The following is a 46,400-nucleotide window of genomic DNA, read 5'->3' on the forward strand; positions in this document are numbered from 1 at the left end:
CGACGGGCTGACACACCGGCACGGCCCCGACCCACAACGCACCCCCAGGCGCACCCCCGCCCAACCGCCGGAGGCACCCCGCACCTGGCGACGGGCCGACGCACCGGCACGGCCCCGACCCACCCACCACACCCAGGCGAATAGCGGCGCAGCCGCCACTAATAGGGGCGCGGGGCTGTGACATATGCGGCTCCGCCGCGCGGGCGCGACAAGCCACGAACCCACCCGCCCCCACCACACCCCAGAACCCCCCGAGCTCCCAGGCGCAAGGTCACCCCAGAAACGCCCCGTACGAGTCCAACGCCCCCAACACCTCCGCCTCCCCCGCCGGAGGCAACTGGACCACGACCTCCTCGATACCCAGCTCCGCATAGCGCGCCAGCTTCCCGACACTCGGCCGGACGGCATACGGCACAACCTCCAGCGCCCCCGCCTCCCGCCCCGCCTCCGCCCACGCCGCCCTCAGCACCGGCAGCGACTCACCCAGCCCCCGCCCCCCGATCGGCAGCCACCCGTCCGCGTACTCACAGATGTGCGCGAACAGCTTCGGCCCCGCCGCCCCACCGATCAGCGTCCGCGGCCCGACCACCGGCCCCCGCGGCTTCTGCACAGGCTTGGGGTACGCCAAGCTCGCCCGCACACTCCCGAACTCCCCCTCGTACCCCGTCGGCTCCTCCGCCCACAGCGCCCGCATCAGCGCCACCCGATCCCGCACCAGCTCCCGCCGAGTACGCCACTCGACCCCGTGATCGGCGGCCTCCTCCACGTTCCAGCCATAGCCCAGCCCCAACGTCAGGCGCCCACCGGAGAGATGGTCCACGGTCGCGATCTGCTTCGCGAGGTCGATCGGGTCGTGCTGGGCGACCAGCGTGATCCCGGTCCCCAGCCCCAGCCGCTCGGTGACGGCGGCGGCCTGGCCGAGCGCGACGAAGGGGTCGAGCGTACGACCGTACTCGCGCGGCAGCTCCCCACCGGCCGGGTACGGAGTGGCCCGCTCGACGGGGATGTGGGTGTGCTCGGGAAGGTACAAGCCGGCGAAACCCCGCTGCTCCAGCTCACGGGCGAGCCGGGTGGGGGTGATGCTCTCGTCGGTGAGAAAGATCGTCACGGAGATACGCATAAGTCATCTCTACCGGGACATGCCCCGCTTGTCCATACCGACCAGTCGGCATCCACCGTCGGCATCCACCAATCGCCCAGTCGGCATCCACCCATGGCGCAGCCCGCTCCACCCCGCATCCGGGAGGCCAGTCCCTCGTACCGACGAACGCGCCACGGAATCGTGATCGCCAGAGACAGCAACCCCCTCCGCCCCCCCAGAAAGGCTTCCCAATGCTGATGTCAAGCCGCTGCTGTGACAGGTGGTGTGGCTTGGTAGCACGCTCCGTCGCGGATCATGGCCCACAAGACGTTGACGCGACGGCGCGCGAGCGCCAGCAGCGCCTGCTTGTGGCCTTTCCCCTCGGCGCGTTTGCGTTGGTAGTACGCCTTCGAGGCCGGGCAGCTCTTCAGGCTCGACAGGGCCGACAGGTACATCGCGTTGAGCAGGCCGCGGTGGAAGCGGCGTGGTCGGCGGAGGTTGCCGCTGACGCGGCCGGAGTCGCGTGGGGCCGGGGCCAGGCCGGCGTAGCCGGCGAGCCGGTCGGCGCTGCCGAAGGCGTCCATGTCGCCACCGGTCACGGCGAGGAACACAGCGCCCATCAGCTTGCCCATCCCGGGCAGGCTCACGATCACTTCGGCGTGCGGGTGCTCGCGAAACCGGGCCTCGATCAGGGCTTCGAGTTCTGCGATCTCCTCATCGAGGGCCATCACCCCCTTCGAGAGGCGCACCACCATGGCGGCGGCCAGCTGCTCGCCGGGCAGGGCCGTGTGCTGGGCCTCGGCAGCCTCCACAGCCGCTTTGGCCAGTGCGGCAGCTCCGCGGACCTTGCGGTTTTTCAGCCACGCCTCGATGCGCTTCACGCCTGCGCGGCGGATCGCCGCCGGGGTCTGGTAACCCGTCAGCAGCAAGACCGGACCCTTGTTGGTCAGGTCCAGCGCCCGCTCCAACGCGGGGAAGATCTCCAGGAGTTGGGCACGGAGCCGGTTGATCTGCCGGGTGCGGTCACAGACGAGGTCGGTGCGGCGGGTGGTCAGGGTGCGCAGGTCGACGGCGATCTCGTCGCCAGGCCGCAGCAGGCCCAGGTCACGGCGCATGCGGGCTTGGCCGGCGATGACGAAGGCGTCTTTGGCGTCCGTCTTGCCCTCGCCCCGGTAAGAGGCCGATGCGCGGTGCACGGTCAGGCCGGTGATGTAGACCATCGGCTGGCTGTGGCCGAGCAGCAGTCCGATCAGCAGGGCGGCGCCACCGTGGTTGAGGTCGACGGCCCACAGCACGTCTTCGTCGAGGGCCAGGACGTCCCCGATCAGTTCCAGCAGGGCCGACTCGTCGTTCAGGACCCGGCGGGACAGCAGCCGTTCGCCGTCACTGTTGATCACCACGCAGTGGTGATGTTCCTTGCCGATGTCCACTCCGGCCCATATCCGGGGCACGGTCACCTCCGCCAGCTCGTCGCGCGTTCACAGCCCAGCAGACGACCTCGCCGACGTTGCCCTACGCAGCGATCGAGTCGCATCTCCCAATTGGCGGTCGAGTCGTCGCGGGGCTCCGGGCGGCCAAGCCTTTCCAGCCATCTCACGGCGCCGCCATGACAGCCATACCCAGAGCCCCTGGGTCCCGCTGATCTTACGAATGACCAGTTCGAACCCAACAATCAAGAAAGTAGGGCCCCCATGACAACCACCCGCGCCACCTCCAACGCCCCCGCCCCCACCGCCGCCGCACCGCCACCCTCCTCACCGGAATCGCAGCCCTCACCCTCTCGAACGCCGACAAGATCTCCGACAGCATCCGGGACATCCACAAGGCCGGCCGGGACGCCGTGGAGGACCCCACGAAGAGGCCGACAAGGCGGTAGACGACCTCACTCGGGCCATCGAGGACCACAACAGGTCGATCCCGAACGGCGAAACGGACCCGGACTCCAGCGAGATGGACAAGGCGACCGACAAACTGACCGACGCCTGCACGCCATAACCAAAACCGGCTAACCCAACGCAACCCAACACAACCCGGCAGAACCAACGAACCCCAATTCGACCCGGCGCCCCCAGCGACCCCCAACAAAACCAGCCCACCCCAGCCCCACCCCCGACGAGACTCGGCCAAGTCGAAAGCCGCCGACCCCCTCCCCTTGCCCGGCAGTTCACCACCGCCTACGAAGGTGACACGCACCACCCCTGCACCACCCACGCCATGTCACTCACGACACCTGGGGAGCAGCAGCATGTGCGACGACCACCACGACGGCACCGGACACACCGCACCCGGCTTGGACGCACCCGACCCCAACGCACCCGCCCCCGACGGAACCGACCGCGAAACAACCCCCCGCGCCGAGGCCCGCCTCGGAAGGCGCGCTCTGTTCGTGACGTCGGCAGCGGCTGCGCTTACGTTGGGAAGCGTGACCTTTGGGACGAGCGACGCCGACGCCGCGGACGGCGACACAGAGACCCGTACGATCAAGGGAACCCTCCCCACCGGCTCCCCGGACTTCGTCTATCTGCCGGTCGAAGTCCCGGGAGGCGTAAGGGAGTTGAAGGTCTCGTACACATACGAGAGACCGACCGTCCCGCCCGGCACGACAGGCAACGCGCTGGACATCGGCGTCTTCGACGAACGCGGTACCGACCTCGGCGGCAAGGGCTTCCGCGGCTGGTCGGGCGGCGCGCGCACGGAGTTCTTCATCCGCGCGGACGACGCGACGCCCGGCTATCTCCCGGGCCCGGTCCGCCCCGGCACCTGGCACATCGCGCTGGGCCCGTACACGGTGGCCCCGCAGGGCCTGCCGTACGAGATCACGATCACCCTGACGTACGGCCAACCCGGCGAACAGGCACAACCCGTGTACCCGCCGGAGCGGGCCAGAGGCCGGGGCCGGGCCTGGTACCGCGGCGACTGCCATCTGCACTCGTGGTACTCCGACGGCCGCCGCACCCCCGCCGAGATCGCGGCGCTCGCACGCGCCGCCGGACTCGACTTCATCAACAGCTCGGAGCACAACACCCACTCCGCGCACACCCATTGGGCGGAGCAGGCGGGCGACGACCTCCTCGTCATGCTCGGCGAGGAGGTGACCACGAGGAACGGTCACGTCGTCGCGATCGGCACCGACCCGGGCACGTTCGTCGACTGGCGCTACCGGGCCCGGGACAACCGGTTCGGCAAGTACGCCCGGCAGATCCGCCACGCCGGGGGCCTGGTGGTCCCGGCCCACCCGCACGCCACCTGCGTCGGCTGCAACTGGAAGTTCGGCTTCGGCGAGGCGGACGCGGTGGAGGTGTGGAACGGCGCGTACTCGCCCGAGGACGAGGTGGCGCTGGCCGACTGGGACGGCATGCTGGTCGCCTCCGTGCAGGAGGGCCGCGGCTGGATCCCGGCGATGGGCAACAGCGACGCCCACCGCGACCCCGACCCGGTGGGCCGCCCCCAGACGGTCGTACTGGCCGACGACCTGACCAGGGAGGCCATCCAGGAGGGGCTGCGGGCGGGCCGCTCGTACGTCGCCGAGTCGAAGGACGTGTCCGTGTCCTTCACGGCGTCCGGCGCGCGCGGCGAACACGCGGGCATCGGCGGGCGGCTGAAGGTCGCCCCGGACACCCCGGTCACCGTCCGCCTGGAGGCCACCGGCGCCCCCGGCTGCACCATCCGCTTCGTCACCGACCAGGGCGTCCTCTTCACCTCCCCCGAGCTCCCGGCCTCGGGCACCGGCTCGGCGGAATGGCGTACGACGGCCTCGTACGCGGCGTACGTACGCGCCGAGGTCCGCCACCCACCGGTCGTCACGGGCTTCCCGGGCCCGCTGGCGGCGTTCACGAACCCGATCTTCCTGGGCCGCCGCTGACGCGAGGTCGGCCGGGGGGTAGCAGCCAGCAGGAAAGGTAGGGGGAACCCTCGTACGAAATACCTGTGTTGGGCTTTAGGTTTAGCTCGACACAACACGCGCGTATGTACGCGCGGCTTCGCATGTACCAGCTGTACGCGCGACGCACACGCTCGGTGGAGGAGAACGGCGCCCATGACCGACAACGCGACCACGCCCGAATCCGCGGCGAAGGAGAAGGTCGACACTTCGGTGCCCGCCTCCGCCCGCATCTGGAACTACTGGCTGGGCGGCAAGGACAACTACCCGGTGGACGAGGCGGCCGGCGACGCGTACGCCGCCGCCTTCCCCGGCATCGTGACGATCGCCCGCAGCAGCCGCGCGTTCCTGCGGCGCAGCATCCGCCATCTGGTGGAGGTGGAGGGCGTACGGCAGTTCCTGGACGTCGGCACGGGGCTGCCCACCGCCGACAACACCCACCAGATCGCCCAGCGCAGCGCCCCGGACGCCAGGATCGTGTACGTCGACAACGACCCCATGGTCCTCGCCCATGCCCGCGCCCTGCTCTACTCCTCCCCCGAGGGCGCCACCGCGTACGTCGACGCCAGCCTCTACGACCCCGAGCGCATCCTGGAGGCCGCCGCCGGGACCCTGGACCTGACCCGGCCCACGGCCCTGATCCTCAGCGGCATCCTGGGGCACGTCGCCGACTACGACGAGGCCCGCTCCATCGTCCAGCGCCTGATGTCCGGCCTCCCCTCGGGCAGCTGTCTCTCGCTCAACGAGGGCTCCCGAGGCACCGACCCCCACTACGAGCGCGCCCAGGACGCCTACAACGAGACCGGCGCCGTCCCCTACTTCCTCCGCCCCGTCGACCAGATCACCGGGTACTTCGACGGCCTGGATCTGATCGACCCCGGCGTCGTATCGGTCCCGCTGTGGCGCCCGGACGCCACGGAGGAGAACGAACCGAAGCCGATCGGCCAGCACGGCGGAGTGGGACGCAAGGCGTAGCCCCGCCGGGCGGGAAGCCGTAACCCTGCCGGGCGGGAAGCGGTGGCCCCCGCCGGGCGGAAGGCCCTAGCCCGCCGGGCGGAAGCCATGGTCCCGGTAGTGGGCCGGGGCCCTCAGTCCGCCCCCGGTCCCGCGAGGTCCGCGACGACGGCGGCGTGGTCGGAGGGCCACACGCCGTCGGGCGTGCCCTCGACCGGGCCGTGGCCCGCGCGTCGCACGGAACGGACGTGGCCGAGCCCTCCCGGTCCCGGTGGCCCGACGTGGATGTAGTCGATCCGGACGCTCGGGCCGTAGGTCGTGGCGACGTACGGGTTGGTGCTGTCCCAGGTGGCCGAGGGCGCGCCCGGCTCGGCGTACTCCCAGGCGTCGAAGAAGACCTGGCCGGGTACGACGGGCACGGTCTTGTACCCCCCGAACAGCCGGACCTCGTCCGAGTCCGGCCAGGCGTTGAAGTCCCCGGTGACGACGGACGGGAAGCCGGTCCCGCCCTGTCGCCGGGCGACGAACTCGGCGAGTGCGGTGACCTGGCGGCAGCGCAGCGCGGAGGCGTCGGTCGCGGAGCTGAGGTGGGTGGTGAAGAACGGGACCGGCGCCTCGGGCGCGTCCAGCAGCGCGTACAGCGCACCCCGCCCGCAGGACGCGCCGGAGGCGCCCGTCGGCAGATGGACGGCCTCCCGCTCCAGAACGGGCCACCGGCTCAGTACGGCGTTCCCGATGCCCACACTCCCGTCGCCGATCCGCCGCTGCCAGTGCTCCGGGTCGCCGTAGGACCCCCAGGTCCAGTGCATCCCGAGCTCGTCGGCGAGCCACCCGGCGAGGTTGGCGCCGCCCTGCTCCCACACCTCCTGCAACCCGACGACATCGGGCCGCAGTTCCCGCAGCACGGCGAGGACCGCCTTCTGCCGCTCCTGCCAGGGCCCGAACCTCCACCACAGATTCCACGTCATGACCCGCACCCGCCGCCCACCGCCTTCACCCCGTGGTCGATCCTGTATCCCGTACCTCCCACGCCCCGAGGAGAAACAAGCCGATGTCTCGTCCCGTGGACCTCAAGCAACGTGCCGTCACGGCCTTCCAGCGCCACGTCGGCAACCCGATCCTCCGCCGGATCCCGCTCCAGACCGTCCTGGAGACCACCGGCCGCAAGTCCGGCCTTCCCCGCCAGGCCCCGGTCGGTGGCCGCCGTATCGGCGACTCCTTCTGGCTGGTCTCGGAGTTCGGCGAGAAGTCCCAGTACGTACGGAACATCAGGGCCGATCCAGAGGTGAGGGTCCGCCTCCGGGGCCGCTGGCACGACGGCACGGCCCACATCCTCACGGACGACGACCCCATCGCCCGCCTGCGCACCCTGCCGCGCCTCAACAGCACGGGGGTACGGGTGCTGGGGTCGTCGTCGGATCTGCTGACGGTACGGGTGGACCTGCGGAACTGAGCCCCGGCGGTCAGCTCGTCTCCGGTCGCCGGGCGACGAACACGAACTCCTTGCCCGGTCGATCGGGCGCCCCGCGCACCTCCCGCACCTCGAACCCCTGCGCGACCAGCTCCCCCTCCACCTCGTCCCGTGCACGGAACCGGAGGGTGGAGTCGGAGGTGAGCGAGACACCTTCGTCCAGGAACCCGTAGAACCAACGAAACGTCACCGACGCCCCGGCGACCTCGACGAGTTCCACCCAACTCTCGACGGCCCCGACCCCCTCGATCTCCGTCACACCGTACGAGGCCTCACGATTCCATGTCGCCCAGGCCCGCGCCGCCGGATCACGGGTCTCGAACACGAGATGCCCGCCGGGCCGCAGCGCCTCGAAGGCCCCCCGGAGCGTCCCCCGCCACGCCTCCGGCTCGACGATCGCCTGCGCGACGTTGGCCGTCATGGTGACGAGGTCGACGCGGAGCGGCGGCAGGGCAGTGGCATCCCCGTGGATCCACCGCACCCGCTCGCTCCCCGGCTTGCCCCGGGCCACGTCGACGGACGCCCGAGCCGGATCGACCCCGACCACCTCGACGCCCCGCCCGGCCAACATCAGCGCGAACGTCCCCGTCCCACAGCCGATGTCGAGCACGCGCCGCGCGCCGAACTCCTCGGCGATACGCACGTAGACGTCCAGATCACCGCGATCGGGGTCGAGGGGATCGTAGATCGCGGCGAGCCGTCGGTCCCTGAAGCACTCGTCAGCCATGCCGCTGTCCTCCCCCGGCCTCCGGTCAGTCCTTGCGGCCGGTCGCGGCGACCGTGACGCCGAGGCCGATCTTCGAGGCACGCGGCGAGGACTTCGCGGGCGGCCTGGGCACTGGACGTTGGGGGAGAGACATGGTGAGTCGGCTTATCGCCGTCGTGTCAGGTCAGACGGAGTACTTCTCGTGCGGGACGGCGCGCTCCCATACGGCTTCGAACGCGTCCGACGCGAGCCGCACCACAGCGGGCTCGGTACGGACTTCCCACTTGGGCTCCGCCCAGTCTCCGTCTCCTGAGAAGTGGTTGAAGAGCACAGTCTCTCCGTCGAACGCCCAGCAGTCGTTGCCGGGCAGCGCGATGTCCGATGCCTGACGTCGCGGCAACCAACGGACCTGTTCCCCGGCGTGGATGACGACTGGAGTACCGGCGTGCTCATACCGGATGTAGTCGGTGACCGGTTCGGAGACGATGCGGGCACGGCGGACGGCCACGCCTCTGGACACGGTGTGCCGGATCAGGTCGACCCAGGGCACCCAGTAGGCAGAAGCCGGATCCACGTCGCGTTCGCCAGTGTGCTTCCAGTTCTCGAAGTCATGGGCTTCGTCGCCGACGCTGTACGAGTCGCGCATCTCCAGATGCATGGCCGAGCGCTTGGCCGCTGTCAGCAGTTCGTCAAAGCCCGGTTCATTCTGCGACATCGCGGCCTCCCTGAGCACCGGCACCATGTGGGCCGGAATGTGAATCACGGCTTCGTGCGGGCGGGGGATTCCCACCACGTGCCCAGGCACCTCGAATGCCGAGCACTCGGCCTCGCTGAACCGTAGTGCCATAGCTGCCTCCACGACGGAGTGAAATGAGTGATCCGGCACCGCAGACGACATGGAAGGAGTGCGTCCGGGCTCCTGCCGAGCGCGGGTCGGGCCGGACTATCAGACAGGACAGCCCAGCTCGGGCTTCGAGCGATTCGGAGAGCAGGTCACCACGGCCAGGGAGAGGTACGTGGGGCGGTCGAGGTAGCGGCCGAAGGATACGTCCGCTCCCGAATTCAGTCGTTCCACGGTCGAGTTGACGACTGTGGCGAGGTGGGTGGTGTCACGGTCGCGGGCGGAGGCGAACCGGGGCGCGTACTCGGCCAGCCGCTCGCCGAGCCAGGCCGCCGCCTCCTTCGCCTCGTTCCACGTACCGCGGATCAAGGAGGGTGGCTTGATGAGCCAGTACGCCGTTTCCAGTGGAGGAAGATCGACGACTCGGAACTCGGCTGCCACTTCCCGGTAGCGCTGGATCAGCTCCGGCCTGCTGCCGGTCGGGGGCGCCTCGGGGTGCGGGGGCCGTCGTAGGGCTTCCTGGTCGAAGCGTTGTTTGGGACCGACCCACAGGTAGCCGTGGTGGTGCACCAGTCGTTCCGATCGAGGTGTGGATGGAAGGGGTGGTCGGTCCCGGGCTCGGTGGACGAGAGGCCGGGACCGGCCGGTGGGGAGGGGGCTTCTCAGACGGACAGGCCGAACCGCGTCGGATCGATCCCGGCGGCGTCCAACTCCTCCGTGGTGAACCGCAGCGGCTGCGCGTCGGGCCGCTTGCTGTCACCGAGGGCCCAGGCGTCGTCCCCGATCCGGGCGAGGGTGACGCATCCCTCGGTGCAGGGTCCACCGCACGCCTTCACGAACGAGGCCCCGCTGATGTCGAGTCCGTACAGGTCACTTCCGTTCAGCATCTCTGCACCTTCCTCTTTCTGCTGGTCACCTGATCGCGGCCGTGCCTGACCGCGCTTCCGCCCGTGAAAGGCGGGAGTTCTGAGGTGGGAAGCCGACGTTCAGCTATGGGAGGGATCGCTCGGTCTGCTGCAGCGTCGGCACTGACACGGAGGCCATTCGGTCGTGATCAGGGGGCGAAGGCCGTCCGTGGTGTATACGGCACGCTCGGGTCGCCAGGTCCGCCCGGAGTCATGCGAGACCCGGAGGGTCATGAGCGGGCGATCGGCGAAGAGTTCGATCGCCTTTTCCCCACTCATGACCCGTGCGCTTCTTCGTGGTGCCGACGCAGCTCCACATTGACGTCGGACGCGGCGCTGTAGTCGCGCCTGGAGCGGGCGTTGTCCCTACGTACACACATACCGAGACAGATATCGCACCCCGGTACCGCTCTTGGCTCCGGCGGCAGTTCGGTCAATCGGTAGTCCTGGGGCTTCTGCGTAGTTGCCATCAATCCTCCCGGCTTCACAACTCATCAAATGATCCACCGAGCGAAGGGCGTGAACGCGCGCTATTCCCGTTTCGGACTAAAGATCACCGGCAGCAATCAGCCCATTGTTGAAGAAGGCCTCTGGCATCATCGTCGAAGCAGGCTTGATGTTCGAAAAGGGAGAACACGGCAAGGTGGTCGGAGACATCGCGAGAGTCCCGGAACACCATACGGCCGGTGAAGCTCTCAACCGTGACCAGCCGACGGTCATAGACCGTGAACGTGTTCATGGGACCGCGCGGCAAGACAGTCCCCATGGGGATGACGCCGATACGGAGATTCGGCAGGCGGGAAAGTGACACCAGATGATCAATCTGAACCGCCATGGCAGGAAGCGGAACAATCGCCCACCTCGCCGCCTGCTCCGTGAGGAGAAAGGTGAATTCCTTCGAAGTGTCGTACAGGACGTCCTGGCGTTCCAGTTTGCGTGCCACAGTCTTCGTCGGGTCACCTGGAGTGTGGCTCAGGCCGGCACGGATGTACTCGGGCGTCGCCAGCAAGCCGGTAATCATGGCGGGTAGGAAATATCTCAGCTCTGTGGCTTCGGATTCCAGTGAGGCGAGTTCCGTCTGCCTTTTCTCCATGCCACGACGCCATGAGGAGCGCTTGTCCTGCCACTCGGTGTTCGCGATTCGCGCGAGAGCCGTAATCTCCGCCACGTTTTCCGGGCTTGCACCGAGGGCGCGTAGGATCCGCTCTACGTCCACGAGCTTCGGCGTCTTCTTGCCGGTCTCGAACTTGCTGATCTGGCTCTGAGACATGTTGCAGCGCCGAGCGAGCCGGTCACCTGTCAGGCCGGCTCGCTTTCGCAACTCACGGAGCTTTTCCGCCAGATCAGCCTTCGACTGCCCCAGCTGCTCGGGCTCAAATGTCACTCGAACTTTTTCACGTACTCGGAAAACGGCACGGAGTGGGAAAGTGCGATGCGCTTCCACTCCAAGTATGGGGCGACTTCACCCGTGAACAACTCCCGGTTGATCTGCGTCCCGTCCGGCCGATAGTTGAGATGCACTATTCGCGTCTCATCGAACATCCACCAGTCGGTTCCGGAGAGAAGCAGATCGTAGTCGTCCTGTGTGACGTCCAGAACGCGGATGTCCTCACCGGCCTCAATGTTGCCGGGGATTCCCCAGGAGAACTGGTAACGCTGATAGTCCGTCAGCGGCTGACGTACGACCCGAACCCGCCCAATCGTGCGCCCGGAAGCCACATACCCACGCACCCGTTCATGCCATCGCGCGTTGTGGTCCAGCGGTTTCGGCTCTCCTCGAAGGAAGCGCGCGACGTTCTCGGCCTCCCTGGGCATGGTGTACGTGGGCTGGGCCTCGAACCGCCACGCGTCGCGCTCGTACGCATCGAACACCCTTCGCCATGCGTCACCATCCAAGAGCACGTACGGCCTCCTTGAGCACTTCCTCCGGGATCTCCACCAGCGACTCACCGTCCGGCGGTTGGAAGGCATCGGACACGTTCCCCTGGATCACGAAGGAACCGCTTGCCGTGCGGTACACGTTCGGGCAGTCGTCGTCATCACAGTCAGGTCCATTGATCCTGCCGGTGAGTCGGGTCAGTTCCTCGCGCGCCATGCGGCTCCCCTCTCATGGGCCCTGGTCAAGCCCCCGCCGAACGACGCTACGGACGGCATCGCTCCTCGTCCACGCCACATCCGGAATATTCCCGTTATGGCATAACCAGTCTGAGGGAACGCCCAGTGCTACGACGTTTTCCAGACCACGTCAGTCGTTTCCGCGGCCCGCCTTCAGGGCGCGGACCAGGGCACCAAAGGCGGACGGGATGGTGCTGAGCACGGTGTGGGCGGGGTCTGCGCTTTCGGTGACGTGGATGGTGGCGGGGCCGGCGGATATGTGGACGCAGGCGTCGCCTTCCTGGCAGTAGGACGACTTCTGCCACTGGGGGGTGGGCATGCGGGCTCCTTCACAGGTCTTGGGCGATGGAGTGGATCAGGTCGCGGGACTTCTCAGGGGTGAGGGCTGTGGCCTCCACGACGTCGAGGAGGTGTCGGTACTTCTCCAGTAGAGCTTCGGCGTCGAGCATCACAGGGCCGTGGAACTGGTCGAGTTGAGCGGTGTCCAACTGGGAAACGGCACCGTGCAGGTAGTTGATGGATTGGCCTGAGCCCGGGAACGCGCCTACGCCGAAGGGGAGTACGCGGATGGTGATGTGTGCCTGTTCGCTCATGTCGAGCAGGTGCTGCAACTGGGCCCGAGCCACATTCCGGCCGCCGACGCTCATGCGCAGCGCCGCCTCGTGGACGACCGTGCGGTACGGAGTGGGGGAAGGCCCGTAGAGGATGCTCTGCCGTTTCACTCGATGCGAAACGCGGTGCTCGACCTCGGGTGAAGTGGGCGGAGGGATCACATGGCGGAAGATCTCCCGCGCGTGGTCGGCGGTCTGCAGCAGTCCGGGCATATGTGTGGTGTACGCGGTCCGGATGCCGGTGGCGTGATGTTCGAGTTCGGCGAGATCCAGCAGACCTGAGGGCAGTACGTCGCGGTACGACTCCCACCAGCCGAACGTCTTGTCGGTTGCCATGTCCACCAGGGCTTCGACGAACGCCTGGTCTGCGCACGAGTAGATGCGGGCCAAGGCCCTGACGCGGTCGGGACTTACTCCGAACCGGGCCGATTCCACATTGCTGAGCTGCCCTTGACTGGTCCCGAGTGTCCGAGCCGCCTCCGTGACGGTCATGCCCGCGCGTTCGCGCAGCTTGCGCAGCTCCACGGCCAGCCGCAGGCGCCTTGCGGTCATGGGGGGCCGCCCAGACATGTGAACTCCTCTTGGACGTGTGTTCAGTGAGCGGGTCACTCGCACGAGGGGATGTCACCCAAAACCATTCACTGTTCAGCAAATGACATTTGCCGTTGCCCTATCGTCTACGTCAGGCGCCCCGCCCAGAAGTGCCCCGCTCGACGGAGCGGCGACGGTCACTGGGCATCGCACGACATCCCGTATCGCATCCCGACAACAGACACGTCGGCAGACACGTCGACAGACAGGTCGTCGACGACTGCGACCACGACCACGACCACGACGACACCGCAACGACACCGCCCGGCTCCCCTCAGTGACTGGAGACATCCATGGCCACCGTATCGCCGTCCTGGAACTACACCCTGCGTCTCCCCCGCGACCTCCGCTCCCCCGGCGTCGCCCGCGCCACCCTCCGCGCCGTACTCGACGCCCATGACCTCAGCCAACACACCGCCACGGCTGAGCTGTTGGCCACCGAACTGCTCACCAACGCCCACGAGCACACCAATCACGAGTACGCCCTGGGAGTCCTGGAGGTCGGCGGGCGGCTGCTTGTCGCCGTGGGGGACCGGGACCGGCGGGTGCCGCCCGGCTTCAAGGGGGGGGCGTACCCGCTGGGCCCAACGCCGAGTGGGGACGGGGGCTCCAGCTCGTCCGGGCCTGTTCCGAGTACCGGGGTGTGTCCGTGTTCGGGGAGTCGGCGGCCCCATGGGGCGGGAAGCTTCTCTGGGTCGACTGCGGGAGCGTGGCCGGATAGCCGGGCACTGTTCCCCGTTCTTCGACCTGTAGCGGCGGCTTCAGCAATCACGGCGAGGACGTCGTCACCCCGCCCAGACAACCGCCTGCACCTCGCTGTACGCGTGCAGCGCGTACGACCCCACGTCCCGGCCCACCCCGCTCCTCTTGAAGCCGCCGAACGGGGCCTCCATGTTGCGGCCGACGGTGTTCACGCCGACACCGCCGGTGCGCAGGCGGCGGGCCACGCGGAAGGCCTTCGCCACGTCCCCCGACCAGACGTAGTCGATGAGGCCGTAGTCCGTGTCGTTGGCCAGTGCCACCGCCTCCTCCTCGTCCCCGTCGAAGGGGAGGACCACGACCACCGGGCCGAAGATCTCCTCGCGGACGACGCGCATGTCGGGGGTGCAGTCGGCCAGCAGGGTGGGGGCCACGTAGAAGCCGTGGGCCGGCGGTGGGCGTTCGCCGCCGGTCACCACCCGCGCGCCTTCCTTGCGGCCCAGGTCGATGTACGACTCGACCCGGTCGCGGTGGGTGGCGGAGATCAGCGGGCCCACCACCGTGCCCCGGTCGCGGGGGTTCCCCACCGGCAACCGGCCCGCGTACGCCGCCAGTTGGGTCACCACACGGTCGTACACCGCCCTCTGCGCCAGCACCCGCGTCGGCGCCGTGCAGATCTGGCCGCTGTAGAAGGAGAAGGTGGTGGCGATTCCGGCGACCGCCGCGTCCACGTCCGCGTCGTCGAAGACGATCGCCGCGCCCTTGCCGCCCAACTCCATCAGCTGGCGCTTCATGCCGCGCCCGCACACCTCCGCGATGCGCCGGCCGACCGCCGTGGAGCCGGTGAAGCTCACCATGTCCACGTCCGAACAGTCCACCGCCGCCTCGCCCACCTCCTCCCCCGAGCCGCTCACCACGTTCACCACGCCCGGTGGGGCCCCCGCCGCTTCCAGGGCCTCGGCCAGGCGGTAGACGGAGAGGGGGTCCTGGGGGGCGGGCTTCACCACGACCGTGTTGCCCATCGCCAGGGCGGGGGCGATCTTGCCGGCCGGGTTGGCCCAGGGATTGTTGTAGGAAGTGATGCAGGTGACCACGCCCACCGGTTGGCGGATGGCCAGGGCGCCCATCACCGCCGCCCTGCCGAAGGGGCCCGCCTCGTTGATCTGGGGGGCGATGGGTTCCTCCGACGGCTCCACGCGCGCGTAGCGCTGGAAGCGGGCCGCGGCCACGCCCACCTGCATGCCTCGCGCCGTCCCGGTCGTCGCGCCCGTCTCGGCCTGGGCCAGTTCGGCGTACGGGACCAGGTGGCGGCGTATGAGGTCCGCCGTGCGGGAGAGGATGGCGGCGCGCTCGGCGGCGGGGGTGCGCGACCAGGGGCCGAAGGCCTCGCGGGCCGCCGCGGCGGCGGCGCGCACCTGCTCCCGTGAGGCCTCCGGGGCAAGGCCGACGACCGTCTCGGTCGCCGGGTCGATCACCTCGTAGTGGCCGCCGTCCGGCTCCACCCAGGAGCCGCCGATGAACAGCCGCTGGGCACCCCCTTGCACGCCCTCCGTGCTCACCTCGTGCTCACCGTCCGCGTGTCCCGCCCCGAGCGCAGCACCTTGCCGGGGACCGCGCCCGTCACCATGTCGTCCCGTATCGCCTCGACGCCGTTGACCCACACGGCCCGTACGCCGATGGCCTTGGAGTCCAGCCTCGGGCTGTCACCCGGCAGGTCGTGCACCAGGGTGGCCTTGCCGGCGTCGACACGTTCCGGGTCGAACAGGACGAGGTCCGCGTGCCAGCCCTCCCGGACCTGCCCCCGCTCCCGCAGGCCGAACAGCCGCGCAGGGTCGTCGGTCAGCATCTTCACCGCCTGTTCGAGGCCGACGAGTTTCCGGCCGCGCAGACAGTCGCCGATGAAGCGGGTCGTGTACGGCGCCCCGCACATACGGTCCAGATGGGCGCCGGCGTCGGAGCCGCCGAGGAGCACGTCCTCGTGCCGCCAGGCCTCGGCGCGCATGGACCAGCTCGCCGGGTCGTTGTCGGTCGGCATCGGCCACAGCACCGTACGCAGGTCGTCGGCGGCGCAGATCTCCACCAGGCACTCGAAGGGTTCCTGCCCTCGTTCCGCCGCGATGTCCTCGACCACGCGCCCGGTCAGGCCCTCGTTCGCCTCGCTGTACGTGTCCCCGATGACGTACCGCCCGAAGTTCGTCAGCCGGCGGAAGACGCCCGCCTCCTTGGACTCCGCGCGCCGCAGCATCTCCGCGCGCACCTCCGGATCGCGCAGCCGCTCGATGCGCTCGGGCACCGGCAGGCCCAGGATCGGGCCCCAGCCGGGGATCAGGTTCAGCGCGCAGAAGGTGCCGAGGGACATGTTCATGGGGGTGAGGATGGGCATGGTCAGGGCCACCACCCGGCCTCCGGCCTTCCGCGCCCGCTCGCTCGCCTCCAGCTGCCGGGGCACACGCTCGGGGACGGCGGAATCGATGGTCAGGACGTTCCAGTTGAGCGGCCGGCCCGCCACCGCGCTCATCTCCACGAAGAGATCGATCTCGTCGTCGCTGAACTGGTCCAGACACCCCGCGACGATCGCCTCGATCTGCGTCCCCTCGTGTTCGCCGACGGCCCGGGACAGCGCGATCAGTTCCTCGGGCCCGGCGTGCCGCGAGGCGACCGGCTTCCCGTCCCCGTCGGAGTGCGTCGACGACTGCGTGGTCGACAGTCCCCACGCCCCGGCCTCCATCGCCTCGTGCAGCAGCCGGAGCATCGCGTCCATCTGCTCGTCGGTGGGTTGCCCACCGATGGCCTGCGGCCCCATCACATACCGCCGCAACGCGCAATGGCCCACCATGAACCCCGCGTTGACGGCGATCCGCCCTTCGAGGGCATCCAGATACTCCCCGAAGCCGTGCCAGCTCCAGGGCGCCCCCTCCTCCAGGGCGACGAGTGACATCCCCTCGACTTTGGACATCATCCGCCGCGTGTAGTCCGCGTCTTCGGGACGGGAGGGGTTGAGGGGCGCGAGCGTGAAACCGCAGTTCCCGCCGGCGACGGTCGTCACCCCGTGGTTGAGGGAGGGCGTCGCGTACGGGTCCCAGAAGAGCTGGGCGTCGTAGTGGGTGTGGGGGTCGACGAAGCCGGGCGAGAGAACGAGGCCAGTGGCGTCCTCGCTGGTCCGGGCCTCCTCGTCGACGCTCCCGATGACGGCGATACGGCCATTGCGTATCCCCACGTCAGCGATGTACGCAGGGGCGCCGGTCCCGTCGACGACGGTGGCGTTCTTGATGACGTGATCGAGCATGGGGGTTCACCTCCTGACGTGCGGTACGTCCAACCGACCTGGGGGCGCGGGGCGCCGCGAGCGGGGGAGCGACCAGCCCCCGCCGACCCGCAGACTCAAACGGCGCCCCCCGCGGAGCGGAACCGCGCAGTCCGGTGCACAGGATCCGTGTCGATCTTCGGAATCACGTGCTCCCCCACCAACCGGATCGTCTGCAACGTCTCCTCCTTCGGCACCCCCACCGGCAACCCGAAGCTCAACTGATCCGCTCCGGCCTGCTCCCACCGCTTGCACTGCGTGAGCACCTCGTCCGGATCCCCGCAGATCAACAGCTCCTCGGAGATGAGCAGTTCGATGAACTCCTCGTCGTACTCGGGCAGCGTCTCCGGCCACACCGGGAACCCCTCGGGACGAGGAAACGTGTCGTGGTACCGGAACACGAGCGAGGGCAGATAGTGCAGCCCGCCGTTCACGGCGATCCGCACGGCCTCCTCGTGCGTCGGCGCGCAGATCGCCGTCGTCGTCACCATCACGTTGTCGTTGACGAAGTCACCGATCGGCTCGGCGTCGACGATCGCGGTCTTGTACTGCTCCAGCACCCACTCCATGTCGGAGACCTTCTGCACGCTGAAGCCGAGCACGCCGAGCCCCTTCCGCGCGGCCATGGCGTACGACGGCGGCGACCCGGCGGCGTACCACATCGCGGGGTGGGACTTCCCGTACGGCTTGGGCAGGATCTTGCGCGGCGGCAGTGACCAGTGTTTGCCCTGGAAGCCGACGTACTCGTCCTGGAGCCACATCTTGGGGAACTCGGCGATGGTCTCTTCCCAGATCTCCTTGGTGTGGTTCATGTCGGTGACGCCGGGGATGAAGCCGAGGATCTCGTGGGAGCCGGCGCCGCGTCCGCTGCCGAACTCGAAGCGGCCCTCGCTGAGGTGGTCGAGCATGGCGACCTTCTCGGCGACCTTCACGGGGTGGTTGACCTGGGCGAGGGGGTTGAAGATGCCGGAGCCGAGGTGGATCCGCTCGGTCGCGTGCGCCAGGTAGCCGAGGAAGACGTCGTTGGCGGAGAGGTGGGAGTACTCCTCCAGGAAGTGGTGCTCGGAGGCCCACGCGTACTTGAAGCCGGCCTTGTCCGCCTCGATGACGTACTCGGTCTCCTCCATCAGCGCCTTGTGCTCCGCGAGCGGATCGGTCTCGGCCCGCTTGCCCACGTACCCCTGTACAAAGAGCCCGAATTCCAAGGAGGTTCACCGTCCCCACGGTCGTATCTGACTGTTCGTCAGATCCTGATAGGGCCGACTGTTCCACCGGGCCCATGCACCGTCAATAGCTGACGTACCGTCAGATGTCAGGGACGGCGGAGCGGCCCGCCGTCACCCGAGACTCACCCCCGCCAGCCACCCCCCGTCGATCACGAACGGCTGCCCGGTGATGTAGGAGGAGTCGTCGCAGGAGAGGAAGAGGGCGAGGCGGGCCACCTCCTCGGGCCTGCCGATGCGGCCCAGCGGGACGCGCTTGCGGTACAGCCGGTCGATGGACTCGGCGGACGCGCCGTCGCCGGGGTCGGACATCGCGGTGTCGATGGCGCCGGGGCAGACCGCGTTGACGCGGATCCCCTTGCGGGCCAGCTCCAGCGCGGCGACCCGGGTGAGGCCGACGATCGCGTGCTTGGTCGCGGCGTACGCGCCGACGTACGCCATGCCCGTGAGCCCGGTGTACGAGGCGGTGTTGACGATCGTGCCGCCGCCGGCCGCCTCGATCTCGGGGGCCAGGGCCTTGAGGCCGAGGAAGACGCCGACCTGGTTGACCTGCACGACCCGCATGAACTCGTCGAGGGGGGTGTCGACGAGGGCGTTGAAACGCAGGATGCCGGCGTTGTTGACGAGTCCGTCGACGCGGCCGTACGCGTCCTTGGCCGCGGTGACGGCCGCCGCCCAGTCGGCCTCGCGGCTGACGTCGAGGTGGACGTAGAGCGCGCCGATCTCCTTGGCGAGGGCCTCGCCCCGGTCGTCGAGGACGTCGGCGACGACGACCTCGGCGCCCTCCGCCCGGAACAGCCGGGCCTCCTGCCCCCCCCCTGGCCGCGCGCGGCGCCTGTGACGAGGACTACACGTCCGTCGAGCTTGCCCATGCGGACTCCCTTCGCGGGTGCGTTGGCCGAGGTCAGGGTACCTCTGGAACTGACGGAGCGTCAGATGAAAGCCCGGATGTTCACCTACGCAACCGTAAGTGACTGAGGAGTAGGGATGTTTGACTCTGTCATCGGGCTGTACCGGACCCCAATAATCCTCCAGCGGAAGGTAAAGCCACCCCCAAGGAGAGAACGGAAGCATGGCGAAGAGGCGGTTCAAGAACAAGAAGGTCCGATACGTCGCGATCGGGTCCTCAGTTGTGACGGTCGCGGCTGTCGCCACCGTGTTGCTGCCGTCGGCCAACGCCGCCGAGGAGAAGACGCCGGAACAGGTCATGGAGCTCTGCAGGCGGGCCGAGGTGCTCAACGGCAAGAAGCAGTCCCTCGATGACTTCGGCGGCCATCCGATCGCCGGACCCAGTTTCGGGTCCGACAACTGTGATTTCGTCGAGACGAAGTTCGAGACCTTCGACGGGCCCACGGAAAAGGTCACCGTCGACTTCCCGAACTGCGAGCCGAACGCCACCGAACCGTCGAAGGTGACCACCGAGTTCTCGAAGACGGTGGCCCAGGGTCAGGGCAAGTACACCGTGACCCAGCAGGGCGCCCTCGGTGGACTTTTCGGAGCCTTGAGCGGTTCCTGGGTGAAGCACAAGGGCACGCTGGACATGAACATCAAGTCGGCCACCGCCAGCGAGTCGGAACAGCGGGAAGTTCCCGTCGGCAAGGTCATGCATGTGACGTTCACGCCGAAGATGCAGCGTATGACCGGCGAATGGCGCGTGCGCATCGACGCCAATCCCGGCAGCTTCGCGGTCAACCCCACGCCCGAGCAGAACTTCGTGGCGCCGGAAGTCGTCGAGGGCCCGGTCGTCCTGGAGGGTGCCGCGGGCACGCCCGGACTCGTGGACGGCACCACCAAGGTCGTCCTGGAGGACTGCTGACCGACGGCCGCCGGTCGCCCTCCCCCGGCCGACAGTCGTCCGTCACCCTCCTCCTGACCGACGACCGGCGGTCGTCCGCCACCCCCCACCCACACACTTCTCCCCCCACGGGAACCCCCACTTCATCCCCCACGCGGTCCCCCACTCCCCCCCAATTCCTCCCACTCCCCCATGGGGCCAGCCGTCCCATCCTCCTGGGGCGACCCGCCCCACCAGCACTTTTCCCCCGACCACCCTTGCAGGAGACACACATGGCACGCACCGGGCGCAGCGGCAACCACCGCAGCAAGAAGAAGCGCATCACCCTCGCGCTGGCGCCGATCGCCGCCCTCGGACTGGCCGTTCCGCTGATGTACAGCGCGGGGGCCGCCACCCCTGACGAGGTGGCCACGGACTGCCGTACGGACTCGGACAAGCTGGAGAACTGCGAGTTCGTCGACGTGCAGAGCAAGGCCAACAGTTTCGGCCCCAACGAGCGGGTCACCTCCGTGACCGACAACTGCGGCAGCACCACCGCCGCGACCAAGTCCTTCAGCGGGACCGCCTCCGCGACCCGCGTCATTCAGCTGGAGAACGGCTTCGGCGTCGACGGCAGTACGAAGCTGGGCAGCTCGTTCTTCGAGATCGGCGTGAAGTTCAACACGCAGGAAATCAACATCAAGCGTGACGACACCACGTCCTCCTTCAGCTTCACCCGGAGCGACACGGTGAAGCCCGACAACATCGCCTTCTTCATGTGGTCCCACAAGCGCACGGACGTGAGTGGATTCCTGCGGGCCACCTACAAGGAGGAGCAGAACGGCCAGAAGGTGTTCTTCTCCCCCAGTGAGGGCGCGGCCACCGTGCACGTCTTCTATCCGCAGCTCCTGAAGAGCGGCACCCCGGACGGCCGGCTCTGGCTGCGCAATGTGCAGTGCGGGACACCCCAGGCGGACTCGGTTCTCAACGCGGAGAGCGGCAACGTCCGTTCCCTCCGGACGGAGCCGGGATTCGGTCAGGGCGGCGAGAATGTGACCGATGTCGAAATTCCGCTGTCGGAAATCACCGTGGAGTGACGAGCGGTTTCGGCCCCGAAACGTCGAGCGGTTCCGGGGCCGCGTACAGCGCCGAATGATGCGAATGACATGGCAGTGAATGACGGTGAGAACCAGCCGGTGTAAAAGCGGCCACCGGCCGGTGTCGATCCGAATGAGCCCCCGTGGAGACACGGGGGCTCATTCTTATGGGCGCTCTTATGAGCGTTCTTACGGATGTTCTCGCATGTTCTCGCAGACGTTCTTACGGGCGTTCTTACGGGCGTTCCTACGGACGTCCCTGTGACGTTCTCATACGCGAACAGACTCACACCCGAACCGCCGAGGTCGCCCCCAGCCACCGCAGGACCGCCTCCGTACTGCCCCGGACGTCCAGCTTGGCGTAGATGTTGCTGAGGTTGTTGCGGACGGTCTTCTCGCTCAGGGTCAGCCGCAGCCCGATCTCCTGGGCGCCGAGGCCGGTGGAGAGCAGCTCCATGATCTGGCGTTCGCGGGGCGAGAGCAGCGCGCGGAGCTGTTCCGTCGCCTGGCCGTTGCCCGGCATGCCCTGGGCGGCGTCCCGGAGGGCGGCGCACGCGGTGGGCGAGAGGTAGGTGTGGCCGACCGTGGCGGCCATGACCGCCGAGGAGAGCATGCAGGTGCAGTAGTCGCCCTCGACGAGATAGCCCGCCCCGCCCCGGAACGCCTCGACGACCGCCTCGCTGTCCCGGCGCGGGGTCACGACGATCACCGGCGCGCTCATGTCACCCATGGCCTTCAGCAGCTCCGCGAACGACACCGAGGGGTCCTCGCACCGCAGGACCACGACATCCGCGCCGGAGTCCTGAAGCCCCCGGTAGGGCGGGGTCAGGTGCAGCACCCGGCGTACGTACGGATCGTCGGGGGCCGGCCAGTCGTGGTGCGGCCACGCCCCCTGGGCGCAGGCGAGCGCGACGGACAGACCGCGGGAGGGAGTCGCGGAAGCGCTGCCGACCGGCTGGGAAAGGCCGTACTCGGACGAGCCGTGCTGGGCCGAGCCGTGCTGCGAAGAGCTGTGCTGGGCCGAGCCGTGCTGGGAGGAGCTGTGCTGGGCCGAGCCGTGCTTGGAAGTTCGGACGTGCCGGGGGGATCGCACTTCGCGTGTCCTTCCGCCGAGGCCATGACGTCCGTACATACGCGCGCGGGCGTAGATATGTTCAAAACTTCAAATGACACATGTCACCACGCCGACAAGTTGGCCGAACCCAGTCGTCCTCGTCCTCGAAACTCCACCGGAAGTCGACCTGTGCGGCAGGGGCGACGGCGCGCACGGCGTCGTGGAACCCCTGCTCGATCTTGTCGGCCCAGCGGCCGAAACCGGTCACGATGATCGGGTAGTCGCTCCCCGCGAAGACACGACCCGCCGAGGCGTCCTCGCTCACCACCACGTCCCGGTCGAGATCGTGCTCGTGGAGGAAGGCGGTCACCGCCTCGGCGACCCTCGTCGTCAGCGAGCGGCGGCACCCAGCGATGAGGTGAGCGTCCCGGTGAAGGCGGTGCCCGAGTGGTCGGCGTGGTCGCGTATGCGTGCGGCGATGGCGTCGGCTCCGCCGGCTTCCATGAGGTGTACGAGACGGTCGGCGAGGCGGTCGTGGGCTTCGCGAGTGTCGGGGAGGGTGGAGAGGTAGAAGTCCGTGGCGTCGTACGCCATGCGGAAGACGTGCTTCTTCACATCGCTCAGCGTCAGATAAGCGTCAGATGGTCGTCGTCGGTCGTCGGGGCCGGTTCGGGGGCGCCGACGCACACCATCGGGGTGCCGGCGCCTCGAAGCGTGACGCGGATCATCGGCCAACGTACACAGCGCCGCCGGGATCGACGGCGGGGGCATCACCACCGGCCGAGGGATCACAGCAGGGGGGCCACCTCCGCCCCGAACGCCCCCATCTGGTCGGTGAGTTCGTCCCGGCTCCGGCTGCGGAACCGTACCTGGATCTGATCCACCCCCATCGCCGCGTACGCCCGCAGGGACTCGGCGACGGCCTCGGGGGAGCCGGTGAGGGTGCGGCGGCCGACGTCCCAGGTCGGGCTGCCGAGACAAAGAGGCTCGGCGATGGCGCCCACGACGAAGGGACGGTCCACGCCGGCCTCCTCGCGGTGTCGTCGCAGCCGAGCGATCTGGCCCGGCAGCCGGTCGCGCGGATCGCCCTGGGGGAGCCAGCCGTCACCGCGCACGGCGGCCCGTCGTACGGCGGCCGGGGACGAGCCGCCCACCCACAGGGGGACGTGTCGCTGTGCGGGCCGGGGCCGTTGGCCCAGCCCTTCGAAGTCGTACGACTTCCCGTGGTGGGACGGGAACTCATCCGGCCCCAGGGCTGCCCGCAACGCGTCGACGCACTCGTCCAGCAAGGCACCCCGACGCTCGAAGTCCACCCCCAACGCCTCGAACTCCTCCCGCACGTGCCCGGCGCCGACACCGAGGATCAGGCGCCCGCCCGCGAGGTGGTCGAGGGTGGCGTACTGCTTGGCCGTCAGCAGCGGGTGACGGAGCCCGACCACCGCCACGTGGCTGAGGAGTCGTACGCGCTCGGTGACGGCGGCGAGGTGGGCGAGCGTGGCGACCGGGTCGTACCAGACCGTACCCATCGCGGGGGCGAGACGCCGGGGTATGGCGACGTGGTCGCAGGTGGCGATGTACGCGAAGCCGGCACGGTCGGCGGCACGGGCGACCTCGACCAGGTCCTCCGGACCGGCATCCGCCTCCCAGGGCTCGGCGTAGAGGGTGCTCTGCGACTGGACGGGGAGCTGCATGCCGTAGGCCAGTCGGCCGGTGGGTGGAATTCGCATGGGGCGCCCCCTGACTGACGATTCGTCATATGTGGTGGAGCGCGCCCATCGTCGTAGCTGACGCCTTGTCACACAAGAGGTGTGATGTCTTCGCTCCGGGAGTTCACTCGCGGCTGGGCCGGGGATCGGGAAACGCGCCCGCATCCGCCGCGAAGGGGCATCCGCTGGGGCGGGGCACCAGCGGTAATAGCTGTCGTCGAGGTCATGACTGGGTGAACCGGCGACTCCGCGCCGGTGGGGTTCCGCCGCCGTGTTCCGGGCGGGATTCTGGCTTCATGAAGACAACGGGGCGGATCATCGGAAAGTTGGGGTGCGCGGCCGTCGGGGTGTGGGTGGCCTCCGAGGTTGTGGGCCAGTTACGGGTTGGCGGCACCGTGGGTGAGCGGGTGGGGTCCGTGGTCGTCCTCGCTGCTGTGTTCACCGCCGTCGTCATGCTCGTGCCCATGCCCCTGGGGCGGATGCTCGGGCGGGCCGTGGTGCGGAATCAGCGGCGCATGGCGGAGGAGCCCGATTGGGACAGCTCCGATTGGGAGTTCTTCGCGCCGCTGCGCAGGCATTTCGCCCATCTCGGGCTGGGCATGGTGTTGTCGGCCGTCGTCCTGACAGCAGTGGGGCCCGCGGGGTTGTGGGCCGGGGTGGAGCTGGGTGCCAAGCTGGGGTTGAACGTTGGGCTCGACGGTGGGCTCAAGGCCCTCGTCACCGCCGGACTCGTCGTCGCCGCCGTGGAGACGGTGCTGCTGCTCGTGCTCGCCGTACCGGTGAAGCACCGCCGTCCCGGAGCCCTGCGTTCGCTGACGGGCTATCTCTTGTGCTTGGCGGGCCTGGCGCTCGCGGTAGCGTGGCTGGACCGCGTGGAAGCGACGGGCACACAGTGGCTGACGCTCGCCGTCGTCGCCGCCCTGTTCCATCTGCGGTTCCGGCTGACCCTGACGCTGCCTGTGCCCGGAGCGGCGTCGTTGATCCTCGTGTCGGTCAACGCGCTGGTGCTCTGGCTCATCGTGTGGCTCACCGGCCTGCTGCACGTCGACGGCTTCTGGCCCCTCGTCGGGACGGTCGCCCTGATGTGGGCGGCAGAATGGCCGAGCCGCCTCGCCCAAGCCGCCGCGGAGGCCCGGGCCAACCCACCCCGGCCTCCGCACGACCCCTTCTGGCCGGAGCACCACATGCCGCCACAGACGCCGCTGTACTGACCAGGGCCTGTTCGCCAAGGGATGGACGCCACCACCCATCCAACGCCCGACACCAAGCCGGCGCACCTATACGGTCACAGCACCGGGCCCAGCCCGGTCCGGCAGCGGGGACAGGCGCCTGGCGGCCACATAAGCGGTTCCTGCAGCCGTTCGCCGTCGCGCCTGCTTGTCACTGTGCGCTGCCGTCCCCCGGGAATCGGGTCATCTTCGGGGCGACCCGATAGATCCGGACAGTCAGCCCGGAGACCTCCCCTTCCGGGTGCCGCCCGGCATTCACCGCGCCCCGCCGTCCACGACCGACCTGTGGCAGGCGCACAGGCAGCGGGAGATGAGCAGCATGCCTGAGGCACCCGGTAGCGGTACGTCGACGATCTGGCGGCACTGGGCGTGCTGGTCCTCGTGACCACGCCGCCCCGCGAGCGCGCACTCGGCGGACAACGTCGCCGCCTCCGGCCCCGGGCGCCTCAACACCCCACCATCCCCTCGGCGCCCACGACATGCCGGTCCAGGTCGATCCCGAAGTCGGCGGCGAGCACGAGCGCCAACCGCCGCCGCGCCTGGCATTCCTGCTCCCGTTCGACGGCGACGAGGTACGGGCGGACCAGCGGAGAAGCACTCCCGTCGTATGGGCCGTCATCCAGGCCGTACGGGGAACGCGGTGCCGGTGCCCGGTTCCCCGCCGTGGTGGACCTCGCCTCGGAGTTCGACGTGGCTGCCTCAACGATCCAGAAGGCCGTGGCCGCCCTGCGGACGGAGGGCAAGCTTCGTACGGTGCTGGGTCAGGGCTCGTTCGTCGTCGAGTGAGAGTGCGTCGGTGCGCTCGACGGTCACGGCTGGGGCGGCGTCGGAGTCAGCACAGGGCCTCGATGGCCTTCAGAATCAGGGCGCGTGCCTTCGCCCCGTACACGGCCATGCTGCGCAGTTGCTCGAACGCCTTCAGATAGAGCGCGACCTCGTCGGGCTGGGTGATCCTGATCCGGGCTGACAACAGCTCAACGGACACGAGTGTGTCGTCGTAGACGTGGAACAACTCCTGTGGCCACAGCACGCGCTCCCGCGTCGCGCTGGGGATGACACCCAACGACACCTGCGGGAGAGCGCCGGCGGTGAGCAGATGGCCGAGCTGCGCGACCATCGCGTCCTCATCGCCCAACCGGTAGGAGAGCACGCCCTCTTCCACCAGCATGACGAACCGGTGCCCTGGCTGGTGGATGACCTGCGAGCGTTCGAGCCGGGCGGCGGCGGCCTCTTCGGCATCATCCGGGACGTCGAGCAGACGGGCGTTGGCGGACAGCAGGGCACGGGCATAACCCTCGGTCTGAAGCAACCCGGGCACCAGCGTGGGTGAGTAGACACGGAACAGCTCCGTGGACTGATAGAGCTCCACATAGCTGTCCTGGAGTCGCTTCAGACCTGAACGGACCTTGCGCCGCCATTCGACGTACAGGGACTCGGCGTCGCGCGACTGAGCGATGATGTCCGCGGCCTGGTCCTCGGCGCCGCAGGCCCGGCACCAGCGGCGTATGTCGTCCGGCGTGGGGGGCGTACGCGCGTTCTCGATACGGGATGTCTTCGGATGCGTCCAGCCGCAGCGCACGGCCAGCTCGGTCCCGGTGATGCCCGCGTCGGCACGCAACTCCCGCAGACGCTGTGCGACCCGTTCGCGCGCGGCCTGGGCCGAGGAGGACGGGGATATGGACATGAGCTGACCGTGCGCCTTCCGTACTAGCTGATCTTGTAGTCCTCGTGCGGCGTCGCGCGTGCCCACACCGCTTCGAAGGCGTCCGCGCACAACTCCGCCGCGGCTGGATCCTCGCTGATCTCCCCGCCGCCGGAGGCGCCGTCGCCAGTGAAGTGGTTCCACCGGATGAGCCGGTCGTCGATCAACCAGAAGTCGTTGCCGGGCAACGCGATGTCGGAGGCGCGCCGACGCGGCAGCCACCGCACGCGCTCACCCGCCTCCACGTTGACGACGGTGCCCGCGTGTTCATACCGAATGTAGTCACTGACCGGCTCGGACACGATACGGGCCCGGCGCACCACCACGCCCCGCGCCACCGTGCTCCGGATCAGTGTCACCCACGGCGCCCAATACGACGACGCCGGGTCGGTGTCCCGTTCTCCAGTGCTCTTCCAGCGGGCGAAGTCGTCTGCCTCAGCGGCGACTCCGTAGGCGTCGCGCATCTCCAGGTGGACGGCTGAGTGCTGAGCGCTGTTCAGCAGTTCATCGAAGCTGGGTACGTTCTGCGGCATCGCAGGCCCTCCTCAGGATCGGCACCATACGGGCCGGGACACGGACAACCGCCTCGTGATCCGGAATGCCTGCCGCGTGCCCCGGTGCCTCGAACGCGGCGCATTCGGCTTCGAGTTCGGGCGTGGGCTTCCATCCCTGGATGACCAGTTCGTTGCTGTTCTCGTCGACCCAGACGGTGGGGCTTTCGCCCGTTCCCGTATTCGGGTCGATGCCGATGAACCGTAGTGTCATCGCCGCCTCCGGCACTCTCGGTGTGCGCTGATGTACACAACCTTCGGGCGGTCAGGCATGGAAGGTCAAGGGCACAAGGCAGCCTGACCTGCATCAGCCAAGTACCGTGAACATTGCTGAACATCGCTGGAGGAGCGCTCATCACGCCTCTTAGCGTCAGCGGGTACGTCAAGCCCCTGGGGAAGTAGCAGCCCCGGGCCGAGCCGATGCCGCTGAGGAGCGCGCCATGGCGACATGCACCATCCGTCCCCTGACCACCGACGAGCAGGACCGGCCCCCGCTCGACACCGAGACGATGCGGGTCACCGCACGCCGCCTGCTCGCCGGGGACGTCGAGCCGCCCACGCCCGAGGAGTTGGAAATGGTCACTCTTCAACTCCACGGACACATCGAGGTTGCCATTCCCGACGTGGAGGCCGCGGCCGAGCGGTTTCCCGAGGATGACGTGCCACGCGCCTGCGCGCTCGCCTGCGTCGACGAAGCCCGGAGGCGCCTCGGTGCCGAGCCCGGCCACACGCTCTCGGCCGGCATCGCCCATGCCCGGCGTCTCGCCCGCTCTGTGAACGCCCTGTGCGACCACCACGAGAGGCTGGCGAAACTCACGCCCGGCAGCGGGGGAACGCGAAGGGACGCGCAGGGTATCTACGGTCCGGCCCTCCGCCCATGGGGTCTGGCCCGTATGGAGCCGTACCCGACGGTGCACGCCGCTGCCACGGCCGTGGCCTTGGACCCGGCCTCGCAGACGGCCGTCTTCCACGACCTTCGGGGCTGTCCCGTCGAGTTGGGCAAGCACGGCACCGGCAGCGGCACGGAGACAAGGACCCAGACCAGCCAGGGGGACGGGTCCGGCCCCGCCAACTCCGACGAGGGGCACGACCAGGACTCGGACCAGGACTGATGACGCCTCCCCGCCCGGTCGTCGTTCTGACCGCTCTGGATGACCTGACGGCTGACCACGTCATCACCGAGCTGCACCTTCGGGATGTCCCGGTCGTGCGGCTCGACCCCGGCTCGCCGACCGAGGTGACGTTCTCCGCTCAAGCAGGCTGCGGCTGGTCGTGGCACGGCCCGCTCACCACCCCGACTCGCGCCCTCGGGGTGGAGGACGCCCGCGCCGTGTACTACCGCCGCCCGTCCCGCTACGTCCCACCCGACAGCCTGGACGACCAGGAAGGGGACTTCGCCACGGCCCAGTTCCGACATGGTCTGGGTGGGCTGCTGGCTGCTCTGCCGGGAAGTCTGTACGTGAACCACCCGCACCGGAATGCGGGGGCCGAGTTCAAACCCCGGCAGATCACCGAAGCCGTGCGGGCCGGGCTGGACGTGCCACCGACACTGGTCACCAACGATCCCGCCGCCGCCCGGTCTTTCGCCAAGGAGTACGGGCCGGTGGTCTACAAGCCACTCAGGTCGACCGAATATCGCGAGGGTGGCGAGTCGCGCACGATCTGGGTCCGGCCGGTCGAGGCCGACGAGATCGGTGACGGTGTCGGTGTCTGTCCGCACCTGTTCCAGCAGACCGTCACCAAGACCGGCGATGTGAGGGTGGCGGCGGTGGGCGACCGGCTGTTCGCCACCCGCATCACGACCGACGGCGATCATCTCGACTGGCGGCTCGACCACGACCTGATCAGCTGTACCCCCATCGATGTGCCCTCCCCGGTCCGCCGGGGCATCCGCGCCTACCTGAGGGCGTTCGGTCTGGTCTTCGGCGCGTTCGACTTCGCCCTGGAAGCGGGCGGAGCATGGCGCTTCCTGGAGTGCAACCCGAACGGCCAGTGGGCGTTCGTGGACCGTGACACGATCCGGGCCATCACCCGCGCCCTGGCCGATGTTCTGGAGAAGGGACACCCCGAATGACCGACACCCCTCCTTCGGACGAGCATCGTGCCGTCGGACTGCGCCAGGCTCTTGCCGACCGGCTCGAACGGGGCGGGCACCTCCGGTCGGCCGTCTGGCGGTCCGCTGTCGAGACGGTGCCTCGCCATGAGTTCGTGCGCGCGTACTTCCGCCGCTCCGACGGTCCGCAGGGCACCGTGTGGACGTCGCTCGTCCCGACCCGGGACGACGCGGAAACGTGGCTGGAAGAGGTGTATGCCGATGACACGTTGGTGACGCAGCTCGACGGCCATGTGCACCCCGAGGACGTTCACGGCTCGGTCCAGGGCGACCCGACCTCGTCGTCCACCCTCCCGAGCCTTGTCGTACGAATGTTCCAGGACCTCGACCCGCAGGACGGGGGCCGGGTGTTGGAGGTGGGCACGGGTACCGGCTACTCGACCGCCCTGATGTGCGAGCGCCTCGGCAGTAAGAACGTGACGTCCGTCGAGGTCGACCCGACAGCCGCCGAACGCGCCCGAGCGGCCATCGCGGCAGCCGGGTACGAACCGACGCTCGTCACCGGCGACGGTCTGCTCGGCCACTCCGAAAACGCCCCGTACGACGGGCTGATCGCCACGTGTTCCGTGCGCACCATCCCTGCGGCCTGGCTCGCACAGGTGAGGCCCGGCGGCACCATCGTCACCACGGTCTCGGGGTGGCTGTACGGGTCGGGCCTGGTGAAGCTGACCGTCGGCGACGGCGGAACAGCTGAGGGCCGCTTCCTGCCCGGCACGGTGTCGTTCATGATCGCGCGCTCCCATGCCGCACCCCCGCTCACGGGCGTGCCGGAGCTGCTGTCCCAGGACGCGGAGGAGCGTCCGGCACAGGTAGGCCCCGAGGTACTGGCCGACTGGACAGCCCAGTTCATCGCCCAGCTGGCGGTACCGAATGCCCAGCACTTCGGGATGAGCACGGCCGGCGGCCCGATGCTGGACCACGTGGTCGACCTTGCCACCAAGTCGTTCGCCACGCTCATGCCGGACGGCGGGGGCGGGTTCCTGGTTCGGCAGGGCGGCCCGACGCGACTGTGGGACACCGTCGAAGAGGCAATCGGCACATGGCGGGACGCCGGAACCCCGCCACAGACCGAGTTCGGCCTGACCGTCACCCCGAGCCACCAACAGATCTGGCTCGGCTCCCCCGAAGGTCCGCGCTGGAACCTGCCCACCCAGGGGGCCCTCGATACGAGGTGAGCTCCCTCAGCAGATGCGGGGCGGCGACGGCCACGCTTGTGGGGCCGTCGTGGGCCGGGCCTGTCGGCGTCGCGTTCGACGAGGGGGTTCGGCGGCCTCGCGGTATGTGAGCGTGGTGCGTCCGGCGAGGATGCCGTCGGCCGGGCCGATGACGACCAGGGAGTCGTCGTCGAGCGGTTCCGTGTCGAGGCCTCGACCGCGGGCCTCGTCGTCGACAAGAGGCCCAGATCCACCTCGCCGGCCACGAGCAGCACGGTACGTGGGTCACCGACACGGACAGGCGGCGGCCATGGTCGCCCCGATGAAGGCCACTTGAGCAAGATGTCGCGGAGCCGGACGTGGTTGTGCGACTCAGGGACCATCCGTCATGCCTTTGTGTCCATCCGTGGTCGGAGCAAGTCTGTCCCTGCGACAGATTCGCTCAACTCCCATGCACGAAAGGGTTGGTGCGTCTCATAGGCCACTACCCCGAGGACCCCCCACGTGCGCAGCAGTCGAACAGCTTCCTTCCTGGCGGCCGGTACCGTCGCCGCCCTGGTACCCGTGATCGCACCGACTACGGCATCCGCGGCAGCCAACCCCCTGAGCCAGTACCTTCAGCAGAAGCCGGCCTGGCACCGCTGTGACAGAGCGGCGCCGAAGGCCTTCCAGTGCGCCACGATCAAGGTTCCCCTCGACTACAGCCGCCCCGGCGGCAAGAAGATCGATCTCGCGATATCGAGGTTGAGGACGAGCACCAAGAGCGAGCGTCGCGGTGTGCTCCTGCTCAACCCGGGTGGCCCGGGGGGTACGGGCGTCGAGCTGCCGCAGGCGATGGCGAGCGAGCTGCCGAAGTCCGTGAAGCGCAAGTACGACCTCATTGGCTTCGATCCGCGAGGCGTCGGCCGGAGTTCTCCCGTCGGCTGCGGCCTGACGGAGCAGGAACTCAACTGGGAACGGGCTTACAAACCCGAGACGTTCGCCAAGGACGTGAAGTGGGCACGGACCTTCGCCGAGAAGTGCGACGCCAAGCAGGGTGACAAACTGCGCCACATCACCACCCGCAACACCGCCCGGGACATGGACGTGATCCGTGCCGTGCTCGGCGAGAAGAAGATCTCCTATCTGGGGTACTCGTACGGCACCTACCTCGGTGCGGTCTACACGCAGATGTTCCCCAAGCGCTCCGACCGTTTCGTGCTGGACAGCGCCGTCGACCCGGCTCGGGTCTGGCGCGGGATGATCCAGGTCTGGGCGGAGGGCGCCGAGCCCGCCTTCACCAGGTGGACCGAGTGGACCGCCGAGCGGAACTCCACGTACAAGCTGGGGAACACTCCCCAGGCGGTCCGTAAGACCTTCTACGACCTGGTCGCCCAGGCGGACCGCAAGCCGATCGACCTCGACGGGTTTCTGCTGACCGGTGATGACATCCGCGCCGGGTTCCGTGCCCAGCTCTTCTATGTGCGCCAGGCCGCCGAGTCGCTCGTCGAGCTGAAGAAGGCCGCCGAGGCCAAGCCCCCGTCCGGTGACCGGGAGCGCAGGACGGCCACGCCGCTTCCGCCGTCGTTCGGCCGCGCCGTGCCCTCGGACAACGGGACCGCCGCCTTCTGGACCGTCGTCTGTGGCGACACGCGCAATTGGCCGCGCGACCCCGAGCAGTACCGCCGCGACGCGATCCGGGACAAGGGCAGGTACCCGGTGTACGGCGACTTCGCGTCCAACATCAAGCCGTGCGCGTTCTGGAAGAAGAACGGCAGTGAGCCCGCCACCAGGGTCGCCAACAAGGTCGGCGCGTTGATCCTGCAGAACGAGTGGGATTCCCAGACCCCGTTGACCAGCGCCCAGGGCCTGCGCCGTGCCATGAAGGGCGCGAAGATGGTCACGGTTGTGGGAGGTGTCGGACACGGCGTCTACGGCACCAAGTCGTGCGCGGACAAGACGGCCACGGCCTATCTGACCACCGGCAAGCTGCCGGCGAAGGACACGACCTGCAAGGCCGCTCCGGCGGCGGAAGAGCGCAGCGGCGCCAACCCGCTGCCGCTGCCGACGCCTCGGGGTGTCCCGGGGTTGGCCCCCGGCCGCTTCTGAGCCCGGACGAGGTGAGTCCCGTGTGGGGCCCTCCGCCTGCGGCGGGCCCCACGCGGCTCGTTCGGTCGAGGATCGGGAGGAAGGGAGCCCGGGGTGCGCCGGCCGACCGGCCTGATGATGTCGATCGCGGCGACAGCACCGGCCCGGGTCGCCGGATGACCGGTAACCAGTACAGCTCACAGCTCAACACGTCAGCCGGAGGTCCGACCCGGCCGCCCCTCGTCGCCCTCACTCAGGCCCCCGGCCACAGCCCTTCCTCCGTCAGCCCCAGCAACTCGATCGCGTTCCGGCGCACGATGCGGTCCACCACGTCCGGGTCCAGGTGGCCCATCTGGGCCTCGCCCACCTCCCGCGACTTGGGCCAGGTGGAGTCGGAGTGGGGGTAGTCGGTCTCGTACAGGACGTTGCCCACGCCTATCGCGTCCAGGTTGCGCAGCCCGAACGCGTCGTCGAAGAAGCAGCCGTAGACGTGGTCGGCGAAGAGCTCCGACGGCGGCCTGTGCACCTTGTCGGCGACCCCGCCCCAGCCCCGGTTCTCCTCCCACACCACATCGGCGCGCTCCAGGATGTACGGGATCCAGCCGATCTGGCCCTCGGCGTACATGACCTTGAGGTTGGGGAAGCGCTCGAACTTGCCGCTCATCAGCCAGTCGACCATCGAGAAGCAGCAGTTGGCGAAGGTGATGGTGGAGCCGACGGCCGGTGGGGCGTCGGCCGAGGTGGAGGGCATGCGGCTGGAGGAGCCGATGTGCATGGCGACCACCGTGCCGGTCTCGTCGCAGGCGGCGAGGAAGGGGTCCCAGCCGTCGGTGTGGATCGAGGGCAGGCCCAAGTGCGGGGGGATCTCCGAGAAGGCGACCGCCCGTACGCCCCGCGCCGCGTTGCGGCGGACCTCCGCCGCCGCCAGTTCCGCGTCCCAGAGGGGGATCAGGGTGAGCGGGATCAGACGGCCCCGCGCCGCCGGACCGCACCACTCCTCCACCATCCAGTCGTTGTACGCCCGCACGCCCAGCAGACCCAGTTCGTGGTCCGCGGCCTCCGTGAACGTCTGGCCGCAGAAGCGCGGGAAGGTCGGGAAGCAGAGGGCGGACTGGACGTGGTTGACGTCCATGTCGGCGAGGCGCCGCGGGACGTCGTACGAGCCCGGGCGCATCTGCTCGTACGTGATGATCTCCAGCTTGATCTCGTCCCTGGAGTAACCGACGGCGGTGTCCAGGCGGGTCAGGGGGCGGTGCAGGTCCTCGTAGACCCACCAGTCGCCGATCGGGCCGTCGTCGCCGGGGGCGCCCATCACGGGCCTGAAACGGCCGCCCAGGAACGTCATCTCCTTGAGCGGTGCGCGGACTATACGGGGGCCGATGTCCCGGTACTTCTTCGGGAGCCGGTCCTGCCAGACGTTCGGGGGCTCCACCGTGTGGTCGTCGACGGAGATGATCTTCGGAAAGGCGGGGGTGATCGTGGGTTCCGTGGCGCTCGTCTCCATGGTGTCCATGCGCGTCACGGTAGCGCCGATCTGACGGGTCGTCAGCTCCCTGGGTGGCGTCCCGTCACTCGGCGAGCGGCCACTCCTCAGCCGCCCCTCAGCCGCCCCTCCGCCGCCGATTCGCCGCGCGCCGCCCGCCCCAACCGTTGACGCCTGCGAAACCCGGTCAACTCCGGGCGCGTCCAGAACCTAGGAGAGTCCGTGCAGGACTGGTGATGTCCCGTACGGCGACCTGTGACAGCGGTCTCGCACGGCTGACGTATCTGCCATGAACAAGGCAAACTGGCTTGGTTGTCAGGTAAGCCTTGGGGGGGCGTCGATGGGTGGTGAATCGCGAGTGCCGGAGGCCGATGTGCCGCGGGTGCCGGAGCAGCGGGGTGCCGAGGACGAGTGGACTCCGGAGCCGGCCCCCCAGGCCGCGGCCGAGTTGCGCTTCAGCGTGCTCGGGCCGGTACGGGCCTGGCGCGGGACGGAGCCTTTGCAGACCGGTTCGCCACAGCAACGGGCGCTGTTGGCCGCGCTGTTGCTGCGCGAGGGCCGTACGGCCACGGCGAGCGAGCTGATCGACGCCCTGTGGGGCGACGACCCGCCCTCGCAGGCGCTGGCCGCCGTACGGACGTACGCCTCGCGGCTGCGCAAGGCGCTCTCCGCCGACGTACTGGTGAGCGAGTCCGGGGGGTACGCGATCCAGGGGCTGTCGGGGGGCTCGCTGGATCTCGCGGTCGCCCAGGACCTCGCGGCGGACGCCGAGAAGGCCAAGAACTCCGGGGACCTGTACCAGGCCCGCCAGCTGCTGAACAAGGCGCTCGGGCTGTGGGACGGGGAGGTGCTGGCCAGCCTTCCGGGGCCGTACGCGGAGACACAGCGCGCCCGGCTCGACGAGTGGCGACTGCAACTCACCGAGGCCCGGCTGGACATGGACCTGGAGCAGGGCTGCCACGCGGAGGCGGTCTCCGAGCTCACCGCCCTCACCGCCGCCCACCCCCTGCGGGAACGCCTGCGCGAACTGCTCATGCTCGCCCTGTACCGCAGCGGGCGGCAGGCGGAGGCCCTGGCCGTGTACGCGGACACCCGGCGGCTGCTCGCCGACGAGCTGGGCGTCGATCCGCGCCCAGGGCTACGGGAACTCCAGCAGCGCATCCTCCAGGCCGACCCGGGGCTGGCGGAGCCCTCCGCCCCGCTCGCCCCCGAGCCGGCCGCCGCACCCGTCCGCCCCGCCCAACTGCCCGCCAGCGTCCCGGACTTCACCGGCCGGGCCTCCTTCGTCGCCGAGCTCAGCCAGGTGCTGTCGGCGGCGTCCGGGGGCGAGGGGCAGGTCATGGCCGTGTCGGCGCTCGCCGGCATCGGGGGCGTCGGCAAGACGACCCTCGCCGTGCATGTGGCGCACCAGGCGCGGGCGGCCTTCCCGGACGGGCAGCTGTACGTCGACCTCCAGGGCACCGGCGCCCGCCCGGCCGAGCCGGAGACGGTCCTCGGCGCGTTCCTGCGCGCTCTCGGCACTGCGGACTCCGCCATCCCCGACTCCCTGGAGGAGCGGGCCGCGCTGTACCGGTCCGTGCTGGACGGGCGGCGCGTGCTGGTGCTGCTCGACAACGCCCGCGACGCCGCCCAGGTACGGCCTCTGCTGCCCGGCACGGCGGGCTGCGCGGCGCTGATCACGGCCCGGGTGCGGATGGTGGACCTGGCCGGTGCGCATCTCGTCGACCTGGACGTCATGTCACCGGACGAGGCCCTGAAACTCTTCACGAGGATCGTCGGGGAGGAACGGGTCGCCGCCGAACGCAAGGCCGCCCTCGACGTCGTCGCCGCGTGCGGTTTCCTGCCGCTGGCCATCCGCATCGCCGCGTCCCGGCTGGCCTCCCGCCGCACCTGGACGGTGTCCGTCCTCGCCGCCAAGCTCGCCGACGAGCGGCGGCGGCTGGACGAGCTCCAGGCCGGGGACCTGGCGGTGAAGGCCACGTTCGAGCTGGGCTACGGCCAGTTGGAGCCGGCGCAGGCGCGCGCATTCCGGCTGCTGGGCCTCGCCGACGGCCCGGACATCTCCCTGGCCGCCGCCTCCGCCGTACTCGACCTCTCCCCCGACGACACCGAGGACATCCTCGAGTCCCTCGTCGACACCTCGCTGCTGGAGTCCGCGGCGCCCGGTCGCTATCGCTTCCACGATCTCGTACGGCTCTACGCGCGTGCATGCGCCGAGCGGGACGAGCAGCCGCCGAGCGAGCGGGAGGCGGCGATGTCGCGGCTGCTGGACTTCTACCTCGCCACGGCGGCGGAGGTGTACGCCATCGAGCGGCCCGGCGACCGGCTGGTGGACCACCTGGAGCCCACCGAGTACCCGGGCCTGCGCTTCACCGAGGGCTCGGCGGCGCTGGACTGGCTGTACACCGAGGCGGCCTGCCTGCTGGCCTGCGTACGCCAGGCGGCGGGCACGGACCGGCTGCGACGGGCGGTGGACCTGCTGTGGGCGGCCAACGATCTGACCGAGTCGGGGGCCAACTCCCATCAGTACGAGACGACCGCGCGGGCCATGTGCGACGCGACGCGCGACGCGGGGGACGGCCGCGCGGAGGGCCGGGCCCGGACGACGCTCACCAACGTTTTACTGGTCAACGGGCGCATCCAGCAGGCGGAGGAGCAGGCGCGGGTCGCCCTGGAACTCGCCTCCGCCGCGCAGGACGACACCGCCGTCAGCTGGGCCGCCAACGACCGGGGGCTCATCTGTCTGCACCAGGGCCTGTACGCGGAGAGCAAGCCGTTCTTCGAGCTGGCCATAGAGCAGCTGCGGGCCGCCGGGAACCGGCCCTTCGAGGCTACCTGCCTGGGCAACCTCTCCCGGGCGCACCTGGGCATGAGCAACGTCGAGGAGGCGGTCGAGTTCGCGCAGCGCGGCCTGGCGCTGCACACCGGCATCGGCCGGACGCTGCGGCTCGGCAACAGCCACTACGCCGTGGGCATCACCCTGCACCGGGCCGGGCGGCACGACGAAGCGCTCGTACAGTTCAGCGAGGCCCTGGGCATCCTCAGCGACCACCGGCAACGGCTCTGGGAGGGCACGACCAACTTCCGTATCGCCGAGGTGCACCTGGCGGCCCGGCGCCCCGCGCACGCCGCCCGGCACGCCGAACGGGCCCTGGCGCTCGGCTGCATCGGCGGCGACCGGATGCGGGGCAACGTCCTGACCCTGCTCGGGCAGGCGCTCTCCGCGGTGGGGCAGGTGGACCGGGCGAGGGCCTGCTGGCAGGAGGCGCTCAGCCTCTACGAGCAGAGCGGCGCGCCCGAGGCCGACCATGTGCGCGCGCTGCTGGCGCCCGCCAAGGCGGCGTGAGCGACGCCCGTCCCCGGGCCGGCCTCAGGCTCCGTGCCCGGGTGGTTGTACGCACCGCGCCCGAACCGGGCGTGGTCGTTCAGCATTCGTTTATCTCCACCCTGCACCCTCGTACGTGTCACACCGTCGCGTCGGGGGGCAGGCGGTCTGACTTGGGGCCCGGACCGGTCAGGGAGCGGCTCCGAACGCCCGTCCAGCAGCCCTCGGGGGAGCTTCTGGATGGGCGTTCCTCACTCGTCCCCATAGCGAAAGAAGTCGAACGATGAGCGAGAAGAACAAGTCCACGGGGGCACCGCTGGAGCGCGACGCGACGGCGGAGGAGCCCATCTCGACGCAGGACTACCCGATGCCCGCCCCGCCCGCGCCGGACACGGACGCCATCACCACGCAGGACTACCCGATGCCCGCCCCGCCGGCACCGGGCCCGGACACCATCACCACCAAGGACTACCCGATGCCCGCCCCGCCCGCCCTGGACCCGGACAAGAAGTAGGGCGCGCCGGGGGGACGCAGACCCACATCCCGACGGGGATCGGCCGCGGTGGCGCGGAGGGGGAGCCACCGCGGCCGAGTCGTGCCCGGGCACACGTCACCCCCCGAGGTGATCGAGGAGCGCGTCAGTCCCCGAAGCTACGTGAGCTTGAGGCAGGACTTCTTCTTGTAGCCCTTGAACTGGATGCACACCAGCGTGCCCTTGGGGAACTTGGGTCCCGTGGTGCCCTGCATGGCGCCCCACACGGACTCGGCGGTGGTGCCGTCGCTGTTGGAGATCTTGTGGGACTTGCGCCAGGACTTGCCGACGTGGGTCTTGCCGCCCGGCTTCTTGTAGAGCCAGCGGGCGGAAGCGCCCTTCTTGTACGGCATCATGTCGGCGCTGACGAGGGTCAGGGTCCGGGTGTTGGAGCCCTTGTTGTACCGCCAGAGCGCGCCCATCCCGTAGGTGCACTTTCCTTTGGAGTTCTTCGTGGTGCAGGCCGTGTCCCCCTTCTCCACGACGGACGCGGCCTGAGCCGGTGTCGCGAGGGTGACCGCGAGTGCTGTGGCCGCGCCGATGAGAAGGGCTTTCCCCGTTATGTTCCGCACGAACTCAATTCCCCTTGACAGAGATGCTCTTGGACGAGAAGTGGTCTCGACAGTCGATCATATGACCGGCCATCGCCCCCCAGCCCCCGGAGCCGATCTCGCCCCACAATCACCCCAGGTGTTTCACACATGGGCCATCGGCACACCTGAGCGCTCGGCCGGCCGCAAGACCACCGACGCGGCTTTCCGTTCCTTGACAAGCATCCGGGGGTGATTCGGAGGTGGAGTCAAGATCCGACACGCTTCCGACGCTCCGAGAGGGTGAAGGCCGCCGGTTCATTCACCGAGTCGGCCTAATTCTCCTCGTCAAGTCACCCTCGGTCACAACTGCCTGACGGGACATCAGAGCGGGTCGGAATACTCATCGGATTCCCTGCATACGTCCACTTGGCCGCCGCGCGTCACACTTTAGTGATTTTTGGAGATGCCGCCGGAAATTGCCCTCAGTAGGTTCATTCACAGGTCGGCAGCTCAGCCGATCTCCCTGAATGAAGGAGAAAACTGAAATGCAGAAGCGTACCGTCGCCCTGATCGCTGCCTCTGTGGCGGCAGCGGCCGTAACAGCCACTGGCGTGACCTACGCCTCCGCGGCCGGTTCCTCCCCCGAGTCCGCCTCCGTCCGGGAAGCCGTCCTCCCGGCCTCGGCTCCCCTCGGTGGCGACGACCACGAGTGGAAAGACGGCGAAAAGAAGGACGACTACAAGAAGGACGATTACAAGAAGGACGACAACGGGTACGAGAAGCACCGCGGCGAGATTCAGATCAACGAGCGGACGTACTCGGCCCACCCGGGGGCGTGCATCACCGTGTTCGGGGCGGGCTCCTCCAGCTTCAACATCACCAACGACACCGACAGGACTGTTGAGTTCTTCAACGGGGGCTTCTGCAACGAGGGCACCCCCGTCGCCACGGTCGGGCCGGACAGGGCCAGCTTCGGAGTCGGCGACGCTTCCTTCCTGGCCAGCTTCCGCGTGGTCGACTAAAGGCAGTCACGGGAGCGACCGCCCCCCGAAGAAACCATCGTGGGATCCTGACAGCCCCGCTCATACGCCATCCGGACCCCGGCCCGCCGTAATCGGGCCGGGGCTCGGCACAGGGTATCTCCTTCAGCTCGAAACACCCGGCTGGGCTCGTTTCACACCGTGCGCCCCTCCCGTAGTGATCGCAAAGGCGCGCGGATATACGGCTGATTGGCGGCCGACAAGGTCCTTTGACCGAGAATCGGCGCGTTGCGTTGGAAAAGCGCGATCAACTGACGTCACTGTGGAATGACTACCAGACGATTGCGGGAGTGTCATGCTGCTGTTGACGTTCGTCAGACAACTGAGAAGGCCTGCCGGTGCACCACATATCGACGCGACGGTCCTGCGCCGGCTCGACGACAGCGCCGCACGTGCTCGTTACTGGGTGAAAAGAACCCCGAGAGAAGCGGTTCGTATGCTGCACAGGGCCCGCCTGTACCACATCGCCGCCGCCGCACTCAGCGTCATCACCGGGCTCGTGGCCTGGCCGGTCATCGCTGATGGTTCTCGCCTCACCGCCCAAGTGGTGATTTCCACGCTGTCATGCCTCGCCGCCGCGGCCATCGCCGCGCCCTACGTAATGGGCCTGCACGACCGCGCCGAGGAATCCATCAGGCTCTGCGGAGCCTACGGGGCGATCTACGGTGAACTGCTCCGCGCGCGGGGCCAACTCCGCACTCAGGCCATCACACAACCGCGTGTCACGGAAGTCATCCAACAGTTCGACGACATCACCACACGCAAGGACGCCCTCGGACTCGCCGCACCGGCCCCGGACTCCGGCCAGGCATCCGACGAGCACTCCGGGTCCGTCCGCCGCTGAGTAGGGTGCTCCATCGGTTCGCTTGATCATCCGGCCACCCGATGGAGACGTCCGTTGAGCACACCGCCACCCGCCCCCGGCCCGTACCAGGCCTCCGGTCCGTACCAGGCCTCCGGGCCGTACGGCGCCCCCGGCCCGTACCAGGCCCGCGAGCCGTATCCGGCCCCCGGCCCCCGGCCGGACTACTCGCTCCCGCCGCAGGATCCGTACGCCGGCCCGCCGCCCGTGCACGCCCCTGTCGCCCTCGCCTGCGAGGTCTGCGGGGCGGCGCCGGCGGCAAGGGTGACCGTGCGCGGGCACCAGGGCATGGTGGTGATCATGCGGTCGCTGCGGCGGGACGGCGCGTTCTGCCGGACGTGCGGCCTGGCGGTCTTCCGCCGGATGCAGACGGACACGCTGTGGCAAGGCTGGTGGGGGCCGTTGTCGCTGGTCATCACGCCCGTCGTCCTGCTGTTGAACCTGGGCACGCTCGCTGCGATACGCCGCCTGCCCCAGCCTTACGCACCGGGTCCCCGGCCCTCCCTGGACCCCGGCAAACCCGTACTGGGACGGCCTGCCGGGATCATCGCCGCCGTGCCCCTGGCCCTGCTCGCCCTGGTGGTCGCCGCCATTCCGGTGCTGATGGTCGTGGGTGTGCTGGTCGGGGGCGACGACAAGCCGGAACCCCTCACTGTCGGCTCGTGTGCTCGCAACGAGGCCGACTGGCCCGACCAGGACCTGAAGCCGGAGCCCTGCGATGACTCCGCCGCCCAGTTCCAGGTCGACGACCCCGGTGCCGGCGACTGCCCGACAGGCGACTTCCTCGCCCACCCGGAGTACAGCGAGGACGGCGTGACGGCACTCTGCCTGCACCCCCTGAACTCCTGAGACCTCTCTTGAGACCTCCTGGGCCCTGAACATCGGCCGAACCCGTCAGCCCGCCCTCCCCCGCAGCTCCCCCTTCACCACCTTCCCGCCGGCGTTCCTCGGCAGCTCCCCCACGAACTCCACCGCCCTCGGCACCTTGTAGTTGGCCATCTCCCTCCGCGACCAGGCGATGAGGTCGTCGGCGGTCGTGGCGGAGCCCGGGCGGCGTACCACGTACGCCTTGCCGACCTCGCCCAGCCGGGGGTCCGGTACGCCGATGACGGCGACGTCGGCCACGTCCGGGTGGAGGCCCAGCAGTTGCTCTATCTCGGCGGGGTAGGCGTTGAAGCCGCCGACGATGAACATGTCCTTGATGCGGTCGGTGATGCGGAGGTTCCCGGCGGCGTCCAGCACCCCGACGTCACCGGTGCGCAGCCAGCCGTCGGCCGTCACCGCCCGCGCGGTCTCCTCCGGGTCCTCGAAGTAGCCGCGCATGACGTTGAAGCCCCGGACCAGGACCTCTCCGGGCGAGCCGGGCGGCAGCGGGGCGCCCGACGGGCCCACCACCTTCACCTCCGTCCCGGGGATCGCCCGCCCGGACGTCGACGCGATCACCGTCGGCTCGTCGCCGCGCCGGCACATGGTGACGATGCCGCTGGCCTCGGACAGGCCGTACGCGGTGAGCACGGTCTCCACCCGTAGCTCCGCCCGCAGCCGTTCGACCAGCTGGAGCGGGACGACCGCCGCGCCCGTGACCACCAGGCGCAGGGCGCTCAGGTCGTAGTCGTCGCGTGCGGGGTGGTCGAGGAGGGACTGGTGGAGGGTCGGCGGGCCGGGGAGGACGGATATCCGTTCGGCGGCCACGTTCGCCATCGCCGTCTCCACGTTGAACACCGGCTGCGGGATCATCGTCGCGCCCCGGGTCAGACAGGCGATGACCCCCGCCTTGTAGCCGAAGGTGTGGAAGAAGGGGTTCACGATCAGATAGCGGTCGCCGCGCCGCAGGCCCGCCAGCTCGCTCCACGCCTCATAGCCGCGCAGAGTCTGGGCGTGGGTGATCACCGCCCCCTTCGGGCGGCCGGTCGTGCCCGACGTGAAGATGATGTCCGAGGGGGAGTCGCCGGTCAGGGCCTCCGCCCGCCCCCGTACCTCCCCGGGTTCCATGTCGTCACCGCTCGCCAGGAAGTCCTTCCAGATGCGGAAGTCGGCGGGCGCGTCGTCGGAGAGGACGACCACCTGCTCCAGGCACGGCAGCCCCGGCAGCGGCCCCCGCGTCGTGGGCGGCACGTCGCACTCCCCCACCACCGCCCCACCCGCCACGGTCCCACCGGCCGCCGCTCGCCCCGCCGCCCGTCGCAGCGACGCCACGTACGACGTGCCGAGGAACGTCCCGGTGATGAACAGCAGCTTCGCCCGGCTGCGCGCGAGCACATCCGCCGCCTCCCCGCCCTTGAACCGGGTGTTCAACGGCACCAGCACCGCCCCGGCCGAGACCGCGCCCAGCGCGGCGCCGATCCAGTCGAGGGAGTTGGGCGCCCAGATGGCCACCCGGTCGCCGACCCGCACCCCGTTCGCGACGCACGCCGCCGCCGCGCGCTCCACCCGGGCGCCCAGCTCCGCGTACGACACCCGCGTACGGCCGTCGACGACGGCCTCCACCTCGCCGTACCGCCGGGCCGCCGAGCGGACCAGCCCCGGGATGGTCCCCCACTCCAAGTCACCGCGCACAGCAGGCCTCCAGCAACACCGGAACCAGTACCTGACTACCCGTCAGATTAGCTGTACTCTGACGGACTGTCAGCTGGGCTGGGGCTTCGAAGGCCCCCCGGTGCGGAGGTGTGCCCCATGGCTCCCATGGCCGTGCTCAAGGACGCGACCGCGATCGTCGGCATCGGCCAGACCCCCTTCGCCAAGAAACTCACCGAAACGGAACGGGCGTTGGCGTGCCGGGCGATCCTCGCCGCGCTGGACGACGCCGGGATCTCCCCGGACGAGGTGGACGCGCTCGCCTCGTACACCATGGAGGAGACGGACGAGGTCGAGGTGGCGAAGGCCCTCGGCCTCGGGGACCTCACCTTCTTCAGCAAGGTGGGGTACGGGGGCGGCGGTTCGTGTGCGACCGTGGCGCATCTCGCCGCCGCGATCGCCACCGGGCAGGCCACGGTCGGCGTCGCCTGGCGGTCACGGAAGCGCGGCTCCGGCCCCCGCCCGTGGAAGAACACGACCGTCCAACTGCCCACCCCGGCCCAGTGGACCCGCCCCTACGGCCTCCTCCGCCCCGCCGACGAGATAGCCATGCTCGCGCGCCGCCACATGCACGAGTACGGCACCACCCGGGACCATCTCTTCAACGTCGCGCTCGCCTGCCGCAACAGAGCGAACCAGAACCCCGCCGCGATCATGTACGACCGCCCGCTCACCCGGGAGATGTACATGACCTCCCGCTGGATCAGCGAACCCCTCTGCCTCTTCGACAACTGCCTTGAGACGGATGGCGCGTTGGCCTGCGTCCTCGTCTCGGCGGAACGCGCCCGCGACTGCCGCCGGCCCCCCGTCTACGTCCACTCCGCCGCCCAGGGCCTGCCCGCCCAGCACCACGGCATGGTCAACTACTGGAACGACGACCCCCTGACCGGCCCCGCCTGGACCGCCGCCCGACACCTCTGGAAACACGCCGACTTCACCCCCGAGGACGTCGACGTCGCCCAGATCTACGACGCCTTCACCGCCCTGATCCCGCTCTCCCTGGAGGGCTACGGCTTCTGCGCCCGGGGCGAAGGCGGCGCCTTCACCGAAGGGGGCGCCCTGGAGATCGGCGGCCGACTGCCCCTCAACACCTCCGGGGGCGGCCTCAGCGAGGCATACGTGCACGGGTTCAACCTCATCAACGAGGGCGTACGACAGCTGCGCGGGACGAGCACCGCGCAGGTGCCGGGGGCGGCGACCTGTCTGGTGACGGCGGGCGAGGGGGTGCCCACTTCGGCCCTACTGCTGAGGAGTTGAGATGCTGCCACCGGTCGTCGACGGGGACAGCGCCCCCTTCTGGGAGTACGCCGCCCGGGGCGAGCTGCGGATCCAGGCCTGCGCCGACTGCGGTGAGCTGCGCTTTCCGCCCCGGCCCTGCTGTCCGCACTGCCGGTCGTTCGAGAGCGAGTGGCGACCGCTCTCCGGTCGCGGCCGTATCTGGTCGTACGTCCGCCCGTACCCGCCCCTCCTCCCCGACTACGCCGAGCAGGCCCCGTACAACGTGATCCTCGTCGAACTCGTCGACGCCCCCCGTATCCGGCTCGTCGGCAACCTGGTGAGCGAGCCGGGCGCCCGGCTGGACTCGATACCGGTGGAGCGGATCCGGATCGGGGCGCGGGTCCAGGTGGTGTTCACGTCCACCGGTCTGCCCCAGTGGGTACTGGAGCGACCATGACCCTGCGACTGGACGCGGACAAGGACACGGGAGTCGCGGTCCTCACCCTGGACCGCCCCGCGAAGCTGAACGCGATCGATCCGGAGACTGCCGGGGAACTGGCCGCCGCATGGCGGGAGTTGAGGTTCGACGACACCGTACGGGCCGTCGTCCTGACCGGCGCCGGCGGGCGGGCGTTCTGCGTGGGCCTCGACCGGGACACGCTGGAGGATGTGCCGCAGCCGAACTCCCCGTACATGATCGACGATCCGCTGATCGCGATCGGCCCGAAGGCGAACGACCTGTGGAAGCCGGTGATCGCCGCCGTGAACGGCATGGCCTGCGGCGGGGCGTTCTATCTGCTGGGCGAGTCGGAGTTCGTCGTCGCCGACTCCACGGCCACCTTCTTCGACCCCCACACCACCTACGGCATGGTCAGCGCCTTCGAGTCCGTGCTCATGGCCCAGCGGATGCCGTCCGGGGAGGCGACGCGGATGGCGTTGATGGGCACCGCCGAGCGGATGTCCGCGCGGCGGGCGTACGAGGTGGGGCTGGTGACGGAGGTGACGGAACCCGGCGAGGCCGTCGCCGCGGCGGTGCGGTGCGCCGAGGTGATCGCCGGGTATCCGCCGGAGGGCGTGCAGGGCACGGTACGCGCCTGCTGGGCTGCCCAGGAGGCGGCCCGGGCGCACGCCCTCGCGTACGCCCCGCACCTCGTCTCCCTGGGCAACCTGCCGAACGCCCGCCAGGCCGAGCTCTTCGCGGGGCGCCGCGCGGGCCACCGGATCCGCTGAACACCGGCCCGTGGCCGGCCCTACTCGGTGGCGTAGCGCTCCGGGTCGGTCAGCTTGCAGCTGCCGCCGCTCACGGTGAAGTCGCCGCCGGCCATGGCGCTCTGGGGCACCTTGACGTCGAGGGTGTCGGAGGAGTCGGCGGGCACCGACAGGATGCCGCCATCCTCGGCGGTGTGGATCAGCTTGCCGTTCCCGTCCGTGAACTCCACGTCGAACTTGTAGCTGTACGTGGTGATCGAGCTGCTGTTGGTGGCGCGGACGCGGGCGACGAGACCGTTGTCGTACGTGCAGGTCTCGATCTTCAGATCCCTGGCGGCGGCGCGCTTGGAGCTGGACGATCCGCTGGAGGAGCCGGTCGTCCCCGAGGTGCCGGTCCCGCCCGTGGTGGTCGTGGTGCCACCGTCGGAGCCCGAGCTGTAGTCGTCCTTGCCCACGTCACCGGTGGTGCCGCCACCGCTGGAGCTGGAGGAACTGGACGAGGAGGAGCTGCTGGAGCAGCCTCCGCCGTGGGAGCCGCGGGCTCCGGTGAGAGCGATGACGGCGATACCGAAGACGGCTATGGCCCGGACATGACGAGACTGCAACTTCACGTTGCTCAACCCCCGTTGAGTGGTGCCGATTTGATGTCACAGCAGCAAACGAATGCGGTTCGCTGGCAGGTGCACGACACGATACAGGCTGCGCCGCTCAGCCATTGCCTACGAGCTCGGGGGGATGGGTTCGTTGGCGGCTGCGGGTGAGTGGGGGCTGATCGCGCAGTTCCCCGCGCCCCTGA

Annotated in this window: 47 protein-coding genes and 1 pseudogene; 19 read left to right on the plus strand and 29 right to left on the minus strand. The window is 69.3% G+C overall.

Features of this window, described 5'->3' with window-relative positions:
* Nucleotides 1-271: 271 nt before the first annotated feature.
* Both STRIP9103_RS13520 and STRIP9103_RS13525 read right to left on the minus strand, forming a co-directional pair.
* Nucleotides 272-1,120 (minus strand): LLM class F420-dependent oxidoreductase, encoded by an 849-nt coding sequence (locus STRIP9103_RS13520; RefSeq protein WP_009310086.1) that lies wholly within the window; start codon nt 1,118-1,120, stop codon nt 272-274.
* A gap of 221 nt (nt 1,121-1,341) precedes the next feature.
* Nucleotides 1,342-2,532, minus strand: coding sequence for an IS110 family RNA-guided transposase (locus STRIP9103_RS13525; RefSeq protein ID WP_009310112.1), 1,191 nt, complete (start codon nt 2,530-2,532; stop codon nt 1,342-1,344).
* A 794-nt stretch (nt 2,533-3,326) separates the two neighbouring features.
* Here STRIP9103_RS13525 and STRIP9103_RS13535 point away from each other — a divergent pair.
* Nucleotides 3,327-4,943 (plus strand): CehA/McbA family metallohydrolase, encoded by a 1,617-nt coding sequence (locus STRIP9103_RS13535; RefSeq protein WP_009310100.1) that lies wholly within the window; start codon nt 3,327-3,329, stop codon nt 4,941-4,943.
* A gap of 174 nt (nt 4,944-5,117) precedes the next feature.
* A complete protein-coding gene (locus STRIP9103_RS13540) occupies nt 5,118-5,936 on the plus strand; it encodes an SAM-dependent methyltransferase (protein ID WP_009310096.1) in 819 nt (272 codons plus the stop codon).
* 113 nt (nt 5,937-6,049) lie between these two features.
* Here the strand turns inward: STRIP9103_RS13540 and STRIP9103_RS13545 are convergent, their stop codons facing one another.
* Nucleotides 6,050-6,892 carry an endonuclease/exonuclease/phosphatase family protein gene (locus STRIP9103_RS13545; RefSeq protein ID WP_009310116.1) on the minus strand — a complete coding sequence of 281 codons (843 nt, stop codon included), beginning with the start codon at nt 6,890-6,892 and terminating at the stop codon, nt 6,050-6,052.
* A gap of 74 nt (nt 6,893-6,966) precedes the next feature.
* On the opposite strand from STRIP9103_RS13545, the gene STRIP9103_RS13550 reads away from it, so the two are divergent.
* Nucleotides 6,967-7,368: a nitroreductase/quinone reductase family protein gene (locus STRIP9103_RS13550; protein ID WP_009310102.1), complete on the plus strand. Its 402-nt coding sequence runs from the start codon at nt 6,967-6,969 to the stop codon at nt 7,366-7,368.
* Between the two features lie 10 nt (nt 7,369-7,378).
* On the opposite strand, the gene STRIP9103_RS13555 is transcribed toward STRIP9103_RS13550, so the two are convergent.
* From STRIP9103_RS13555 to STRIP9103_RS13615, 13 genes and pseudogenes are all read right to left on the minus strand, one after another.
* Nucleotides 7,379-8,113, minus strand: coding sequence for a class I SAM-dependent methyltransferase (locus STRIP9103_RS13555; RefSeq protein ID WP_009310133.1), 735 nt, complete (start codon nt 8,111-8,113; stop codon nt 7,379-7,381).
* 163 nt (nt 8,114-8,276) lie between these two features.
* Nucleotides 8,277-8,807, minus strand: coding sequence for a DUF6879 family protein (locus STRIP9103_RS13560; protein ID WP_048820235.1), 531 nt, complete (start codon nt 8,805-8,807; stop codon nt 8,277-8,279).
* 231 nt (nt 8,808-9,038) lie between these two features.
* Nucleotides 9,039-9,503 carry a hypothetical protein gene (locus STRIP9103_RS13565; protein ID WP_048820228.1) on the minus strand — a complete coding sequence of 155 codons (465 nt, stop codon included), beginning with the start codon at nt 9,501-9,503 and terminating at the stop codon, nt 9,039-9,041.
* 92 nt (nt 9,504-9,595) lie between these two features.
* Nucleotides 9,596-9,820: a DUF397 domain-containing protein gene (locus STRIP9103_RS13570; RefSeq protein ID WP_009310085.1), complete on the minus strand. Its 225-nt coding sequence runs from the start codon at nt 9,818-9,820 to the stop codon at nt 9,596-9,598.
* 571 nt (nt 9,821-10,391) lie between these two features.
* Nucleotides 10,392-11,222, minus strand: coding sequence for a helix-turn-helix domain-containing protein (locus tag STRIP9103_RS13575; protein WP_009310130.1), 831 nt, complete (start codon nt 11,220-11,222; stop codon nt 10,392-10,394).
* Nucleotides 11,219-11,740 (minus strand): DUF6879 family protein, encoded by a 522-nt coding sequence (locus STRIP9103_RS13580; protein WP_009310131.1) that lies wholly within the window; start codon nt 11,738-11,740, stop codon nt 11,219-11,221. The genes STRIP9103_RS13575 and STRIP9103_RS13580 overlap by 4 nt, the downstream gene beginning before the upstream one ends.
* Nucleotides 11,724-11,933: a hypothetical protein gene (locus tag STRIP9103_RS13585; RefSeq protein ID WP_009310110.1), complete on the minus strand. Its 210-nt coding sequence runs from the start codon at nt 11,931-11,933 to the stop codon at nt 11,724-11,726. Before STRIP9103_RS13585 ends, STRIP9103_RS13580 begins: the two co-directional genes overlap by 17 nt.
* A 150-nt stretch (nt 11,934-12,083) precedes the next feature.
* A complete protein-coding gene (locus STRIP9103_RS13590; protein WP_009310124.1) occupies nt 12,084-12,272 on the minus strand; it encodes a DUF397 domain-containing protein in 189 nt (62 codons plus the stop codon).
* Between the two features lie 10 nt (nt 12,273-12,282).
* Complete coding sequence (locus tag STRIP9103_RS13595) at nt 12,283-13,134, minus strand: helix-turn-helix domain-containing protein (RefSeq protein WP_048820229.1); 852 nt, start codon at nt 13,132-13,134, stop codon at nt 12,283-12,285.
* A gap of 806 nt (nt 13,135-13,940) precedes the next feature.
* Nucleotides 13,941-15,413 carry an aldehyde dehydrogenase family protein gene (locus STRIP9103_RS13600; protein ID WP_048820230.1) on the minus strand — a complete coding sequence of 491 codons (1,473 nt, stop codon included), beginning with the start codon at nt 15,411-15,413 and terminating at the stop codon, nt 13,941-13,943.
* Nucleotides 15,410-17,140: an N-acyl-D-amino-acid deacylase family protein gene (locus tag STRIP9103_RS13605; RefSeq protein ID WP_009310078.1), complete on the minus strand. Its 1,731-nt coding sequence runs from the start codon at nt 17,138-17,140 to the stop codon at nt 15,410-15,412. Before STRIP9103_RS13605 ends, STRIP9103_RS13600 begins: the two co-directional genes overlap by 4 nt.
* A gap of 95 nt (nt 17,141-17,235) precedes the next feature.
* Entirely contained in the window at nt 17,236-18,363 is a 1,128-nt protein-coding gene (locus STRIP9103_RS13610; protein WP_078613899.1) for an LLM class flavin-dependent oxidoreductase, read from the minus strand.
* A gap of 132 nt (nt 18,364-18,495) precedes the next feature.
* Nucleotides 18,496-19,253 (minus strand): annotated as a pseudogene (locus tag STRIP9103_RS13615) (SDR family NAD(P)-dependent oxidoreductase).
* 200 nt (nt 19,254-19,453) lie between these two features.
* On the opposite strand from STRIP9103_RS13615, the gene STRIP9103_RS13620 reads away from it, so the two are divergent.
* Together STRIP9103_RS13620 and STRIP9103_RS13625 are read left to right on the plus strand one after the other, a co-directional pair.
* Nucleotides 19,454-20,197: a hypothetical protein gene (locus STRIP9103_RS13620; protein WP_009310104.1), complete on the plus strand. Its 744-nt coding sequence runs from the start codon at nt 19,454-19,456 to the stop codon at nt 20,195-20,197.
* Nucleotides 20,198-20,448: 251 nt separating this feature from the next.
* Nucleotides 20,449-21,252, plus strand: a complete 804-nt coding sequence (locus tag STRIP9103_RS13625; RefSeq protein WP_009310127.1) for a hypothetical protein — start codon at nt 20,449-20,451, stop codon at nt 21,250-21,252.
* Nucleotides 21,253-21,538: 286 nt separating this feature from the next.
* Here the strand turns inward: STRIP9103_RS13625 and STRIP9103_RS13630 are convergent, their stop codons facing one another.
* From STRIP9103_RS13630 to STRIP9103_RS13645, 4 genes are all read right to left on the minus strand, one after another.
* Nucleotides 21,539-22,345 (minus strand): response regulator transcription factor, encoded by an 807-nt coding sequence (locus STRIP9103_RS13630; RefSeq protein WP_009310132.1) that lies wholly within the window; start codon nt 22,343-22,345, stop codon nt 21,539-21,541.
* Nucleotides 22,346-22,406: 61 nt separating this feature from the next.
* On the minus strand, nt 22,407-22,676 hold the full coding sequence (locus STRIP9103_RS13635; RefSeq protein ID WP_009310089.1) for a hypothetical protein: 270 nt from the start codon (nt 22,674-22,676) through the stop codon (nt 22,407-22,409).
* Between the two features lie 20 nt (nt 22,677-22,696).
* Entirely contained in the window at nt 22,697-22,921 is a 225-nt protein-coding gene (locus tag STRIP9103_RS13640) for a hypothetical protein (protein ID WP_009310093.1), read from the minus strand.
* Nucleotides 22,922-23,094: 173 nt separating this feature from the next.
* Nucleotides 23,095-24,033 (minus strand): LLM class F420-dependent oxidoreductase, encoded by a 939-nt coding sequence (locus STRIP9103_RS13645; protein WP_009310134.1) that lies wholly within the window; start codon nt 24,031-24,033, stop codon nt 23,095-23,097.
* Between the two features lie 275 nt (nt 24,034-24,308).
* Here STRIP9103_RS13645 and STRIP9103_RS13650 point away from each other — a divergent pair, with 275 nt between their 5' ends.
* Entirely contained in the window at nt 24,309-25,223 is a 915-nt protein-coding gene (locus STRIP9103_RS13650) for a hypothetical protein (protein WP_048820231.1), read from the plus strand.
* A gap of 273 nt (nt 25,224-25,496) precedes the next feature.
* Here the strand turns inward: STRIP9103_RS13650 and STRIP9103_RS13655 are convergent, their stop codons facing one another.
* On the minus strand, nt 25,497-25,691 hold the full coding sequence (locus tag STRIP9103_RS13655; protein ID WP_048820236.1) for a hypothetical protein: 195 nt from the start codon (nt 25,689-25,691) through the stop codon (nt 25,497-25,499).
* A complete protein-coding gene (locus tag STRIP9103_RS51470; protein WP_234022200.1) occupies nt 25,688-25,948 on the minus strand; it encodes a hypothetical protein in 261 nt (86 codons plus the stop codon). The genes STRIP9103_RS13655 and STRIP9103_RS51470 overlap by 4 nt, the downstream gene beginning before the upstream one ends.
* Between STRIP9103_RS51470 and STRIP9103_RS51475 the strand changes: the two genes are divergently transcribed.
* Nucleotides 25,932-26,027, plus strand: a complete 96-nt coding sequence (locus STRIP9103_RS51475) for a hypothetical protein (protein WP_234022198.1) — start codon at nt 25,932-25,934, stop codon at nt 26,025-26,027. The genes STRIP9103_RS51470 and STRIP9103_RS51475 overlap by 17 nt on opposite strands.
* A 46-nt stretch (nt 26,028-26,073) precedes the next feature.
* Here the strand turns inward: STRIP9103_RS51475 and STRIP9103_RS13665 are convergent, their stop codons facing one another.
* Genes STRIP9103_RS13665 through STRIP9103_RS13675 form a run of 3 tightly spaced genes read right to left on the minus strand, consistent with a single transcriptional unit; the run spans nt 26,074 to nt 27,708 of the window.
* Nucleotides 26,074-26,925 carry a helix-turn-helix domain-containing protein gene (locus tag STRIP9103_RS13665; protein ID WP_009310099.1) on the minus strand — a complete coding sequence of 284 codons (852 nt, stop codon included), beginning with the start codon at nt 26,923-26,925 and terminating at the stop codon, nt 26,074-26,076.
* Nucleotides 26,926-26,948: 23 nt separating this feature from the next.
* Nucleotides 26,949-27,476 (minus strand): DUF6879 family protein, encoded by a 528-nt coding sequence (locus tag STRIP9103_RS13670; protein ID WP_009310091.1) that lies wholly within the window; start codon nt 27,474-27,476, stop codon nt 26,949-26,951.
* Complete coding sequence (locus STRIP9103_RS13675) at nt 27,448-27,708, minus strand: hypothetical protein (RefSeq protein WP_009310135.1); 261 nt, start codon at nt 27,706-27,708, stop codon at nt 27,448-27,450. The genes STRIP9103_RS13670 and STRIP9103_RS13675 overlap by 29 nt, the downstream gene beginning before the upstream one ends.
* A gap of 226 nt (nt 27,709-27,934) precedes the next feature.
* On the opposite strand from STRIP9103_RS13675, the gene STRIP9103_RS51480 reads away from it, so the two are divergent.
* The 4 genes from STRIP9103_RS51480 (at nt 27,935) to STRIP9103_RS13700 (ending at nt 32,849) form a co-directional block, all read left to right on the plus strand.
* Complete coding sequence (locus STRIP9103_RS51480) at nt 27,935-28,606, plus strand: DUF6415 family natural product biosynthesis protein (RefSeq protein ID WP_009310079.1); 672 nt, start codon at nt 27,935-27,937, stop codon at nt 28,604-28,606.
* The gene (tgmB, locus tag STRIP9103_RS13690) at nt 28,606-29,568 is read left to right on the plus strand and encodes an ATP-grasp ribosomal peptide maturase (RefSeq protein WP_009310105.1); all 963 of its coding nucleotides are present in this window, start codon (nt 28,606-28,608) and stop codon (nt 29,566-29,568) included. Before STRIP9103_RS51480 ends, tgmB begins: the two co-directional genes overlap by 1 nt.
* Nucleotides 29,565-30,782, plus strand: coding sequence for an ATP-grasp peptide maturase system methyltransferase (gene tgmC / locus STRIP9103_RS13695; RefSeq protein ID WP_009310108.1), 1,218 nt, complete (start codon nt 29,565-29,567; stop codon nt 30,780-30,782). Before tgmB ends, tgmC begins: the two co-directional genes overlap by 4 nt.
* Nucleotides 30,783-31,265: 483 nt before the next feature.
* Complete coding sequence (locus tag STRIP9103_RS13700) at nt 31,266-32,849, plus strand: alpha/beta fold hydrolase (protein ID WP_009310088.1); 1,584 nt, start codon at nt 31,266-31,268, stop codon at nt 32,847-32,849.
* A gap of 232 nt (nt 32,850-33,081) precedes the next feature.
* On the opposite strand, the gene STRIP9103_RS13705 is transcribed toward STRIP9103_RS13700, so the two are convergent.
* Nucleotides 33,082-34,341, minus strand: a complete 1,260-nt coding sequence (locus tag STRIP9103_RS13705) for an amidohydrolase family protein (protein ID WP_009310121.1) — start codon at nt 34,339-34,341, stop codon at nt 33,082-33,084.
* Between the two features lie 310 nt (nt 34,342-34,651).
* Between STRIP9103_RS13705 and STRIP9103_RS13710 the strand changes: the two genes are divergently transcribed.
* Both STRIP9103_RS13710 and STRIP9103_RS13715 read left to right on the plus strand, forming a co-directional pair.
* Nucleotides 34,652-37,657 carry an AfsR/SARP family transcriptional regulator gene (locus STRIP9103_RS13710; protein ID WP_048820232.1) on the plus strand — a complete coding sequence of 1,002 codons (3,006 nt, stop codon included), beginning with the start codon at nt 34,652-34,654 and terminating at the stop codon, nt 37,655-37,657.
* Between the two features lie 262 nt (nt 37,658-37,919).
* Nucleotides 37,920-38,150, plus strand: a complete 231-nt coding sequence (locus STRIP9103_RS13715; protein WP_048820233.1) for a hypothetical protein — start codon at nt 37,920-37,922, stop codon at nt 38,148-38,150.
* Between the two features lie 137 nt (nt 38,151-38,287).
* Here STRIP9103_RS13715 and STRIP9103_RS13720 read toward each other — a convergent pair whose 3' ends face one another.
* A complete protein-coding gene (locus STRIP9103_RS13720) occupies nt 38,288-38,740 on the minus strand; it encodes a hypothetical protein (protein ID WP_009310126.1) in 453 nt (150 codons plus the stop codon).
* A 506-nt stretch (nt 38,741-39,246) separates the two neighbouring features.
* On the opposite strand from STRIP9103_RS13720, the gene STRIP9103_RS13725 reads away from it, so the two are divergent.
* From STRIP9103_RS13725 to STRIP9103_RS53080, 3 genes are all read left to right on the plus strand, one after another.
* Nucleotides 39,247-39,723: a hypothetical protein gene (locus tag STRIP9103_RS13725; RefSeq protein WP_009310098.1), complete on the plus strand. Its 477-nt coding sequence runs from the start codon at nt 39,247-39,249 to the stop codon at nt 39,721-39,723.
* 454 nt (nt 39,724-40,177) lie between these two features.
* A complete protein-coding gene (locus tag STRIP9103_RS13730) occupies nt 40,178-40,585 on the plus strand; it encodes a hypothetical protein (RefSeq protein ID WP_234022199.1) in 408 nt (135 codons plus the stop codon).
* Between the two features lie 54 nt (nt 40,586-40,639).
* Nucleotides 40,640-41,452: an LppU/SCO3897 family protein gene (locus STRIP9103_RS53080; protein ID WP_009310123.1), complete on the plus strand. Its 813-nt coding sequence runs from the start codon at nt 40,640-40,642 to the stop codon at nt 41,450-41,452.
* Between the two features lie 45 nt (nt 41,453-41,497).
* On the opposite strand, the gene STRIP9103_RS13740 is transcribed toward STRIP9103_RS53080, so the two are convergent.
* Nucleotides 41,498-43,159 (minus strand): fatty acid--CoA ligase family protein, encoded by a 1,662-nt coding sequence (locus tag STRIP9103_RS13740; RefSeq protein ID WP_009310081.1) that lies wholly within the window; start codon nt 43,157-43,159, stop codon nt 41,498-41,500.
* Between the two features lie 126 nt (nt 43,160-43,285).
* On the opposite strand from STRIP9103_RS13740, the gene STRIP9103_RS13745 reads away from it, so the two are divergent.
* From STRIP9103_RS13745 to STRIP9103_RS13755, 3 genes are read left to right on the plus strand one after another with little or no spacing between them, the layout of a single operon-like run.
* Complete coding sequence (locus STRIP9103_RS13745) at nt 43,286-44,434, plus strand: lipid-transfer protein (RefSeq protein WP_048820234.1); 1,149 nt, start codon at nt 43,286-43,288, stop codon at nt 44,432-44,434.
* Between the two features lies 1 nt (nt 44,435).
* Nucleotides 44,436-44,852, plus strand: a complete 417-nt coding sequence (locus tag STRIP9103_RS13750; protein ID WP_009310111.1) for a Zn-ribbon domain-containing OB-fold protein — start codon at nt 44,436-44,438, stop codon at nt 44,850-44,852.
* Nucleotides 44,849-45,625: an enoyl-CoA hydratase/isomerase family protein gene (locus STRIP9103_RS13755; RefSeq protein ID WP_009310107.1), complete on the plus strand. Its 777-nt coding sequence runs from the start codon at nt 44,849-44,851 to the stop codon at nt 45,623-45,625. The genes STRIP9103_RS13750 and STRIP9103_RS13755 overlap by 4 nt, the downstream gene beginning before the upstream one ends.
* A gap of 20 nt (nt 45,626-45,645) precedes the next feature.
* On the opposite strand, the gene STRIP9103_RS13760 is transcribed toward STRIP9103_RS13755, so the two are convergent.
* Nucleotides 45,646-46,215, minus strand: a complete 570-nt coding sequence (locus STRIP9103_RS13760; protein WP_009310119.1) for a hypothetical protein — start codon at nt 46,213-46,215, stop codon at nt 45,646-45,648.
* Nucleotides 46,216-46,400 lie beyond the last annotated feature (185 nt).

The sequence above is a fragment of the Streptomyces ipomoeae 91-03 genome (genome assembly GCF_000317595.1).
GTDB lineage: Bacteria > Actinomycetota > Actinomycetes > Streptomycetales > Streptomycetaceae > Streptomyces > Streptomyces ipomoeae.

Bases quoted from the DNA above. Each gene is read 5' to 3' on its own strand.
- STRIP9103_RS13520 (WP_009310086.1), bottom strand. From the start codon at position 1,120: ATGCGTATCTCCGTGACGATCTTTCTCACCGACGAGAGCATCACCCCC.
- STRIP9103_RS13535 (WP_009310100.1), top strand. From the start codon at position 3,327: ATGTGCGACGACCACCACGACGGCACCGGACACACCGCACCCGGCTTG.
- STRIP9103_RS13540 (WP_009310096.1), top strand. From the start codon at position 5,118: ATGACCGACAACGCGACCACGCCCGAATCCGCGGCGAAGGAGAAGGTC.
- STRIP9103_RS13550 (WP_009310102.1), top strand. From the start codon at position 6,967: ATGTCTCGTCCCGTGGACCTCAAGCAACGTGCCGTCACGGCCTTCCAG.
- STRIP9103_RS13555 (WP_009310133.1), bottom strand. From the start codon at position 8,113: ATGGCTGACGAGTGCTTCAGGGACCGACGGCTCGCCGCGATCTACGAT.
- STRIP9103_RS13560 (WP_048820235.1), bottom strand. From the start codon at position 8,807: ATGTCGCAGAATGAACCGGGCTTTGACGAACTGCTGACAGCGGCCAAG.
- STRIP9103_RS13570 (WP_009310085.1), bottom strand. From the start codon at position 9,820: ATGCTGAACGGAAGTGACCTGTACGGACTCGACATCAGCGGGGCCTCG.
- STRIP9103_RS13585 (WP_009310110.1), bottom strand. From the start codon at position 11,933: ATGGCGCGCGAGGAACTGACCCGACTCACCGGCAGGATCAATGGACCT.
- STRIP9103_RS13590 (WP_009310124.1), bottom strand. From the start codon at position 12,272: ATGCCCACCCCCCAGTGGCAGAAGTCGTCCTACTGCCAGGAAGGCGAC.
- STRIP9103_RS13595 (WP_048820229.1), bottom strand. From the start codon at position 13,134: ATGTCTGGGCGGCCCCCCATGACCGCAAGGCGCCTGCGGCTGGCCGTG.
- STRIP9103_RS13605 (WP_009310078.1), bottom strand. From the start codon at position 17,140: ATGCTCGATCACGTCATCAAGAACGCCACCGTCGTCGACGGGACCGGC.
- STRIP9103_RS13620 (WP_009310104.1), top strand. From the start codon at position 19,454: ATGGCGAAGAGGCGGTTCAAGAACAAGAAGGTCCGATACGTCGCGATC.
- STRIP9103_RS13625 (WP_009310127.1), top strand. From the start codon at position 20,449: ATGGCACGCACCGGGCGCAGCGGCAACCACCGCAGCAAGAAGAAGCGC.
- STRIP9103_RS13645 (WP_009310134.1), bottom strand. From the start codon at position 24,033: ATGCGAATTCCACCCACCGGCCGACTGGCCTACGGCATGCAGCTCCCC.
- STRIP9103_RS13650 (WP_048820231.1), top strand. From the start codon at position 24,309: ATGAAGACAACGGGGCGGATCATCGGAAAGTTGGGGTGCGCGGCCGTC.
- STRIP9103_RS13665 (WP_009310099.1), bottom strand. From the start codon at position 26,925: ATGTCCATATCCCCGTCCTCCTCGGCCCAGGCCGCGCGCGAACGGGTC.
- STRIP9103_RS13670 (WP_009310091.1), bottom strand. From the start codon at position 27,476: ATGCCGCAGAACGTACCCAGCTTCGATGAACTGCTGAACAGCGCTCAG.
- STRIP9103_RS13675 (WP_009310135.1), bottom strand. From the start codon at position 27,708: ATGACACTACGGTTCATCGGCATCGACCCGAATACGGGAACGGGCGAA.
- STRIP9103_RS51480 (WP_009310079.1), top strand. From the start codon at position 27,935: ATGGCGACATGCACCATCCGTCCCCTGACCACCGACGAGCAGGACCGG.
- tgmB (WP_009310105.1), top strand. From the start codon at position 28,606: ATGACGCCTCCCCGCCCGGTCGTCGTTCTGACCGCTCTGGATGACCTG.
- tgmC (WP_009310108.1), top strand. From the start codon at position 29,565: ATGACCGACACCCCTCCTTCGGACGAGCATCGTGCCGTCGGACTGCGC.
- STRIP9103_RS13705 (WP_009310121.1), bottom strand. From the start codon at position 34,341: ATGGACACCATGGAGACGAGCGCCACGGAACCCACGATCACCCCCGCC.
- STRIP9103_RS13710 (WP_048820232.1), top strand. From the start codon at position 34,652: ATGGGTGGTGAATCGCGAGTGCCGGAGGCCGATGTGCCGCGGGTGCCG.
- STRIP9103_RS13715 (WP_048820233.1), top strand. From the start codon at position 37,920: ATGAGCGAGAAGAACAAGTCCACGGGGGCACCGCTGGAGCGCGACGCG.
- STRIP9103_RS13725 (WP_009310098.1), top strand. From the start codon at position 39,247: ATGCAGAAGCGTACCGTCGCCCTGATCGCTGCCTCTGTGGCGGCAGCG.
- STRIP9103_RS13730 (WP_234022199.1), top strand. From the start codon at position 40,178: ATGCTGCACAGGGCCCGCCTGTACCACATCGCCGCCGCCGCACTCAGC.
- STRIP9103_RS13745 (WP_048820234.1), top strand. From the start codon at position 43,286: ATGGCCGTGCTCAAGGACGCGACCGCGATCGTCGGCATCGGCCAGACC.
- STRIP9103_RS13750 (WP_009310111.1), top strand. From the start codon at position 44,436: ATGCTGCCACCGGTCGTCGACGGGGACAGCGCCCCCTTCTGGGAGTAC.
- STRIP9103_RS13755 (WP_009310107.1), top strand. From the start codon at position 44,849: ATGACCCTGCGACTGGACGCGGACAAGGACACGGGAGTCGCGGTCCTC.